Source organism: Zobellella iuensis (assembly GCF_016746085.1).
Classification (GTDB): Bacteria; Pseudomonadota; Gammaproteobacteria; order Enterobacterales; family Aeromonadaceae; genus Oceanimonas; species Oceanimonas iuensis.
The window spans coordinates 1-57,671 of record NZ_JAERTZ010000022.1 but is presented as its reverse complement, the minus strand read 5'-3'; the positions used below and the strand labels follow the sequence as shown (position 1 = coordinate 57,671).

The 57,671-nt window shown below is 62.4% G+C and carries 48 protein-coding genes (1 of these 48 running past the window's edge); 30 read left to right on the top strand and 18 right to left on the bottom strand.

Translation table 11 applies throughout. The features are described 5' to 3' along the window. The 6 genes from argE (JKV55_RS10250) to JKV55_RS10225 all read left to right on the top strand — a co-directional run. Window positions 1-858 carry the 3' portion of an acetylornithine deacetylase gene (gene argE, locus JKV55_RS10250; RefSeq protein WP_202084912.1) on the top strand. The gene continues 294 nt to the left of window position 1, outside the view, so the window shows 858 of its 1,152 coding nt (coding positions 295-1,152); the start codon falls outside the window, past its left edge; it ends in the stop codon at window positions 856-858. 112 nt (window positions 859-970) lie between these two features. Continuing rightward, complete coding sequence (gene ppc / locus JKV55_RS10245) at window positions 971-3,592, top strand: phosphoenolpyruvate carboxylase (protein WP_202084910.1); 2,622 nt, start codon at window positions 971-973, stop codon at window positions 3,590-3,592. A 97-nt stretch (window positions 3,593-3,689) separates the two neighbouring features. Then, entirely contained in the window at window positions 3,690-4,151 is a 462-nt protein-coding gene (gene ybaK, locus JKV55_RS10240; RefSeq protein ID WP_202084908.1) for a Cys-tRNA(Pro) deacylase, read from the top strand. A 111-nt stretch (window positions 4,152-4,262) separates the two neighbouring features. Continuing rightward, window positions 4,263-4,514, top strand: coding sequence for a GlsB/YeaQ/YmgE family stress response membrane protein (locus JKV55_RS10235; protein WP_202084898.1), 252 nt, complete (start codon window positions 4,263-4,265; stop codon window positions 4,512-4,514). A gap of 11 nt (window positions 4,515-4,525) precedes the next feature. After that, window positions 4,526-4,930, top strand: coding sequence for an NUDIX hydrolase (locus tag JKV55_RS10230; RefSeq protein ID WP_202084897.1), 405 nt, complete (start codon window positions 4,526-4,528; stop codon window positions 4,928-4,930). Between the two features lie 104 nt (window positions 4,931-5,034). After that, window positions 5,035-5,481, top strand: coding sequence for a host attachment protein (locus tag JKV55_RS10225; protein WP_202084895.1), 447 nt, complete (start codon window positions 5,035-5,037; stop codon window positions 5,479-5,481). Between the two features lie 133 nt (window positions 5,482-5,614). Here JKV55_RS10225 and JKV55_RS10220 read toward each other — a convergent pair whose 3' ends face one another. The 7 genes from JKV55_RS10220 to ltnD form a co-directional block, all read right to left on the bottom strand. Next, a complete protein-coding gene (locus tag JKV55_RS10220) occupies window positions 5,615-7,006 on the bottom strand; it encodes a GntP family permease (protein ID WP_202084893.1) in 1,392 nt (463 codons plus the stop codon). Further along, window positions 7,006-7,965 (bottom strand): D-erythronate dehydrogenase, encoded by a 960-nt coding sequence (denD, locus tag JKV55_RS10215; RefSeq protein WP_202084891.1) that lies wholly within the window; start codon window positions 7,963-7,965, stop codon window positions 7,006-7,008. Before denD ends, JKV55_RS10220 begins: the two co-directional genes overlap by 1 nt. 76 nt (window positions 7,966-8,041) lie before the next feature. Further along, window positions 8,042-8,806, bottom strand: coding sequence for a DeoR/GlpR family DNA-binding transcription regulator (locus tag JKV55_RS10210; RefSeq protein WP_202084889.1), 765 nt, complete (start codon window positions 8,804-8,806; stop codon window positions 8,042-8,044). Window positions 8,807-8,809: 3 nt separating this feature from the next. Continuing rightward, window positions 8,810-9,595 (bottom strand): 2-oxo-tetronate isomerase, encoded by a 786-nt coding sequence (otnI, locus tag JKV55_RS10205; protein ID WP_202084887.1) that lies wholly within the window; start codon window positions 9,593-9,595, stop codon window positions 8,810-8,812. A gap of 10 nt (window positions 9,596-9,605) precedes the next feature. Then, window positions 9,606-10,247 carry a 3-oxo-tetronate 4-phosphate decarboxylase gene (gene otnC / locus JKV55_RS10200; RefSeq protein ID WP_202084885.1) on the bottom strand — a complete coding sequence of 214 codons (642 nt, stop codon included), beginning with the start codon at window positions 10,245-10,247 and terminating at the stop codon, window positions 9,606-9,608. Further along, entirely contained in the window at window positions 10,240-11,505 is a 1,266-nt protein-coding gene (gene otnK, locus JKV55_RS10195; protein WP_202084884.1) for a 3-oxo-tetronate kinase, read from the bottom strand. Before otnK ends, otnC begins: the two co-directional genes overlap by 8 nt. Next, window positions 11,506-12,405 (bottom strand): L-threonate dehydrogenase, encoded by a 900-nt coding sequence (ltnD, locus tag JKV55_RS10190; RefSeq protein WP_202084882.1) that lies wholly within the window; start codon window positions 12,403-12,405, stop codon window positions 11,506-11,508. Between the two features lie 431 nt (window positions 12,406-12,836). On the opposite strand from ltnD, the gene JKV55_RS10185 reads away from it, so the two are divergent. The 12 genes from JKV55_RS10185 to JKV55_RS10130 all read left to right on the top strand — a co-directional run bounded on the left by JKV55_RS10185 (window position 12,837) and on the right by JKV55_RS10130 (window position 26,289). Further along, window positions 12,837-14,153, top strand: a complete 1,317-nt coding sequence (locus JKV55_RS10185) for a flavin-containing monooxygenase (protein WP_202084879.1) — start codon at window positions 12,837-12,839, stop codon at window positions 14,151-14,153. 77 nt (window positions 14,154-14,230) lie between these two features. Continuing rightward, on the top strand, window positions 14,231-14,650 hold the full coding sequence (locus tag JKV55_RS10180) for a RidA family protein (protein ID WP_094039410.1): 420 nt from the start codon (window positions 14,231-14,233) through the stop codon (window positions 14,648-14,650). A gap of 10 nt (window positions 14,651-14,660) precedes the next feature. Then, window positions 14,661-15,332, top strand: a complete 672-nt coding sequence (locus tag JKV55_RS10175) for a DUF1028 domain-containing protein (RefSeq protein WP_202084877.1) — start codon at window positions 14,661-14,663, stop codon at window positions 15,330-15,332. Window positions 15,333-15,439: 107 nt separating this feature from the next. Further along, the gene (gene dctP, locus JKV55_RS10170; protein ID WP_202084875.1) at window positions 15,440-16,468 is read left to right on the top strand and encodes a TRAP transporter substrate-binding protein DctP; all 1,029 of its coding nucleotides are present in this window, start codon (window positions 15,440-15,442) and stop codon (window positions 16,466-16,468) included. Between the two features lie 62 nt (window positions 16,469-16,530). Continuing rightward, window positions 16,531-17,088, top strand: coding sequence for a TRAP transporter small permease (locus JKV55_RS10165; RefSeq protein WP_202084873.1), 558 nt, complete (start codon window positions 16,531-16,533; stop codon window positions 17,086-17,088). A gap of 27 nt (window positions 17,089-17,115) precedes the next feature. Beyond that, window positions 17,116-18,402, top strand: a complete 1,287-nt coding sequence (locus JKV55_RS10160; protein WP_237332809.1) for a TRAP transporter large permease — start codon at window positions 17,116-17,118, stop codon at window positions 18,400-18,402. A 10-nt stretch (window positions 18,403-18,412) separates the two neighbouring features. Further along, complete coding sequence (locus JKV55_RS10155; RefSeq protein WP_094039405.1) at window positions 18,413-18,889, top strand: universal stress protein; 477 nt, start codon at window positions 18,413-18,415, stop codon at window positions 18,887-18,889. 133 nt (window positions 18,890-19,022) lie between these two features. Continuing rightward, window positions 19,023-20,198, top strand: coding sequence for an acetylornithine deacetylase (gene argE / locus JKV55_RS10150; RefSeq protein WP_202084871.1), 1,176 nt, complete (start codon window positions 19,023-19,025; stop codon window positions 20,196-20,198). Window positions 20,199-20,291: 93 nt separating this feature from the next. After that, window positions 20,292-21,716, top strand: coding sequence for an APC family permease (locus JKV55_RS10145; protein ID WP_202084869.1), 1,425 nt, complete (start codon window positions 20,292-20,294; stop codon window positions 21,714-21,716). A 379-nt stretch (window positions 21,717-22,095) separates the two neighbouring features. Continuing rightward, window positions 22,096-23,490, top strand: coding sequence for an aminotransferase (locus JKV55_RS10140; RefSeq protein ID WP_202084850.1), 1,395 nt, complete (start codon window positions 22,096-22,098; stop codon window positions 23,488-23,490). A gap of 200 nt (window positions 23,491-23,690) precedes the next feature. Then, the gene (locus JKV55_RS10135; RefSeq protein WP_202084848.1) at window positions 23,691-24,638 is read left to right on the top strand and encodes a LysR family transcriptional regulator; all 948 of its coding nucleotides are present in this window, start codon (window positions 23,691-23,693) and stop codon (window positions 24,636-24,638) included. A gap of 166 nt (window positions 24,639-24,804) precedes the next feature. After that, window positions 24,805-26,289 carry an aldehyde dehydrogenase gene (locus JKV55_RS10130; protein WP_202084846.1) on the top strand — a complete coding sequence of 495 codons (1,485 nt, stop codon included), beginning with the start codon at window positions 24,805-24,807 and terminating at the stop codon, window positions 26,287-26,289. 185 nt (window positions 26,290-26,474) lie between these two features. Here the strand turns inward: JKV55_RS10130 and metL are convergent, their stop codons facing one another. Continuing rightward, window positions 26,475-28,901, bottom strand: coding sequence for a bifunctional aspartate kinase/homoserine dehydrogenase II (gene metL / locus JKV55_RS10125; RefSeq protein WP_439654904.1), 2,427 nt, complete (start codon window positions 28,899-28,901; stop codon window positions 26,475-26,477). 6 nt (window positions 28,902-28,907) lie between these two features. After that, window positions 28,908-30,068 (bottom strand): cystathionine gamma-synthase, encoded by a 1,161-nt coding sequence (gene metB / locus JKV55_RS10120; RefSeq protein ID WP_202084842.1) that lies wholly within the window; start codon window positions 30,066-30,068, stop codon window positions 28,908-28,910. Between the two features lie 180 nt (window positions 30,069-30,248). Between metB and metJ the strand changes: the two genes are divergently transcribed. Then, window positions 30,249-30,578, top strand: a complete 330-nt coding sequence (metJ, locus tag JKV55_RS10115) for a met regulon transcriptional regulator MetJ (RefSeq protein WP_202084975.1) — start codon at window positions 30,249-30,251, stop codon at window positions 30,576-30,578. A gap of 15 nt (window positions 30,579-30,593) precedes the next feature. Here the strand turns inward: metJ and cysQ are convergent, their stop codons facing one another. Both cysQ and nudE read right to left on the bottom strand, forming a co-directional pair. Beyond that, a complete protein-coding gene (cysQ, locus tag JKV55_RS10110; protein WP_202084840.1) occupies window positions 30,594-31,415 on the bottom strand; it encodes a 3'(2'),5'-bisphosphate nucleotidase CysQ in 822 nt (273 codons plus the stop codon). A gap of 2 nt (window positions 31,416-31,417) precedes the next feature. After that, the gene (nudE, locus tag JKV55_RS10105) at window positions 31,418-31,975 is read right to left on the bottom strand and encodes an ADP compounds hydrolase NudE (RefSeq protein WP_202084838.1); all 558 of its coding nucleotides are present in this window, start codon (window positions 31,973-31,975) and stop codon (window positions 31,418-31,420) included. Window positions 31,976-32,138: 163 nt separating this feature from the next. Here nudE and hslR point away from each other — a divergent pair, with 163 nt between their 5' ends. From hslR to JKV55_RS10075, 6 genes are all read left to right on the top strand, one after another. After that, window positions 32,139-32,531: a ribosome-associated heat shock protein Hsp15 gene (gene hslR, locus JKV55_RS10100; RefSeq protein WP_202084836.1), complete on the top strand. Its 393-nt coding sequence runs from the start codon at window positions 32,139-32,141 to the stop codon at window positions 32,529-32,531. 20 nt (window positions 32,532-32,551) lie between these two features. Continuing rightward, the gene (hslO, locus tag JKV55_RS10095; protein ID WP_202084834.1) at window positions 32,552-33,421 is read left to right on the top strand and encodes an Hsp33 family molecular chaperone HslO; all 870 of its coding nucleotides are present in this window, start codon (window positions 32,552-32,554) and stop codon (window positions 33,419-33,421) included. A gap of 172 nt (window positions 33,422-33,593) precedes the next feature. Further along, entirely contained in the window at window positions 33,594-35,207 is a 1,614-nt protein-coding gene (gene pckA, locus JKV55_RS10090; protein WP_202084832.1) for a phosphoenolpyruvate carboxykinase (ATP), read from the top strand. Between the two features lie 185 nt (window positions 35,208-35,392). Next, window positions 35,393-39,046: an AAA domain-containing protein gene (locus JKV55_RS10085; protein ID WP_202084830.1), complete on the top strand. Its 3,654-nt coding sequence runs from the start codon at window positions 35,393-35,395 to the stop codon at window positions 39,044-39,046. Window positions 39,047-39,399: 353 nt separating this feature from the next. Next, a complete protein-coding gene (locus JKV55_RS10080; RefSeq protein ID WP_202084829.1) occupies window positions 39,400-39,885 on the top strand; it encodes an Lrp/AsnC family transcriptional regulator in 486 nt (161 codons plus the stop codon). A gap of 16 nt (window positions 39,886-39,901) precedes the next feature. Beyond that, window positions 39,902-40,147: a Rho-binding antiterminator gene (locus JKV55_RS10075; protein ID WP_202084827.1), complete on the top strand. Its 246-nt coding sequence runs from the start codon at window positions 39,902-39,904 to the stop codon at window positions 40,145-40,147. A gap of 1 nt (window position 40,148) precedes the next feature. Here JKV55_RS10075 and JKV55_RS10070 read toward each other — a convergent pair whose 3' ends face one another. Both JKV55_RS10070 and JKV55_RS10065 read right to left on the bottom strand, forming a co-directional pair. Further along, a complete protein-coding gene (locus JKV55_RS10070; RefSeq protein WP_202084825.1) occupies window positions 40,149-42,299 on the bottom strand; it encodes a methyl-accepting chemotaxis protein in 2,151 nt (716 codons plus the stop codon). Between the two features lie 232 nt (window positions 42,300-42,531). Further along, a complete protein-coding gene (locus JKV55_RS10065; RefSeq protein WP_094039388.1) occupies window positions 42,532-43,158 on the bottom strand; it encodes a DUF1826 domain-containing protein in 627 nt (208 codons plus the stop codon). Between the two features lie 97 nt (window positions 43,159-43,255). On the opposite strand from JKV55_RS10065, the gene zigA reads away from it, so the two are divergent. From zigA to greB, 3 genes are all read left to right on the top strand, one after another. Continuing rightward, a complete protein-coding gene (gene zigA, locus JKV55_RS10060) occupies window positions 43,256-44,455 on the top strand; it encodes a zinc metallochaperone GTPase ZigA (protein ID WP_202084823.1) in 1,200 nt (399 codons plus the stop codon). 733 nt (window positions 44,456-45,188) lie between these two features. Continuing rightward, window positions 45,189-45,617, top strand: a complete 429-nt coding sequence (locus tag JKV55_RS10055) for a hypothetical protein (protein ID WP_202084821.1) — start codon at window positions 45,189-45,191, stop codon at window positions 45,615-45,617. Between the two features lie 362 nt (window positions 45,618-45,979). Then, window positions 45,980-46,462 (top strand): transcription elongation factor GreB, encoded by a 483-nt coding sequence (gene greB / locus JKV55_RS10050; RefSeq protein WP_094039386.1) that lies wholly within the window; start codon window positions 45,980-45,982, stop codon window positions 46,460-46,462. A gap of 118 nt (window positions 46,463-46,580) precedes the next feature. Here the strand turns inward: greB and JKV55_RS10045 are convergent, their stop codons facing one another. From JKV55_RS10045 to JKV55_RS10030, 4 genes are all read right to left on the bottom strand, one after another. Further along, window positions 46,581-48,215 (bottom strand): BCCT family transporter, encoded by a 1,635-nt coding sequence (locus JKV55_RS10045; RefSeq protein WP_202084819.1) that lies wholly within the window; start codon window positions 48,213-48,215, stop codon window positions 46,581-46,583. 91 nt (window positions 48,216-48,306) lie between these two features. Further along, on the bottom strand, window positions 48,307-49,758 hold the full coding sequence (locus JKV55_RS10040; protein ID WP_202084817.1) for an aldehyde dehydrogenase family protein: 1,452 nt from the start codon (window positions 49,756-49,758) through the stop codon (window positions 48,307-48,309). 61 nt (window positions 49,759-49,819) lie between these two features. After that, window positions 49,820-50,860, bottom strand: coding sequence for a homoserine dehydrogenase (locus JKV55_RS10035; RefSeq protein ID WP_094039383.1), 1,041 nt, complete (start codon window positions 50,858-50,860; stop codon window positions 49,820-49,822). Window positions 50,861-50,940: 80 nt separating this feature from the next. Then, a complete protein-coding gene (locus tag JKV55_RS10030; RefSeq protein ID WP_202084815.1) occupies window positions 50,941-52,143 on the bottom strand; it encodes a cystathionine gamma-synthase family protein in 1,203 nt (400 codons plus the stop codon). Window positions 52,144-52,534: 391 nt separating this feature from the next. Between JKV55_RS10030 and JKV55_RS10025 the strand changes: the two genes are divergently transcribed. After that, window positions 52,535-53,437 (top strand): LysR substrate-binding domain-containing protein, encoded by a 903-nt coding sequence (locus JKV55_RS10025; protein ID WP_202084813.1) that lies wholly within the window; start codon window positions 52,535-52,537, stop codon window positions 53,435-53,437. A 255-nt stretch (window positions 53,438-53,692) separates the two neighbouring features. Further along, window positions 53,693-56,023 carry a Tex family protein gene (locus tag JKV55_RS10020; RefSeq protein ID WP_202084811.1) on the top strand — a complete coding sequence of 777 codons (2,331 nt, stop codon included), beginning with the start codon at window positions 53,693-53,695 and terminating at the stop codon, window positions 56,021-56,023. 329 nt (window positions 56,024-56,352) lie between these two features. On the opposite strand, the gene JKV55_RS10015 is transcribed toward JKV55_RS10020, so the two are convergent. Beyond that, window positions 56,353-57,339, bottom strand: a complete 987-nt coding sequence (locus JKV55_RS10015) for an integron integrase (protein WP_202084809.1) — start codon at window positions 57,337-57,339, stop codon at window positions 56,353-56,355. Window positions 57,340-57,671 lie beyond the last annotated feature (332 nt).

Below are 57,671 nucleotides of genomic sequence, written 5' to 3'. Positions count from 1 at the left end.
GAAGGCAACCGCCTCTACGGCCTGGGCACCATCGACATGAAGGGCTTCTTTGCCTTTATAGTGGAAGCGCTCAAGGACCTGGACCTGAGCAAACTCGACAAGCCCATCCGTATCCTCGCCACCGCCGACGAGGAAACCACCATGGCCGGCGCCCGGGCCATCGCCAGTGCCATGGCCATCAAACCCGACTACGCGGTGATCGGCGAGCCCACCGGCCTGGTGCCGGTGATGATGCACAAGGGCCATATGTCGGAAGCCATCCGCATCACCGGCAAGAGCGGCCACAGCTCGGATCCGGCCAACGGCCTCAACGCCCTGGAAATCATGCACCAGGTAATGGCCCGGCTGCTCGACCTGCAGCGCCAGCTCAAGGAAAACTACGCCAATACCCACTTCAAGGTGCCCCAGCCCACCCTCAACCTGGGCCATATCCATGGCGGCGACAGCCCCAACCGCATCTGCGCCTGCTGCGAACTGCACTTCGACATGAGGCCCATCCCCGGGGTCGGCCCCGACGAACTGATGGGGCTGCTGCACCATGCCCTGGAACCCATCAAGGAGCAGTACCCGGGGGCGGTGGAGGTCAGCCACCTGCATGAGCCCATTCCCGCCTACGGCACCGACCCGGAGGCCGAGCTGGTACGGGCCGCCGCCGAGATCACCGGCCACCCGGCGGAAGCGGTGAACTACTGCACCGAAGCGCCCTTTATCCAGCAACTGGGCTGCCAGACCATAGTCCTGGGCCCCGGCCATATCGCCCAGGCCCACCAGCCCGACGAATACCTGGATCTGTCCTTCGTCACCCCCACCGTCCAGGTGCTGCAACATCTGGTCAAACGTTTCTGTTTAAGTAAATAAATTACAGAATTTCCGACCAACCCCGAAGTGGGATTGACCGGAACCGGGAAAAATGGCTAGATAAGTGGCAGAAGCGTCATCATTTTGTAATAAATTAACAAAAGAGGCAGATATGGATAATCATGCAGCACTCAGGGCCAACGTCGGTCTGCTGGGGCAGTTGTTGGGCGATACCATCAAGGCCCACCACGGCCAGGCCTTCCTCGACAAGATCGAGACCATCCGCCAGCTGGCCAAGTCGGCCCGGCAAGGCAACCAGGACGATCAGCAGCAGTTGCTGAGCACCCTGAAAAACCTGAGTGACGATGAGCTGCTGCCGGTGGCCCGCGCCTTCAACCAGTTCCTGAACCTGGCCAACGTGGCCGAGCAGTTCCACACCATCTCCCGGGAATACCAGCGCAGCGCCGGTCCCAGCCCGCTGCACCAGGTGTTCGAGCGGCTCAAGGGCGCCGACATCGACGACAACCGCATCAAGGAGGCGGTGGCCGCCCTGGATATCGAGCTGGTGCTCACCGCCCACCCCACCGAAGTGACCCGCCGTACCTTTATTCACAAGCATGTGCAGCTCAACGACTGCCTGGCCGCCCTGGAGCTGGATCTGCCCGAGCCGGAAAAAGCGGAGATCCTGGCCCGGGTCGAACAGCTGATCGCCCAGGCCTGGCACAGCAACGAGATCCGCTCCCTGCGCCCCACCCCGGTGGACGAAGCCAAGTGGGGCTTCGCGGTGATCGAGAACAGCCTCTGGCCCGCCCTGCCCCAGTTCATCCGCCAGCTCGACCAGCAGCTGCAGGACCACCTGGGCGTGCGCCTGCCGCTGGACGCCGCGCCGGTGCGCTTCGCCTCCTGGATGGGCGGCGATCGGGACGGCAACCCCTTCGTCACCGCCAAGGTCACCCGGGAAGTGCTGCTGCTCGGCCGCTGGATGGCCAGCTCCCTGTTCCTCAACGACATCCAGGAACTGGTGTCCGAGCTGTCCATGTCCCAGGCCAACCGCGAACTCTATATCCAGAGCGGCGAGAGCGACGAGCCCTACCGGGCGGTGCTGCGCCGGCTGCGGGAAGATCTGCGCGAAACCCTGATGCACCTCAACGCCAGGGTGCAGGGCCAGAAGACCGACGCCCGGGATCTGATCACCAGCACCGAACAACTGCGCGAGCCGCTCGAGCTGTGCTACCGCTCCCTGCATGAGTGTGGCCTCGGCATGATCGCCGACGGCCTGCTGCTGGACGTGATCCGCAAGGTCGCCTGCTTCGGCATCCACCTGCTCAAGCTCGACGTCCGCCAGGACGGCGACCGCCACACCCAGGCCCTGGCCGAGATCACCCGCTACCTGGGCCTCGGCGACTACGCCGAATGGAGCGAATCCGACAAGCAGGCCTTCCTGCTCAACGAGCTCAATTCCCGCCGGCCGCTGCTGCCGCGCCAATGGCAGCCCTCGGACGACACCAAGGAGGTGCTGGACACCTGCAAAGTCATCGCCGAGCACCCGCGCGATGCCTTCGGCATCTACATCATCTCCATGGCCGGCGCCCCCTCCGACGTGCTGGCGGTGCAACTGCTGCTGAAGGAAGCCGGCGTCGACTTTCCGCTGCCGGTGGCGCCGCTGTTCGAAACCCTGGACGACCTCAACAGAGGCGCCGAGGTGATCGAGCAGCTGTACGCCCTGCCCTGGTACCGCGGCTACCTGCAGGGCCACCAGTACGTGATGATCGGCTACTCCGACTCCGCCAAGGACGCGGGCATGATGGCCGCCGGCTGGGCCCAGTACAGCGCCATGGAGCAGCTGGTAAACCTGAGCGCGAAAGAACAGGTCAAGCTGACCCTGTTCCACGGCCGGGGCGGCAGCCTGGGCCGGGGCGGCGGTCCCGCCCGCCAGGCGATACTGGCCCAGCCCCCCGGCTCCACCCTGGGCGGCCTGCGGGTCACCGAGCAGGGCGAGATGATCCGCTTCAAGTTCGGCCTGCCCCGGATCGCCATCGACAGCCTGGCGCTCTACGCCAGCGCCGTGCTCGAGGCCAACCTGCTGCCGCCGCCGGAGCCCGAACCCCAGTGGCGTGAGCTGATGGACACCATGGCCCGGGTGTCCTGCGACCATTACCGCTCGCTGATCCGCGGCGAGCCCGACTTCGTGCCCTATTTCCGCGCCGCCACCCCCGAGCTGGAGCTGGGCAAGCTGCCGCTGGGCTCACGCCCGGCCAAGCGCAAGCCCGATGGCGGGGTGGAAAGCCTGCGCGCCATCCCCTGGATCTTCGCCTGGACCCAGAACCGGCTGATGCTGCCCGCCTGGCTGGGTGCCCACAAGGGGCTGGAGCAGGCCATCAAGGACGGCCAGGAGAACACCCTGGTGGCGATGAACAAGCGCTGGCCCTTCTTCCGCGCCCGCCTGGACATGCTGGAAATGGTGTTCCTCAAGGCCGACCTGGGCCTGGCCGCCTACTACGACAGCGTACTGGTGCCGGAGGCGCTCAAGCCGCTGGGCGTACGCCTGCGGGAAGAGCTGAAGGCGAGCATGGATCTTATCCTGCAACTGAAGGAAGAGGCCGAGCTGCTCTCCGACCAGCCCTGGATCAAGGAATCCATCAAGCTGCGCAACCCCTACACGGATCCGCTCAACGTATTGCAGGCCGAACTGCTCAAGCGCTCCCGCCAGCAGGGCGAGATCCACCCGGTGCTGGATCAGGCGCTGATGGTCACCATCGCCGGCATCGCCGCCGGTATGCGAAATACCGGCTAATATAAAAGGGTAAGAGGGCGCAGGCCCTTGAGCTGACACTTGTCAACCGAGCCCGGTCGTCGCAGACTGGGCTTTTTTATGCACGGAAATCACGCTCATGACTCCCGCCATCCTGTTTCTGGAACAGCAGAAGGCCGCCTTTACCCTGCACCAGTACGACTGCACCGCCCAGGACGACTTCGGCGCCCATGCCGCCGGCCAGCTGCGGGTGCCCCTGGGTCAGGTGTTCAAAACCCTGCTCACCGAAGGCGAGCAGGGCGCCGTGGTGGCTCTGGTGCCCTCTTCCGGCAAGGTCAACCTCAAGCGCCTGGCCAAGGCCGCCGGGGTGAAAAAGCTCGACATGATGCCGCCGGCCAAGGCGGAACGGCTCACCGGCTACAAGGTGGGCGGCATCAGCCCCTTCGCCCAGAAGAAGCGGCTGACCACGGTGCTGGATGCCTCGGCGATGGACTATCCCTATGTGCTGGTGTCCGGCGGCAAGCGGGGCCTGTCGGTGGGATTGGCCGCCGACGGGATAGCAGCCCTGCTGCAGGCCCGGATTGCGGATATCGCCGAATAGCCGGTTGCCGCCCCTCAGACCGCGCCTGACGCAGCGGCCGGCGTGAGTGGTCCCTTTTGCATCCGGCTGGGCTATGCTGTCGGGGATATCGACATGGAAAAGGAGCTGAAGATGGGAATTCTGAGCTGGATTCTTTTCGGTCTGGTCGCCGGTTTCCTGGCCAAGTGGATCATGCCCGGGCGGGACGGCGGCGGCCTGATCATGACCATACTGCTGGGCGTCGCGGGCGCCTTCGTCGGTGGCTGGGTCGGCACCCGGCTCGGCTTCGGCTCGGTCACCGGCTTCAACCTCGGCAGCCTCTTTACCGCCGTCATCGGCGCGATCATACTGCTGCTTGCCTATCGCATCCTCAAGAAACCCTAGAAGGAAAACAGATGTCTCCTGCACCCAAGGTCGGCGTGATCGCCGTGGTCTGGCGCCGGCAGCAGGTGCTGCTGGTCCAGCGCAAATACCCGCCCCACGCCGGCCACTGGGGCTTTCCCGGCGGCAAACTGGAATGGGGCGAGACCATGGCCGCGGGCGCGGCGCGGGAACTGCGGGAGGAAACCGGGGTGCTGGCCGAGATGGAGTATCCCTTCGCCTGCTTCGATGTGCTGGCCGAGGAAGACGGCCGCCTCGCCCACCACTATGTGATGGTGGCGGTGCGCGGCCACTACCAGAGCGGTACCCCCGTTGCCGCCGACGACGCCCTGGCGGTGGACTGGTTCAGCCCGGACGCCCTGCCCTCGCCCCTGTGCCCCGACCTCGAGCTGATTATCGCGCGCTCGGCGCCAGCCTGATAGCGGCCATCGGATTATTGCCCCACCGGCAGCCGGGCGCCCGCGCAGGGCAATCGCGCCGCTGCTATCCTAAGAGATACCCAAGGATCCATGGAGGCTGTTGTATGTCCGGGTTGTCAATTCTAGAGAATGAGTGGGTAGTGGTGTGCGATGGCGCCAAGGCGCTGGTGCTGCAGAATGACGGCGACGCCAAATCGCCCAACCTCAAGACCATAGAGGTGTTCGAGCAGAAGGCCCAGCCGACGCGAGAACTCGGCACCGACGCCCCCGGCCGCAGCCATGCCGCGGGCCATGTCCGCACCACCTTCGAGCAGACCGACTGGCACGATCAGGCCGAGCAGGAATTCCTGACCCGGCTCGTCCGGCATCTGGACGACGTCCTCGGCGCCGACAAGACCCGGTCGCTGATCATGGTGGCGCCGCCGCGCGCCCTCGGCATGCTGCGCTCGGCCTATTCGGAAACGCTGAAAAATGCGGTTCGTGCCGAGCTGGACAAGGATCTGGTCAAGATGCCGGTGCACGAAATCGAAAAACTGCTCCTGCGCCACTGAGCCTGTATCGCCACCCGAGGCCAGAAGCACAAAAAATCCGATGACGAGGCGTCATCGGATTTTTTTCTTTCAACCAAGAGGGATCAAGCGGGCGGCAACGGCCACTCGCTTCCCTCGGTCATCTCCCGGCCGCTTACAGCACGGCGTTGAGCACCAGCACGCCCACCAGGCCGGTGGCCCAGGCCAGGGTAGTGGGAATGGACCAGACGATGATCTGCTGCTTCACGTCCTTGATGCCCATCATGCGGTTGACCACCCAGAACAGGCTGTCGTTGAAATAGCCGAAGAACAACGAACCCATGGTCGCCGCCTGGGCCGCCACCAGCATGTTCACGCCGGGGATGGTGGTCAGGATGGGCGCCGAGATGGAGGCCGCGGTAATCATCGCCACCGTGCCCGAGCCCTGGATCAGCCGCACCAGGGTGGAGACGATAAAGGGGATCAGCACCGGCGGCATCGGCAGGCCGGCGATCTGCTCGCCCAGCATGGCACCGGCACCGGACTCGCGCAGCACCGCACCCAGGGCGCCACCGGCACCGGTCACCAGCAGTATGATGCCGGCGCTCTGCAGGCCTTCTTCCAGGTGTTCCATGGTGTCGTGCTTGTTCATCTTGGGCACCAGGGTATAGACCGCCAGCAGCACCGAGATGGACAGGGCGATCACCGGATGGCCCAGGTAGGTGAACAGCTGCACCACCGGGTTCTCGCTCAGGCCGTTCCAGCCGTCGATCTTGGCCAGGGTGCCGAACAGGGTGTTGACGAAGATCAGCAGTATCGGCGCCAGTATCGGCAGCAGCGACAGGAACAGGCTGGGCAGTTCCTTGCCGGCCTTGGAAGCCAGGTAGTGGTTGTAGCTTTCTTCCAGCTCGGGGCTGTCCTGCACCACAGGGGCGTGGAAGTCGGGATACTTGCGACCCAGCCACTGGGCATAGAGCACTATGACTACCACGCAGGGCAGCGCCAGCACCAGGCCGGCGAGCAGCATGGCGCCCACGTCCACGCCGAACAGGCCGGCCACGCCCAGGGGACCCGGGGTGGGCGGCACCGTATGGTGGGTCACCACCAGGCCGCCGGCCAGGGCCACGCCCACGGTCAGCAGGTTGCGCTTGCCCTTAGCGGCCAGCGCCTTGGCGATGGGGTAAAGGATCACGAAGGCGGAGTCGACGAAGATGGGCACAGAGACGATATAGCCGGTAATGGCCATGGCCCACTCTTCCTTCTTCTTGCCCAGCCACTTGATAAAGCTGTAGGCGATCTGCTCGGCGGCACCGGACACCTCCAGGATCCGCCCCATCATGACGCCGAGGCCGATCACGATACCTATGCTGCCGAGGGTGCCGCCGAAGCCCCTGGTGATCACGTTGACGATGTCCGCCGGTGCCATACCGCCAAAGGCGCCGGCGATGCTGGCCGCCGCCAGCATGGCGATCAGCGCGTGCACCCGGGTCTTCACCACCAGGAAAATCAGCACCACTACGGCGACGGCCAGGCCGATCACCGGGGCCATTGAGCTTGCGTCTGTCATTACTTGGTTCCTTCCATATCATCGGCAATAAAACGGCGGATCACGCTGTCGAAATCCGCGTCCTGTACAAAGCCCAACCCCTGGGCTCGGGTAATGTTGAAACGGCCGGGCCAGCTGGCCACGATGCGCGATACCGCCTCGTCTTCTGCGTAACGGATGCGGGCGCACACCTGGTCGCCGGCCACCCGGCGCAGGGCGTCGATCATCTGCTGTACGGTGACTGTGATGCCCGGCAGGTTGACGGTACGGCTGGCGCCGAAGGCCTCGGCGGGCACCTGGGCGGCGCGCACGAAGTTCTCCACCACGGTGGCCGGGGACGACAGCCACATGGGCAGGCTCAGGGCCACCGGGCAGACGCTCTCCTCGCCCTGCAGCGGCTCGCGGATGATGCCGCTGGCGAAGGACGAGGCCGCCTGGTTGGGCTTGCCCGGGCGCACACTGATGGTAGGCAGGCGCAGCACCCGGCCGTCGACGAAGCCCTTGCGGGCGTAGTCGTTGACCAGCAGCTCGCCCACCGATTTCTCCATACCGTAGGAAGACTGGGGGCAGACCGCGGTGTGGTCCTGGATCACCTCCGGCAGCTCGCCGCCGAACACCGCCAGGGAGCTGGAGAACACGAAGCGGCAACCGGGCGCCTGGTGGCGCGCCGCCTCCAGCAGGTAACGGGTGGCGTCGATGTTGACCTTGATGCCCAGGTCGAAGTCGGCCTCGGCATGGCTGCTGACTATGGCCGCCAGATGGTAGATAAGGCCGGTGTCCGGGGTCACCAGCGCCTGCACCGCGGCCTGATCGCCCAGATCCGCCTGCACGCAGCGCACCCGCTCGTCCGCCAGCGGCGAGGTGGGAACGATGACGTCCGCCAGGGTCAGGCGATCGAAGGCGATCTGCTGCTGTTGCAGCAAGGCCCTGGCCAGGCGCTGGCCGAGGAAGCCCGCACCACCGGTAATGATGATATTCATTTGATTCTCCTCGGTGCTCGAGGGCACCCGATAAGCTACAGAGGTTGGTTTGTAATAATCGTTATTATGCCGAGCCTTATTCCACCAGCCGGACCTGCAGGCCCTGGCCGCGCAGCTGTTCCGCCGTCTCTTCCGCCAGGCCGCCGTCGCTGATGATGTCGGTCAGCGCCTGCAGCGGGCAGACGCGGAACATGCCGTATTTGCCGTACTTGCTGCTGTCGCTCACCAGGATCCGGCGCCGCGCCACCTTCAGCAGCGCCTGCTTGACCACCACCTTGTTCTCGGTGGGGGTCGACATGCCCCGCTCCAGATCCCAGGAGCTGGAGCTGATAAAGGCCAGGTCCAGGTTCAGGCTGGCGAGCAGGGTCGCCGCCGCCTGGCCCACGCAGGAGCGGTTGCGCACATCCACCAGGCCGCCGGTGTGGAACAGGGTGAGCTGGGGGTACTGCATCAGGTAATTGGCGATGGTGAAGTCGTTGGTCACCACCGTCAGGTTGGCCCTGCGGGCGATGCCCCTGGCCACCTCGAAGGTGGTGGTGCCGGCGTCCAGGTAGATCACCTGGCCGTCCTCCACCAGTTCCGCCGCCGCCAGGCCGATGGCCACCTTGCTGTTATGGTGGATGCTGGCCTTTTCGCTGTAGGCCAGCTCCTGCTTGACCGCGTCGTTGAGTCTGACCCCGCCGCTTACCGACACCACCTTGCCCTCGGTTTCCAGTTGCTGGATATCGCGGCGCACCGTCATGTGCGACACGTCCAGCTCCTGGGCCAGCTCGTTGATCGGCACTATGTTGCGTTCGTGCACATAGCGGTAGATGTAGTCGCGGCGTTCAGCGGGGATCATGGCTTACTCCTTGTCCGCCCAGGGGGCGAACCAGCCCAGGCCCGCTTCGGTGTTGCCGCGCGGGCGGTATTCGCAGCCCAGGAAGCCGTCGTAGCCCTTGGCGTCCAGATAGTCGAACAGCCAGGGGTAGTTGACCTCGCCCTGGTCCGGCTCGTGGCGCTCGGGCACCGAGGCTATCTGGATATGGCTGAACTTGCCCCACAGCCGGTCGATGGTGCGGGTGAGATCCCCTTCCATGATCTGGCAGTGGTAGAGATCGAGCTGGATCCTGACGTTGGGCCGGTCGATCGCTTCCAGCAACGCCTCGGCCTGCACCTGGGTAGAGAGGAAGTAGCCGGGCATGTCGCGGCTGTTGATGGGTTCAATCAGCACAAGAATACCCTTTGGGGCCGCCTGGTCCGCCGCGTAGCGGATATTGGCCACATAGGTGGCCTGCTGCTGTTCGCGGCTCAGCCCGGGCTGGCACAGGCCGGCCATGGCGTGCAGCTGGGTGCAGCCCAGCGCTTCGGCGTAGGCCAGGGCGGTGGCCACGCCGGCGCGAAATTCCGCTTCCCGGCCGGGCAGCGAGGCCAGGCCGCGCTCGCCCGCCTCCCAGTCGCCGGGGGGCATGTTGAACAGCGCCTGGGTAAGATCCTGGGCCTTGAGCTCGGCGGCGATGGCGTCCTTGTCCTCGGCGTAGGGGAACAGGTATTCCACCGCGCGGAAGCCGGCGGCGCGGGCGGCCTGGAAGCGCGCCATAAAGGGCACTTCGGTAAACATCATCGACAGGTTGGCTGCAAATCGGGTCATGGTCCGCTCCTTACATCTTGCCTTTGAATACCTGCTCCAGCTCCGCCACCTGATCGTCGGTCAGGGTGCGCATGGGGCCGTTGCGCAGGATGAAATACAGCCGGGCAGTCTCTTCCAGCTCCTCGGCGTTGAACATGGCCTCGCGCAGGCTCTTGCCGCTGATCACCGGGCCGTGGTTGGCCAGCAGCACAGAGCCATGCCCGGCGGCCAGCTTGCCCAGCTCCTCGGCGATGCGCGGGCTGCCGGGGCGGAAATAGGGGATCAGCGGCAGCTTGCCCACCCGCATCACGTAATAGGGGGTGATGGGCGGCAGGCAGTTGGCCGGATCCAGCCCGTCCACGCAGGACAGCGCGGTCAGGTAGGGCGAGTGCAGGTGCACTATGCCGCCGGCCTGGGGCCGCTGGCGGTACATGGCGATGTGCATCAGCACTTCCTTGGAGGGCTTGTCGCCGTCCAGGTGGTTGCCGGCCATGTCCACCTTGCTCAGGCAGTCCGGATCCAGGTCGCCGAAGCTGGTGTTGGTGGGGGTGGCCAGCAGGTTGCCGTCGGGCAGCACCAGGCTGAGGTTGCCCGCCCCGCCGCTGCTGTAACCGCGCTCGAACATGGATTTGGCGATCTTCACCATTTCCAGGCGCAGGGAAAATTCAGTCATGGTAAAACTCCTGGGCATTGCTGAAGAAGTGCTCGTCGCCGAAGTTGCCCGATTTGAGCGCCAGCGACAGCGGCTTGTCGAGGGCCCGCACCCAGGGCACGCCCGGGGCGATCTGCGGGCCTATGTGGAAACCGGTCACCGCCAGCGCCTGGGTGACGATGCCGGAGGTCTCGCCGCCGGCCACGATAAACTTGCCGAAGCCCTGGCCGGCCAGGCGGGCGGCCACGGCGGCGAACACCCCCTCCACCGCCTCGCTGGCCCGGGCCGCGCCATACTGGGCCTGGATGCGGGCCAGCTCGGCCGCGGGCTGGGTGGCGTACAGCATGGGCGCCGGGGCGCTGTCCTGGGCCGCGACCCAGTCGGCCAGCTCGGCGGCGTAGGCGGCGGGCGCCTCGATGCAGCGGGCCACCTCCACCAGCCGGTGCGGCGCCCTCTGCTTATAAGTCGCCACCTGGGCGTTGGTCATCTGGGAGCAGGAGCCGGACAGCACCACGGCGCGGCCGCCGGCCACAGGCGCACCCAGCTCCCGGGCCAGGGCGGCGCCCTGGCCGCCGGTGGCAACGCGGGCCAGGCCCGCGCCCAGGCCGGAGCCGCCGGTGACCAGCTTCAGTTCGCTCACCGCCTCGCCCAGCACCGGCAGATCGGCCATGGTCAGGGTATCCAGCACCGCGTAGTTCACACCGGCCGCCTTCAGTTCCTCGATCCGGGCGCGGACCGCCGCCGGTCCGGCCAGCACGGAGTTATAGTCCACCAGCCCCACCTGGCCCCGGGCCTGGGCGGCCATCAGCCGCTGCAGGTTGGCATCCCGCATGGGGGTCACCGGGTGATCCTTCATGCCGGACTCGTTGAGCGGCACCCCGTTCACGAACAGGTTGCCGTGGCAGACGGTGCGGCCGTTCACCGGCAGCGCCGGGCAGATCACGGTAAAACTCTCGCCCAGCGCCGCCAGCAGGGCGTCGGTCACCGGGCCGATATTGCCCTCGGCGGTGGAGTCGAAGGTAGAGCAGTACTTGAAGAAGAAACGGTCGCAACCCAGCTCTTTCAGCCGCGCCAGCGCCGCCAGGGAGTCGGCCACCGCCTGCTCCACCGCGCAGGAGCGGCTCTTCAGGGAGATGACCACGGCGTCCACGTCCGCCGGCACCTCGGCAGGGCCGTGGCCGATCAGCTGGGTCACGCGCCAGCCGTTTTCCACCATAAAGCCGGCGATATCGGTGGCGCCGGTAAAGTCGTCGGCGATAACACCCAGACGTTGCGTCATTTACTTGCCCTCCGGCAGACGGATGCCCTTGAAGGTTTTGACCACGGCGGCGTCGTCTTCACGGCCGTAGCCCTCGTTGCTGGCGGCCAGGAACATCTGGTGGGCGGCGGAGGCCAGCGGCAGCGGGAATTTCATCTGGTGGGCGCTGTCCAGCACTATGCCCAGATCCTTGACGAAGATGTCGACGCTGGAGCGCGGCGCATAGTCGCCGTCCAGGATGTGCGGCACCCGGTTCTCGAACATCCAGGAGTTGCCGGCGCTGTGGGTGACCACCTCGAACATCAGCTCCAGCGGGATCTCCGCCTTGGCGGCCATGGCCATGGCCTCGGCGGCGGCGGCGATGTGCACCCCGGCCAGCAGTTGGTGGATGGTCTTGACGGTGCTGCCCTGGCCGATGTCGGGCCCGATCACGTAGAGCCTTTCGGCCACGGCGTCGAACAGCCCCTTGGCCTGCTCGAACAGCTCGGGCTTGCCCGAGGCCATCACCGACAGCTTGCCGTCGGCGGCCTTGACCGCGCCGCCGGAGATGGGCGCGTCTATCATCTCCAGGCCCAGGGCGGCCAGGCGGCGGTGGATGGACTGGGTCTGGGTGGCGGCCATGGTGCTGCACACGATGACCAGGCTGCCCGGGCGCAGCGCCTGGGCCAGGCCCTGCTCGCCGAACAGCACCGCCTCCACCTGGGCACCGTTCACCACCACCAGCACCAGGGCATCGAGCCGGTCCGCGTAGGGCAGCGCCGAGGGGCCGGTGCCGGCGGCGCCGGCTTCGGCCAGACGAGCGCAGGCATCGGGGTTCAGGTCAAAACCATAGGTATCGAAGCCGGCGCGGATCAGGGACCGGGCCATGCCCATGCCCATGGAGCCGAGGCCGACCAGGCCAATACGGGAAAGTGCGCTCATCTGTGTTACTCCCAAGCTGTGAACTACTGTGATGAATACATTATCGATCACATATCGTCACAGTTAACGTCGGGAACTCACAAAACAGGTAAACCATAAAAAACTTCAATATACTGATTTAAAAGCAATTAAAAGAAATCACCCCATAACAATTATTCACAAAAAAATGTGAAAGAAAATGTGAATAAGATCGCGTAAAGACCCCGACATGACCGAACAATAGAGATCAACCCATTGAAAAAAAAGGATATCTCAATCCTGTGAAAAGGCTGTTCAGAGGCCGTTACGATACCGCAGCATCAGATTTTCAAATGTAATTCTAATGTTAATAATATTTTATCGATGCGCTGTTACCCCTTAGGCTTGTTTCGAACAAAGGAGGCTAGGCCCTGACCGACCCGAAACACACCGTCATCCAGAGGGACACAGACATGACAGCTGAAAAGACAGAAATCGATACGCTGGTGGTAGGCGCCGGTCAGGCCGGCGTGGCCATGAGCGAGCACCTGACCAAACTCGGAGTGCCCCACCTGGTGCTGGAACGCAACCGCATCGCCGAACGCTGGCGCACCGAGCGCTGGGACTCGCTGGTGGCCAACGGCCCGGCCTGGCACGATCGCTTTCCGGGCCTGGAGTTCGACGACCTGGACCCCGACGCCTTCGCCCCCAAGGAGCGCATCGCCGCCTACTTCGAGGCCTATGCCGAGAAGTTCAACGCCCCCATTCGCACCGGCGTGGAAGTGAAAAAGGTCGTTCGTAACACCGATCGCCCGGGCTTCACCGTGGACACCTCCATCGGCGAAATTCAGGCCAACCGGGTGGTGGCCGCCACAGGTCCGTTCCAGCGTCCGGCCATTCCGCCGATTGCGCCCAAGGACGAGAGCCTGTACCAGATCCATTCTTCCGCCTATCGCAACCCGGACCAGTTACCCGCCGGCGCCGTGCTGGTGGTGGGTGCCGGCTCCTCGGGAGTACAGATCGCCGACGAGCTGCAGCGGGCCGGCAAGACCGTTTACCTGTCGGTAGGCCCCCACGACCGTCCGCCCCGCGCCTATCGCAACCGCGACTTCTGCTGGTGGCTGGGTGTGCTGGGCGAGTGGGACGCCGAAGCCATGAAGCCGGGGACCGAGCACGTCACCATAGCGGTGAGCGGCGCCCGGGGCGGCCACACCGTCGATTTCCGCAAGCTGGCCAGACAGGGCATCAACCTGGTGGGCCGCACCGGCACCTTTGCCAACGGCAAAGTCACCTTTGAACAGGATCTGGCGGAAAACATTCGCAACGGCGACGCCAACTACCTGGAACTGCTGGATGCGGCCGATGCCTACATTGCCCGCAACAATCTGGATCTGCCGGAAGAGCCCGAAGCCCGCGAATTACTGCCGGACCCCGAGTGCATGACCACCCCGACCCTGGAGCTGGGCATGGCCGAGGCCGGTATCACCTCCATCATCTGGGCCACCGGTTTCACCACAGATTACAGCTGGCTCGACGTGAACGCCTTTGACGACAAGGGCAAACCCCAGCACAAGCGCGGTGTGTCGAGCGAACCGGGGATCTATTTCCTGGGTCTGCCCTGGCTGTCCCGCCGTGGCTCCACTTTTATCTGGGGGGTATGGCACGACGCCAAGCACATCGCCGACCACATCGCCACTCAGCGCAAGTATGCCGCCTACAAGGACGCCGACCAGCGTGACGCCGGCAAGGTCAGCGACATTCGCGCTGCCAAAAAGGAAAGCGCCGCCTGAAACTAACCCATTAACCCGGACCGGCACAGTGCCGGTCCCTGTTCGCTTACTCAATCAGTATTAACCGGAGCAACCCCATGCCCACTCACACTCGCATACGCATGTTCAACACCAAGGAAACCTACCCCAACCAGAGCCTGGACAACGATCTGTGCCAGGCGGTACGGGCGGGCAACACCGTCTATGTGCGCGGTCAGGTCGGTACCGACTTCGAAGGCAAGCTGGTCGGGCTGGGCGATCCCCGGGCCCAGGCGGAGCAGGCGATGAAGAACGTCAAACAGCTGCTGGAAGAAGCCGGCAGCGACATGAGCCATATCGTCAAGACCACCACCTACATCACGGATCCGCGCTTTCGCGAGCCGGTCTACCAGGAGGTGGGCAAGTGGCTGAAGGGGGTCTACCCCATCTCCACCGGCCTGGTGGTGGCGGGCCTGGCCCAGGCCGAATGGCTGATGGAGATCGATGTCATCGCCGTCATTCCCGACGAACAGGCATAAGGAGGATACCATGACCTTTTCCGTCGCCGGGCTTTGCCCCGACACCGGCATGATGGGCTGCGCCATCAGCTCCTCCAGCATTGCCGTGGCCAGCCGCTGCGCCTTCGTGCACAGCGGCGTGGGCGTGGCCCTGAGCCAGAATGTCACCAATCCGGTGCTTGGCCCCCTGGCACTGGAGCTGTTGCAGGAAGGGGTGGCGGTGGAGCAGATCCCCGGTGTGCTGGCCAAGGCCGACCCCCACTTTCAATGGCGCCAGCTCGGCGTGCTGGACCGCCAGGGCAACGGCGTTACCTTCAGTGGTGACCGGGCCCTGGGCCTGCACGCCACCGCCCGGGGCCGGCACTGCCTGGCCATGGGCAACCTGCTGGCCAACACCCGGGTACCCCAGGCCATGGTGGCTGCCTTCGAACAGAGCCGGGGCCACCTGGCCGAACGGCTGCTGCTGGCGCTGGAAGCCGGGCTGGAGGCCGGCGGCGAGCTGGGGCCGGTGCATTCCGCCGGCCTGCTGATGAGCGCCGAGCCCAGCTGGCCGGTGGTGGATCTGCGGGTCGACTGGCATATCGCCCCCCTCCACGAACTGCGCCTGCTCTGGCGGCAATACCAGCCACAGATGCAGGCCTACATCACCCGCGCCCAGGATCCGGCCCAGGCCGACGCCTTCGGCGTACCGGGGGATGAATAAGGGGTCGGCTGCCGCCCGGCAAGGGAAGACCGGCATCACCCCGACAACCCGGGTGTCCATGCGGACACCCGATTCAACCCAAAATGGATGTAATGGAGATACAGATAATGGATTTGTTCAAATCTTTCTCAACCCTCGCCAAAGCCGTTCCCCTCGCTTGTCTGGCCTTCGGTGCCCAAGCGGAAACCTGGAAGTACGCCATCGAGGTATCCCAGGGAGATATTCAGGATCTCTATGCTCAGGAGTTCAAGAAACGCATTGAGGCCAAGACCGACGGTGACGTGAAGGTCAATATCTTCTACGGTGGCACCCTGGGTACTTCGGCCGACGCCACCGAGCTGGTAGCCGATGGTGCCCTGCAATTCGCCAATATATCCCTTGGCCACCTGGGTTCCTTCGTGCCGGAGATACAGCTGTTTTCCATCCCCTTCATCCTGTCGGAGAACAACGAAGTCAACAAACACCTGATGACCGACTCCACAACCGTCTATCAGGGCATGGAAAAAGGTTTCGCCAAGACCGGGCTGCGCCTGATGAGCATCTACTCCGAAGGCGAGGATGCCTGGGCCGCCAACCGTGCCGTGCGTACTCCGGAAGATCTGAACAACTTCAAGATGCGTATTCTGGTGTCCCCGCTGCAGGTAGAGGCATTCAAGGATCTGGGCTCCAGCCCCACCCCGCTACCTTTTGGTGAAGTCTACGGTGCCCTGCAACTGAAGATGATCGACGGGGTCGGCCAACCCATATCCTCGGTCTACCAGAGCAACTTCTTCGAGGTGACTGACTACCTGATCTCGGCCCGCCATCAGCTGTTCACCAGCGCCATCATCACCGGCGATGACTGGTTCGACGGTCTGCCGACCGAGCGCCAGCAGCTGATCCGCGACACAATGACGGAAGTCACCCACTACATGATGGACGAGGTACCCAGGCTGGAGCAGGAGTTCCTGGCCAAGATACTGCAGGAAAAACCGGCCATGACCTATATCAGCCTGAACGAAGTCCAGCGTGACGCCTTCCGGGCCAGGGCCGAGCAAACCCGGCAGAAGTTCGTACAGATGGTAGGCAGCCATGGCCAGCAGGTGCTGGACGGCTTTCTCGCCGAGCGCGACCGTCTGGAGCAGCAGCTGAACTGAGGTTCGGCTTTCTCCCCGCCGCCGCCCGGCAATGGGTGGCGGCACCTGCCGAGGGTACCCCTATGACTCCCATGTTACACCGCGGACTGATCCTGGCCGACCGCTGGATCCACCGGCTGGAAGTGACCTGTCTGGCCGGTGGCATACTGCTGATGGCACTGAACACCATCATCAACGTATTCGGCCGCTACCTCTTTGCCCACAGCCTGTATTTTGCCGAAGAACTGAACCAGATCCTGATGGTGGTGATCACCTTCATGGGGTTGGGTTACGTCACCCGCCAGGGCCGCCATATCCGCATGTCCGCCCTCTACGACGTGCTGCCCGATCGCTACAAGAAAGGGCTGATGCTGCTGATTACCCTGAGCACTGCCCTCACCCTGTTCCTGCTCAGCTACTACGCCTATGCCTATGTTGCTCAGATGGCCCGGCGCGGCATGATCACGGCCGCCCTGCAGATCCCCCTGTACTGGACCCTGCTGGTGGTGCCGCTCGGCTTCTTCATCGCCGGACTGCAATACAGCCTGGCCTTTATCCGCAACCTGCAAAGCCGCGACATTTTCCTGTCGTTCCATGCCTTGGACATCTACGACGAATCGCAACCCAAGGAGTCGCTCTGACGCGGCCGCCCACAGAAGGAAAAAACCATGACCACGGTAATGCTGAGTACCATGATAGTGCTGCTGTTGCTGGGCTTTCCCATGATGATGCCGCTGCTCATCGCCACCCTGGCGGCCTTTTTCCTGTTTTTCGAGATGCTCAATCCCACCATCATCATCCAGCAGATGGTGGGCGGGGTGAAACCCTCGGCGCTGGTCGCCGTGCCGATGTTCATTCTCTCGGCCGACATTATCACTCGCGGCCATTCCTCGGATCGCCTGCTCGACCTGGTGATGCGCTTCGTCGGCCACCTGCGTGGCGGCCTGGCAGTCACGGTAGCGACCACCTGTACCCTGTTCGGTGCGGTTTCCGGCTCCACCCAGGCGACAGTGGTGGCGGTGGGTGGCCCCATGCGGCCACGCATGCTCAAGGCCGGTTATAGCGATACCTTTACCATGGCATTGGCCATCAACGCCTCCGACATTGCCTTCCTGATCCCGCCCAGCATCGGCATGATCATCTACGGTGTGCTCACCGGCACCTCCATTTCCGAGCTGTTCATCGCCGGCATAGGGCCGGGGCTGCTGATCCTGGCGATGTTTTCCGGTTATGCGGTGTTCTACGCCTGGCGTCACCGCATACCGGTAGAACCCAGATCCAGCTGGCATGAACGCTGGCGGGCCATCCGCCGGGCGATCTGGCCCGCCGGCTTCCCGTTGATCATCGTCGGCGGCATCTACGGCGGCGTGTTCAGCCCCAGCGAGGCCGCCGCCATCTGTGTGCTCTACGCCATCCTGCTCGAGGTGGTTATCTTCCGGTCCATCAGGCTGAAGGAGCTGCCCGGCATCGCCCTGTCCACCGGCCTGGTCACCGCCGTGGTCTTCATCCTGATCGGGGCCGGAGCCGCTTTTTCCTGGGCCTTGTCCTACGCTGAGGTGCCCCAGACCATCATCAACGGCCTCAACCTGGCCGACGCCGAGCCCATGACGGTGTTGCTTTGCATCGCCGTCGCTTTCTTTATCGGCTGCATGTTCGTCGATCCCATAGTGGTGATGCTGATCCTGATCCCCATCTTCCTCCCCCTGATCCGCTCCTCCGGGCTCGACCCGGTACTGGTCGGCACCATGATTACCCTGCAGGTAGCCATCGGATCGGCCACGCCCCCCTTCGGCTGCGACATTTTCACCGCCATCGCCATTTTCCGGCGACCCTATATGGAGGTGATACGGGGTACTCCCCCCTTCATATTCATGCTGTTGCTGACCGCCATGCTCTTGGCCCTGTTTCCGCAGATAGCCCTGTTCCTGCGTGATTTACTGGTCTCGTCCCGATAAGGAGAATGACATGAATACGCCCCATTCCTCCCCCTTCCGCCACCTGCTGGTAGCGGTGGACGGCTCACAGGCCGCTCTCCAGGCCCTGGATACCGCCGCCGAGTTGGCCCACGCTTTCCACAGCCGGCTTAGCCTGGTCAGCGTCTACCGACATTTTTCCTACACCAACCGGCGCTATACCCAGCTCAGGGTCGGCCCCATTGAGGCCGCCAGTCCGGTGGAGCTGAGCCTGAAGTCCCTGGCCGAGGAAGCTCTCCTGCAGGCCCAGACACGCCTTACACAACGAGGCCTGAGAGCGGACTGCCATCTTCGCCGGGGAACGCCGGCTACCGTCATCCTCGAGCTGGCGGACCAGTTGTCGGTGGACGCCATCGTCCTGGGCAGCCATGCCGAGGGTGATCGCCTGTTCGGCAGCCTGGCCGACCGGGTCAGTGCCCAGGCTCACTGCAGCTGCATCAGGGTGCGCGGAGTCGGCTCAGGCATCTGAATAGTTTTTATTTATCCAAGGCACAGTATAAAAATATTTTTAATATACAAAGCCATTACATAATCTTCACCACAGAGAAACATCCCGGCCTGCGGTAGCAGCCCGGAGTGACCAATGTTTACCAGGAGATCCCATGGCCAGCGCCCTTACCCTCGAAATTCTGCAGCGACTGATCGGCTACGACACCACCAGCGCCAATTCCAACCTGGCCCTGCTGGATTATGTGCGCGGCTACCTGAACGGCTACGGAGTGGCCAGCACCCTGGTGCATGACGAGGCCGGGCAGAAGGCCAATCTCTACGCCACCCTGGGCCCGGAGGACAAGCCAGGCGTCATGCTCTCGGGCCACACCGACACGGTGCCGGTCACCGGCCAGCAATGGAGCCATGAGCCCTATCGGCTGACCCTGGAGGACGGCCGCTGCTATGGTCGGGGCACCGCCGACATGAAGGGCTTCCTCGCCCTGGTGCTGGCCGCCGTGCCCGAGATGGTGGAGCAACCCCTGCACACCCCCGTTCACCTCGCCTTTTCCTACGACGAGGAAATCGGCTGCGTGGGAGTGCGCCGGCTGATCGATACCCTGGCCGAGCTGCCGCTCAAGCCGGCCCTGTGCATCATCGGCGAGCCCACCCAGATGAAGGTGGTCACCGCCCACAAGGGCAAGATCGCCGCCCGGGTCAGTGTCCGTGGCAAGGAGTGCCATTCCGGCCTGGCACCGTTCGGGGTCAACGCCATCAACTATGCTGCCCGCCTGATCCAGTGGCTGGAGCGCCTGGCCATCCAGAAGCGCAACCAGGGCCCCTTCGAGGAAGGTTACGAGATCCCTTACAGCACGGTGCATACCGGCACGGTGGAGGGCGGCACCGCCCTCAACATAGTACCCAACCACTGCAGCTTCCTGTTCGAGATCCGCAATATCGCCGTCGAGGATCCCCGTCGCCTGCTGGCCGAATTCCAGGACCATGCCGACACCCTGGCAGCGGAAATGCGCCGCACCGATCCGGGCTGTGGTATCGACATCGAGATCACCACCGAATACCCGGGGCTCAGCACCGCCAACGACGCCGGGGTGGTGGCCTTCGTCCAGCGCCTGGCCGGTACCGAGGGCACCCACACCATCGGCTTCGGCACCGAAGGGGGGCTGTTCAGCCGGGCGCTGGGTATACCCACCCTGGTGTGCGGCCCCGGCAGCATGGAGCAGGGCCACAAACCCGACGAGTTTATCGAGATCAGCCAGCTCGAGCAGGGTGAGCGCTTTATCGCCCGCCTGCTGGCGCAACTGAGGGCTCCCGCCGGGAGCCCAACTTAACCAGCGCAACCCATGGTTTCCCGGAAAGCGGCGACAGGATCAACACGCCCGCCCCGGGAACCGGCCATATCAACGTTTAGGAGTGAATGGAATATGTCCGACAATGTCACCTACGCCGCGGCACCCGCCGCCGGCGACAGCAAGGCGAACTCCGGCTTCGGCCGGGTACTGGGGCTCGGCTCCCTGCTGGCGGTCGCCGTCGGCCTGGTGGTGTCCCAGGGGGTCATGGTGCTGATGCTGCAGGGCGCCGGCATCGCCGGCCTGGGCTTTATCATCCCCCTGGCCATCGGCTACGTGCTGGCCCTGACCTACGTCTATTCCTTTTCCGAGCTGTCGCTGATGATCCCCCGCGCCGGCAGCCTCAGCAGCTACACCGAGGTCGCCATCGGTCAGTTCCCGGCCATACTGGCGGTGTTTTCCGGCTACATAGTGGTGGCCATGTTCGCCCTCTCCGCCGAGCTGCTGCTGCTCGACTTTATCATCGACAAGATCTATCCCGGCGTCTTCCCGCCCATGAGCATCGGCTTCGGCCTGCTCGCCGTCTTCACCGGGCTCAACCTGCTGGGCATCGACCTGTTCGCCCGGCTGCAATCGGTGCTGGCCTTCGTGATGGTGGTGGTGTTGCTGCTGCTCGGTCTGTCCGCCATCGGCGGCGTGGCCAACCCCCATCCGGCGGGCATCGATCTCACCGCCGACTGGAACCCGCTGGGCGCCGGTGTCATCACCCTGGTCGCCCTGGCCATCTGGGGCTATGTGGGCGCCGAGTTCGTCTGCCCCCTGGTGGAAGAGTCCAAGAACCCCGAGCGCAACATTCCCCGGGCCATGATCATCGGCGTGACCGTGATCTTCATCACCATCGCCATCTACTGCCTGGGCGCCCTTTTCTATATACCGGCAGACCAGCTGGCCGCATCCCCCCTGCCCCATTACGACTTCGCCAAGGCGGTGTTTGGCGAAGCCGGCCTGACCTTCCTGGCCATCGCCGCCATCACCGCCACCTGCAGCACGGTAAACACCTCCCTGGCCGCTATTCCGCGCATGCTTTACGGCATGGCCCGGAACGGCCAGGCCTTTCCCCAGTTCAAGCAACTGACCAGGGGCACCAGGACCCCTTCGGTGGCGGTGCTGTTCGTGGCGGCCGTGACCGGCCTGCCCATGCTGATCATGGGCGATGACCCGGACGCCATCGGCCTGCTGCTGATCGCCGCCGCCATCGCCTGGCTGTTGGCCTACATCATCACCCATATCAACGTCATCGCCCTGCGCCGCCGCTACCCGGAGATGAAGCGGCCGTTCAAGACCCCCTTCTACCCCCTGCCCCAGATTATCGGTATCGGCGGCATGATCTATGCGGTGTACTACGCCTCGCCCTCCCCCGAGCTGAGCGGGCAGATCTTCGCCTCCGCCGGCGTGGTGCTGGGCATCGTCTCGGTGATAGGAGTGCTTTGGGTCAAGCTGGTGATGAAGAAGAAGCTGTTCGAGCCCGAACCCATCGAAAAGGTGCTGGATGCCAAATAAGGCTGGCGCGGCCCATGATTAAGGCAGAAACCCACGGCGACCTCGGTCGCCGTTTTTTTATTTCCTAGATACCGGGAGGAAAGGTTCAAAGGAGTAGCACCTGTCGAATACCGACGCCTTTTCGGGGCCAGAATTCCCCTAGCTCCCCCAGGCAGAACCGAAAGAGACCTATTTACGGACTCGGATTATGCTCCCGCCCTTGCATAACATTTTCAAATGCAGTCAGTGAAAAAATAATATTTTAACAATGACAAAATAACCCATAACCTCAAGGTTAGCGGTTTGTTAACACCTCGGGCCCACAGGCCCATGACGCTTTGAGAGCAAGGCGGCAAACCGGAAATGACATTCAGTTATCAGCAAAGGAGCGATGTCGAAAATGTCCAAACCAACCAACATCAGCATGCAGGAAGTGTGGCAGCAGGACAGGGATCACTACATCCACCCCTGGACCGATTTCTCCACCTTCAAGGAAACCGGCTCCATGGTGCTGGCCGACAGCGATAACGTGCACGTGGTCGATGGCGACGGCAACCGCTACCTGGACGGCATCGGCGGGCTCTGGTGCGTCAATATCGGCTATGGCCGGGAAGAGATGGCCCAGGCCATCGCCGAGCAGGTACGGCAGATCCCCTACTATTCCTGCTTCGGCCACCACACCACGGTGCCCGCCGCCAAACTGGCCGCCAAGCTGGCGGAGCTGGCCCCGGGCAACCTCAACCACGTGTTCTACGGCTGCGGCGGTTCCGTCGCCAACGACACGGCGGTACGCATCATCCACTTCTACTTCAACCAACTGGGCCAGAAGAGCAAGAAGAAGATTATCTCCCGTATCGACGGCTACCACGGCAGCACCTATATGGCGATGTCGATCACCGGGGTCAAGTTCGACCATATCGGCTTCGATATCGAGGAGCAGCTGGTGCACCACATCTCCTGCCCCAACCCCTATCGCCGCCCGGCCGGCCAGAGCCTGGAAGACTTCTGCAACGAGAAGGTGCAGGAACTGGAAGACAAAATCCTGGAGCTGGGCCCGGCCAAGGTGGCCGCCTTCTTCGCCGAGCCCATCATGGGCGCCGGCGGTGTCATAGTGCCGCCCGAGGGCTACCATCAGAAGATCCTGGCCGTGTGCCGCAAGTACGGGGTGCTCTATGTGTCCGACGAGGTGGTCACCGCCTTCGGCCGCCTGGGCCACATGTTCGCCTCCGAGGCCGAATTCGGCATAGTGCCGGACATCATCACCTGCGCCAAGGGCCTGACCTCCGGCTACCTGCCCCTGGGAGCTACCATCCTCTCCGACGAGATCTACGAGGTGATAAGCAAGCCCCAGGCGGACGGCGCCATCTTCACCCATGGCTTCACCTACTCGGGCCACCCGGTCAGCTGTGCCGCCGGCCTGAAGAACATCGAAATCATGGAGCGGGAGCAGCTGTGCGACCAGGTGCGGGACATGGGCGCCTACTTCGAGGCGCAGCTGAAGACCCTGCTCGATCTGCCCATCGTCGGCGACGTGCGCGGCCGCAAGTTCATGATGTGCATAGAAAACGTGGCCGACAAGGAAACCAAGGCCCTGATCGATCCCAAGGCCCGGGTCGGCAACCGCATCGCCGATCACTGCCAGGCCCGCGGCCTGATAGTGCGTCCCCTGGCCCATATGAACGTGCTGTCGCCGCCCCTAACCCTGACCAAGGAGCATATCGACTTTATGATTGCCACCCTGCGCGAGAGCATCGAGGCCACCGTCCAGGAATTGAGGTCGGAGGGCTTCTTGTAACCGGTATCACTTGTTCACTCTGTTATGTTTTGGCGGGAGCATGGCTCCCGCTTTTTTGTATTCCTGCCCTCACCGGATCCGGAAAAGTGATCGACCGCATTGCATTACTTTTTTAAATCCAGATATATTTTTAATACAGCCTTAGTAATGAACCTGGGATGGAGCCTTTCCGCTTCGTCCTCTTTGCAGGAAGCAAGCCTATGATGCGTTTTACCCTCAAGCAATTGCGCTATTTCGTGGTAGCCGGTGAACACAGCAGCGTCACTCGGGCGGCGGAAGAGCTGCATGTATCGCAGCCCTCCATTTCCTCCGCCATTCTGCACCTGGAGAGCGTCACCGGGCTGCAGCTGTTCGTGCGCCACCATGCCCAGGGACTGTCACTCACCCCGTCGGGCCGGCAGTTTATCGTCAAGGCCAAACAGCTGTTGGGGCAGGCCGACGGCCTGGCTCACTACGCCAACACCTTGGGGCATGACGTGGCCGGCTCCCTGCGCATCGTCGGCTTTCCCACCTTCACCCCCATACTGGTGCCCGGGCTGGTCCGCCGTTTCAACGACATGTACCCGGCGGTTAATGTGCAGTGCGACGAAAAGCACCAGAAAGACATTATCCAGGGCCTGCACGATGGTCGTTACGAACTGGCCCTGACCTACGACCTGCAAGTCCCTGCCGATATCGAGTTCGAACCGCTGATGGAATTTCCCCCCTACGCGGTGATGGGTAAGGATCATCCCCTGGCGGAGCGCAGCGAGCTGTCGCTGGCGGAGCTGGCCGAACACCCCATGGTGTTGCTCGACTGGCCCATGAGCCGGGAATATTTCTTCTCCCTGTTCCTGAGCCAGGGACTCGAGCCCAATTTCGCCTACCAGGCCAAATCGATGGACATGGTGCGCGGCCTGGTGGCCAATGGCTTCGGTTATTCCCTGTTCAACGTTCCCCTGGTCAACAACCTGGCGCTCGACGGTAATAGCCTCACCCATGTACCGCTGACCGACAGCCTGCGCCCCTTGCGCATGGGGGTGGCCCGGCTGGCTCAGTTCCGGCTGACACCGGCGGCAGACGCCTTTATCGAACAGCTGGCCAAACAGGCCCAGCAGCTGTCGAGCACTGTGTTCACCGACAGCCGCTTCTATCGCAGCCTGAAATAACTTGAATAAAGAAAATGAATACAAAACAAAAAATAAAAATATTTTACAGATGCAAGCCCACTTCATAGGCTGGCTATGTGAAGAAGAGGCCGGTTGGACCGGGCTCTGCATCTCAGTCGATACTGACAGGACGAGGACGTCTCCGCGGGGACGGATGGAGAGAAGGATGACGGTACAAGACAAAGCCTACTGGCTGCAGCAATGCGAACGACTCACCCTGGAAACCCGGGCCTTTATCGATGGAAACTTCGCCGATGCCGCCGGTGGAGAAAGCTACCCCGTGGTCAATCCGGCCACCGGCAAGCTGCTGGGGCAGGTTGCCGCCTGCAGCGAGGCGGACGTCGACCGGGCCGTGGCCGCCGCCCGGCGCAGCTTCGACGCCGGAGCCTGGTCCCGGGCCGCGCCCCGGGAGCGCAAGACGGTGCTGCTTCAGCTGGCTGCTCTTATTCGGGAGCACGCCGAGGAACTGGCCCTGCTGGAGAGCCTGAACGTGGGCAAGCCGATACAGGATGCGCTCAATATCGATATTCCCGGTTCGGCCGCCTGCTTCGAGTGGTACGCCGAGGCGGTGGACAAGCTCTACGGCGAGGTCGCCCCCACCGACGGCGACAGCATCGCCACCATCACCCGCGAACCCATAGGGGTGGTGGCCGCCGTGGTGCCCTGGAACTTTCCCCTCGACATCGCCGCCTGGAAGCTGGCACCGGCGCTGATCAGCGGCAACTCGGTGGTGCTCAAGCCCGCCGAGCAGTCGCCGCTCACCGCCCTGCGCCTGGCCGGGCTGGCGCGGGAAGCGGGCCTGCCCGACGGCGTGCTCAACGTGGTCACCGGCCTGGGCCAGGTGGTGGGCAAGGCCCTGGGCCTGCACAACGACGTCGACTGCCTCGCCTTTACCGGCTCGACCCGGGTGGGCAAGCTGTTCATGGGCTATTCCGCCGCATCCAACATGAAACCGGTATGGCCCGAGACCGGCGGCAAGAGCCCCAACATCATTTTCGCCGACTGCGACCTGGACGAGGCGGTGGCCCACGCCGCCCAAGGTATTTTCTTCAACCAGGGCGAAGTCTGCTCCGCCAACTCCCGCATCCTGGTGGATAACCGCATCAAGGCCCAATTCGTGGAGAAATTCCTGGCCGAGGCCCGCTCCCTCAAGGTAGGAGATCCGCTGGATCCGGACACCCGGGTAGGCGCGCTGATCGATCTGGACCACGCCGGCCGGGTACGCCAGTGCATCCGCCAGGCGCGGGAGGAGGGTGCCGAGCTGCTGACCGGCGGCGAAGGAGTGGCGGAGACCGCCTATGTGGCACCGACCGTGTTCGACAAGGTAGACCCGAACATGGCGCTGGCCCGGGACGAGGTGTTCGGCCCGGTGGCGGCCCTGTTCGGCTTCGACAGCGAGGAAGAGGCCATCACCCTGGCCAACGACTCCGTCTACGGACTGGCGGCCTCGGTATGGACCAATGATCTGAACCGGGCCCATCGGGTCGCGCGCCGGCTGCGGGCCGGCACCGTCTCGGTGAACACCATGGACGCCCTGGACTTCAGCACCCCCTTCGGCGGCTACAAGCAGTCGGGCTTCGGCCGGGATCTCTCCCTGCACGCCCTGGACAAGTTCACCCAGCTCAAAACCACCTGGATCAAGCTGCGCTAAGCGCGGCGTTCCTGCTCGACAAGTTGCTGGTCAAGCTTCGTATTACCCTGTAGTCCCCCCCGCGAAGGGGGGAGTCCGGTGCAATCTTCCATGGATCTCCGCCTTCGCGGAGATGACCACAATTAAAAATGCGGAGGGAGGATATCATCAAGTTGAAGAGGCTCCCTTGCGGGAGCCTCTTTGTCTTACAGGGTGGTCAGCAACTGCCACAGATCCGCCTGCATGGCGGCGGCGGTTACTTCCCGGCCGGCGCCGGGGCCCTGGATCACCAGGGGGTTCTGGCGGTAGTGCTGGGTCTCGATGGCGAACACATTGTCGCCGGGCCGCAGGTGGGCGAAGGCGTGCTCGCCGGCCACCACCTCCAGCCCCACGCTGGCCTCGCCGCTGTGGGTATCGAAGCGGGCCACGTGGCGCAATACCCCGCCTTCTTCTCGGGCCTGGGCCAGGGCCTCGGCCAGGGGCTGGTCCAGCTCGTCCAACCGATCGATAAAGCGTTCCCTGTCCAGCGCCGCCAGGGACTCGGGCACCAGGTTGCTGACCCGGACCTTGGCCGGATCCAGATCGAAGCCCGCCTCCCGCGCCAGTATCACCAGCTTGCGCTTCACGTCCTGGCCGTTCAGATCCTCCCGGGGATCCGGCTCGGTCAGGCCCTGCTGCCAGGCCTGCAGCACCAGCTCGGAAAAGGGCTGGCTGCCGTCGAAATGCTGGAACAGCCAGCTCAGGGTGCCGGAGAAGAGCCCGCTGATGACGCGGATCTGCTCGCCCGAGTGGCGCAGCTGGTGGATGGCGGTCTGCACCGGCAGGCCGGCGCCCACGGTGGCGTTGCTGAGAAACTGCACCCTGTGCTCGGCCAGGCTCTGCTTAAGCCGCAGGTAGAACGCCTGCTCCGCCGCCCCGCCGTGCTTGTTGGCGGCAATCAGGTGTACATGGCGCTGCACCAGGGCCGGATAATGCTGCACCAGCGCCTCGGAGGCGGTGAAGTCCAGGGCCACCAGGCTGTCGAAGCCGTGTTCCTCCAGATCCTCCAGCCAGTCGGGCCAGACGATGGACCTGGGCTGGAAGTCGTTCAGCACCTGTTCCACCTCCAGGCCCTGACTGGCCAGCATGCCGCCGCGGGAGTCGAAAACGCCGTAGAGGCTGAGCTGCACGTTCAGCTCCTGCTCCAGCCGCGCCTTCTGCTCCCGATACAGCCTGAGCCAGGCCTGGCCGATGTTGCCCCGGCCGAACAGCACCAGGCCGACCCGCCTGGGCCGGCTGAACAGGCTCTGGTGCAGGCGCAGCAGCAGCGGATCCAGCACCACCTTGCGCACCACCGCCACCAGGCTCAGGCCGTTTTTCGCGGGCTGGATAAACTCCAGCGGCTGCTCGTTGAGGGCGTGGTAGAAGTGCAGGCACTGCTCGGCCTGGGCGGTCACGCCCTTGCCCACCAGGGCCACCAGGGAGAAGCCTTCCCGCTGTTGCAGCCCTTCGAAGCCGCCGGCGGGCTGGTGATCCCTGAGCAGGGAGAAGGCCTGCTCGGCCTGCTCCCGGGTATAGGTAATCTGCCACAGCTGGCGCTCGGGCCGGCGCTTGCAGGCCAGGGGCGCCAGTTCGCGCCGGGCCAGCCAGTCGGTGAGGGCGTCCACCGTTTCCTGGTAGCGGGCGGGAATGCTCATCTCCAGCAGCACGGCATCGTCCACCGCGGTGACGATGCGCGCGCCCTGGGCCCGTTGCGGCTGGCGCTGTATGCGGGTATGGCCGTCGTCCGGGTGGTAGCTGCAGCGCAGCATCAGCTGCTGGCGGCTGGCGGCCACCGGGCCCAGGGTGCGGCTGTGCAGCACCGGCGAGCCCAGCCGGGCCAGTTCGGCGGCTTCCGGCAGCGACAGCCGGGTCAGCAGCCGCGCCTCCTTCACCCGCCGCGGATCGGCACTGAACACCCCGGGCACGTCGCTCCAGATGGTGGCGTGGCTGCTGTCGGCCAGGGATGCCAGCAGGGTGGCGCTGAAGTCGGAGCCGTTGCGCCCCAGCAGCCGGGTACGGCCCTGGGCGTCGGCGGCGATAAAGCCGGTCACCACCAGGATCCGGTCCTGGTGCTCGGCCAGTATGGCGCCCAGGCGGCGGCGGGACTCGGCCTCGTCCACCTGCACCGGCGAGCCGGACACCAGCAGGAAGCGGCGGGCGTCCAGGCTGGCCGCCGGCAGGCCCTGGCCGGCGAGCAGCCGGGCCAGCAGGCGGGAGGACCAGACCTCGCCGAACGACTGGATCAGGCTGCGCTGATGGTCGTCCAGGCGGCTCTGCTCCAACACGGCGGCGATGGTCTGGATGTCGTCGTCCAGGGCCGCCAGCAGGGGCGCGCCATTCTCCTCGTCCAGGGTGGTCTCGATCAGGTTGCGCTGAAAACCGTGCAGGCCTTCCAGCGCCTCGGGCGCCGCGCTGTCACCGCTGGTGAACAGGCTGAGCAGCTCGATCAGCCGGTTGGTGGTCTTGCCCGGCGCCGACACCACGATGAGGGCGTCGGGCTGGGCCAGGTTGTGGATGATGCCGGCCACCCGGTGAAAACAGGCGGCGTCGGCCAGGCTGCTGCCGCCAAACTTGTGCACCGGGCGCCGCTGGTCGCCGTCATTCTGAAGCATGGTCATTTACTTGTTCAGGGCCTTGAATGCGTTGTCTAAATCGTGAATAAGGTCGCGTACGTCCTCGATCCCCACCGATACCCGCAACAGCTGGTTGCTGATGCCGGCGGCGGCGCGGGCCTCCTCGGTCATGGCCGCGTGGGTCATGGTGGCCGGGTGGGCGATCAGGCTCTCCACCCCGCCCAGGGACTCGGCCAGGGAGAACAGCTGCAATTGCTGTAAAAAGGCCTTCATGCCCGCCTCGTCCACGTCCAGCTCGAAGCTGAGCATGGCGCCGAAGCCGGACTGCTGGCGGGCGGCGACCTCGTGGCCGGGGTTGCCGGGCAGGCTGGGATGATACACCGCCTTCACCTCGGGCCGGCCCTGCAGGTAGGCCACCAGGGCCGCGGCGTTCTCGCAGTGCTGGCGCATGCGCACGCCCAGGGTGCGCAGGCCGCGCAAGGTCAGGTAGCTGTCGAAGGGCGAGCCGGTCAGGCCCAGGCAGTTGGCCCACCAGCGCAGCTCCTCGGCCAGTTGGCCATCGGCGGCCACCACGGCCCCGCCCAGCACATCGGAATGGCCGTTGATGTACTTGGTGGTGGAGTGCACCACCAGGTCGGCACCCAGCGTCAGCGGCTGCTGCAGCGCCGGCGACAGGAAGGTGTTGTCCACCACCGAGAGGGCGCCTATGTCCCTGGCCGCGGCACAGAGGGCCGCGATGTCCACCACCCGCAGCAGCGGGTTGGACGGGGTTTCAATCCACAGGATCTTCGGCTTTCTGGCCAGGGCCTCGGCCAGGGCAACGGGGTCGTTCTGATCCACGTATTCCACCCGGAAGTTGCCCTTTTTCGCCAGGGAGTTGAACAGCCGGTGGCTGCCGCCATAGCAGTCGTGGGGCGCCAGCAGCAGGTCGCCGGCCTGCAGCTGGGAGGTGATGATCAGGTTGATGGCGCCCATGCCGGTGGAGGTGACCGCCGCGCCCGCGCCGCCCTCCAGCTTGGTCAGCGCCTCGATCAGGGTCTGCCGGGTGGGATTGCCGGAACGGGTGTAGTCGAACTGGCGCGGCTGGTTATAGTCGGCAAACGAATAAGTGCTGGTGAGGTAGACCGGCGGCACCACGGCACCATGCTGGGTATCGGTGTCGATGCCGGTACGAACGGCGTAAGTCTGGGTCTGGTAGTCGGGCATGTCCTCTCCTTTGCACGCTGGCAGCCTGGTATCTGGAATTTCCAAGAGGCGCACAGTAACTCAGCAGGAAAAAGCCGTCAAGCCTTCCAGACGTCCGAAAGGCTTTGTGGTTGGATTGCCAATAAAAAATGTAGGGGTTACAATCCGTTCCGGATTTTTAACCTTATTTACGGGTGCATGATGAAAACTGAATGGAACGGCGACTATATCAGCCCTTACGCCGAGCACGGCAAGAAAAATGAACAGGTCAAGAAGATCACCGTCTCCATCCCGCTCAAGGTGCTGAAGATCCTCACCGACGAGCGCACCCGCCGCCAGGTCAACAACCTGCGCCATGCCACCAACAGCGAACTGTTGTGCGAGGCCTTCCTGCACGCCTATACCGGCCAGCCCCTGCCCCAGGACGACGATCTGCGCAAGGACGTCCCCGACCAGATCCCGGCCCAGGCCCGGGAAATCATGGCCGAGCTGGGCATCGAAATCGAAGATTACGCCATCGACGACGAGTAATAACGCCCGGCGGCGTTATTCCTTGCCGCCCGCTACCAGTATCTGCTGCCAGGGCAGACCCTCGTCCCCCAGGGTAATGAAGTTGGGGTTGATCAGGCTGTCGCGCAGGTTATAGCTGAGCCGGCCCAGGTTCAGATCCAGGATCCTTCCCCCCGCCTCTTCCACTATGCACTGGGTCGCACCCGTGTCCCACTCGCCGGTGGGGCCAATGCGCATGTAAAGATCGGCCTCCCCTTCCGCCACCAGGCAGGACTTGAGCGAGCTCGAGCCCAGGGGCACCAGCTGATAGTCCAGCTCACGGCTCAGCCGGGAACGCACCCAGGCCACGTCCTGCCGGCGGCTGATGGCAATGCGCAGGCCGGTGAGCGGCGCCTGCCGGTCATGATGACGGGCATGGATGCGCCTGGTGGTGCCTTCCGCCTCCTTGAAGGCACCATGCTGGTGCATCCCGTAATACAGCAGGTCCTGCACCGGCGCATAGACCACCCCCAGCACCGGCCGGCCGTGCTCGATCAGGGCAATCATGGTGGAGAAGTCGCCGCTGCCGGCGATGAATTCCTGGGTGCCGTCCAGCGGATCCACCAGCCAGTAGCGCGGCCAGCGGCGGCGCTCTGCCAACGGAATATCGCCCCCTTCCTCCGACAGCACCGGAATGTCGGCCAGCCCGCGCAGGGCCTGGTCGAGATAGGCGTGCGCCGCCAGATCGGCACTGGTGACCGGGCTGTCGTCGTCTTTTTGTTCAGCCTGGTAGTGGCCACTGTCGTACAGCGTCAGTATGCGTCGGCCCGCTTCGCGGGCCGCCGCCTTGACGCCAGGCAGCAAGGCAGTGATGTCCATGGTTACTCCTCTTTATTGAGCCAGTCCTGCAGCAGGAACAGGCCGCAGATGCTGCGCGCCTCGCTGAAGTCGGGCCGGGCCATCAGCTGGTCCAGCTGGTCCAGCGGCCAGGGCACCACTTCCAGCGGCTCCGGCTCGTCCCCTTCGCGCTGTTCGGGATACAAATCCCGTGCCAATAAGATATCCATGCGACTGCCAAAATAACCGGGCGCCAGGGTCACCTGCTTTAGGTGGGTCAGTTGCCGCGCCCCGTAGCCTATCTCCTCCATCAGCTCCCGGTTGCCCGCCTCCATGGCGTCTTCTCCCGGATCGATCAGGCCCTTGGGAAAGCCCAACTCATAACTGTGGGTGCCGGCGGAATATTCGCGGATCAGCAACAGGGTTTCTGCGTCCAGCAAGGGCACCAGCATCACGGCGCCCCGGCCGCTGCTGCGCATGCGCTCATAGACCCGCTCCACACCGTTGCTGAACCTCAGATGAACAGCTTCCACCTTGAACAGGCGGCTTTCGGCCACCAGTTCCGTATGCAGTATCTCTGGTTTCTGTTTGTCGTCCGCCATGCCTGTTCCGTCGTTATGTTCACTCTCTATTCAGAGGTTATCGCAACTGGGCAGAAACGTCTGCCCACAAGTTGCCGGAAGCGGGGTTTTGCCCTCCCCTTTATACTCCAGGGGCCGGGGCATCTGGTATAATCCGGCTTCAGTTTTAATGTGAGCGAGTGCAATGAACGGAGACAAGCTGCCCGTCCGACTGGATAAATGGCTGTGGGCCGCCCGCTTCTACAAGACCCGCAGCCTGGCCCGCACCATGATTGACGGCGGCAAGGTGCACTATAACGGCCAGCGCGGCAAACCCAGCAAAGTGGTGGAAGTGGGCGCCGTTATCCGCCTGCGCCAGGGTAACGATGAAAGGGAAGTGGTGGTGCTGGAGCTGTCCGAGCACCGGGGCAAGGCGGAGTTCGCCCAGCGGCTGTACCGGGAAACCCCGGACAGCATCAAGAAACGGGAGCAAAACGCCGAAGCCCGTAAATTCAACAGCCAGTTCGCGCCCAGCCCGGAGCGCAAGCCGGACAAGAAAGAAAGGCGCACCCTGCTTAAAATTAAACAAGGCGATTGAGCCACCATACAGGATCCCTTATGACCAAGACCGATCAACTCCACCGCTATCTGTTCGACAATTACCAGGTGCGTGGTGAACTGGTACAACTGCAACAGAGCTTTCGCCATATGCTGGAAGCCAAGACCTATCCGGCCCCGGTGCAGCGCCTGCTGGGCGAACTGCTCACCGCCACCAGCCTGCTCACCGCCACCCTCAAGTTCGAAGGCCATATCACGGTGCAGCTGCAGGGCGACGGCCCGGTATCGCTGGCCGTGATCAACGGCGACCACCGGCAACAGCTGCGCGGCGTGGCCCGCTGGGAAGGCCGGGTGCCCGACAGCGACAAGCTGGCCGATCTGGTCGGCAAGGGCTATCTGGCCATCACCATCACTCCCGACGAAGGCGAACGCTACCAGGGCATAGTGGAGCTGAGCGCCGACTCCCTCAGCAAGAGCCTGGAGAACTACTTCGCCCAGTCGGAACAGCTGGCCACCCGTATCTGGCTGTTTACCGACCTCCATGCCGGCAGCCAGCTCGCCGCCGGCCTGCTGCTGCAGGCGCTGCCCGCCGGCAATGCCGAACAGGAAAACGACTTCGCCCACCTCGAGGCCCTGACCCATACCATCAAGGCGGAAGAACTGCTGCAGCTGGATGCCCACGAAGTGCTGTACCGGCTCTACAACCAGGAGGCGGTGCGGGTGTTCGATCCCCAGCCGGTGGTGTTCAAGTGCACCTGCTCCCGGGAAAAGTGCGAACAGGCGCTGTTGCAGGTGGGCCGGGAAGAAGCCTACGATATTTTGAAAGAACACGGCCAAATTGAAATGCACTGCGACTACTGCGGCCACCAGTATCGTTTCGATGGCACTGATTTGCAGACATTATTTAATAACCTACCGACATTGCATTAACATTCACGAATGATAAAAAGGGGCTTTTCGCCCCTTTTTGCTTAATTCGCCGCGCAAAATTGCAAATTTTGAAGTTGATCCCCTAAAATCCGCTTCATAACTGATATTGTCTTGTCTCAAAACAACACTAATAACAACGACCACCCAACCCCTCTGTACCCAGGAGATAACAATGACGTCCAAGGCGCAACAATTAGGCCTTTCCCAATACGGTATTACCGACGTAACCGATATCCTTTACAACCCTTCCTACGACCAGTTGTTTGAAGAAGAAACCCGTGCAGATTTAGAAGGCTACGAAAAGGGCATGGTAACCAGTCTGGGCGCCGTTGCGGTGGACACCGGCATCTTTACCGGCCGCTCTCCGAAAGACAAATACATAGTGCGTGACGACACCACCCGCGACAGCGTGTGGTGGGCCGATCAGGGCAAGAACGACAACAAACCCATGAGCCCCGAAACCTGGGACCACCTCAAGGGCCTGGTTACCCGCCAGTTGTCCGGCAAGCGCCTGTTCGTGGTGGACACCTTCTGCGGCGCCAACCCGGACACCCGCCTGTCCGTGCGCTTCGTCACCGAGGTGGCCTGGCAGGCCCACTTCGTGAAGAACATGTTCATCCGCCCCAGCGAGGAAGAGCTGCAAAGCTTCGAGCCCGACTTCGTGGTGATGAACGGTGCCAAGTGCACCAACCCCGACTGGCAAGAGCAGGGCCTGAACAGCGAAAACTTCGTGGCCTTCAACCTGACCGAGCGCATGCAGCTGATCGGCGGCACCTGGTACGGCGGCGAAATGAAGAAAGGCATGTTCTCCATGATGAACTACCTGCTGCCGCTCAAGGGCATCGCTTCCATGCACTGCTCCGCCAACGTGGGCCAGGACGGCGACGTGGCCATCTTCTTCGGCCTCTCCGGCACCGGCAAGACCACCCTGTCCACCGACCCCAACCGCCAGCTCATCGGTGACGACGAGCACGGCTGGGACGACGACGGCGTGTTCAACTTCGAGGGCGGCTGCTACGCCAAGACCATCAACCTGAGCCAGGAAAACGAGCCCGAGATCTACGCCGCCATCCGCCGCGACGCCCTGCTCGAGAACGTGACCGTGCTGGCCGACGGCAGCATCGACTTCAACGATGGCAGCAAAACCGAGAACACCCGGGTTTCCTACCCCATCCACCATATCGACAACATCGTCAAGCCGGTGTCCAAGGCCGGTCACGCCAAAAAGGTGATCTTCCTGACCGCCGACGCCTTTGGCGTGCTGCCGCCGGTGAGCAAGCTGACCCGTGACCAGGCCCAGTACCACTTCCTGTCCGGCTTCACCGCCAAACTGGCCGGCACCGAGCGCGGCATCACCGAGCCCACCCCCACCTTCTCCAGCTGCTTCGGCGCGGCCTTCCTGAGCCTGCACCCGACCCAGTACGCCGATGTGCTGGCCAAGCGTATTGACGCGGTGGGTGCCGAAGCCTACCTGGTGAACACCGGCTGGAACGGCACCGGCAAGCGGATCTCCATCAAGGCGACCCGTGCCATCATCAACGCCATCCTCGACGGCTCCATCGAAAACGCCGAGTTCGTGACCCTGCCCTACTTCAACGTGGCCATCCCCACCGAGCTGCAGGGCGTGGAAGACGTTTCCATCCTGGATCCGCGCAACACCTACGCCGAGCCGGCCCAGTGGGACACCAAGGCCCTGGATCTGGCCCAGCGCTTCGTGAACAACTTCGAGAAGTTCACCGACACCGCCGAGGGCAAGGCCCTGGTGGCCGCCGGCCCGCAGCTGTAAGCGGAACCACGCGGCAAGTCATCAAGCCCCGGCCAGCGCCGGGGCTTTTTTGTATTGGGCCGTGTTCGCTCCAGCAACGTCAGTGCCTGCTGTATTTTTCCTGACCACTTGTTATGCAGACATTTCATCCACAGCCGAAGACTGTTAGAGTTGAAGAAACATTAATAAATTTAATGGGTTGCAGCATGTCTTTGCAACAAAAAGCAATCCTGCCCTATAGCGATACAATCAGAAGCAAAGCAGACAACGGAATGAGCACAACAAAACAGTGGTTGCGTTACTGGCGCAATGCGTTGGCGGACGCCGAAAGCCGCAAAGGAGCCATGACACTGGAGGAGTGGCAAGGCCAGCAAAAAGTTGCAGGACATATGCTGGAACAGGGGAAGGTTGGGCAGGACATACTGGACTCCTTATTCCGGGAAGAGCCGCAAGACTGCCCCTTGGTCAAGGTGGCCTATCGCCCTACGGCCTACACCCGGAAGACAGAGCACAACAAGAAACTCAGCGGATTTAATCCCGAGGTGGTTACTCCCATAGTGTTCGAGCTGTGGGTAGGCAGGGAAGGCCAATTGCTGCCCGCCTCTCCCCCGGTGATCCCCCGGGACCTCCTATCCCCCCAACCAGAAGACACGCTAACGCTGTCATCGGTACAACAACTGGATGACTTTCTCGATCGTAATGCGCTTGTCGTTTACTCGGAGCAGGATGCGCGAGCCTTGCTGGCCGGGGATCAGGGAAAAATTCAAGAAGCAGCCAGCTTCCAGGGTTACATGAGCTTCTCCCGGGTTATGTTTGACAGCTTGTGCGACAGCACCGTGCTCAACAAACATTATGTAAACCAGCGCTCGGGCGCTTTGATCAAGGTGGATGACAGCAATAATAGCACCCGCAATATCCTCAAATTGTACGACCACTTGTCATCTTGCAAAGACGGCCTGCCATTGCTCGAAAACTATGTTCTGGCCAATCAGCGGGAACACCTGAGCTGCATCGATCCCCTGGCTGCCATGGCCGGACGGTCCGGTCATCCCAATCCGCACTTTCCCCTGGCCAAAGCCCAGCGGGATGCCCTGGCCCAAACACTGGTAATGGAAGAAGGGGAAATTCTCGCAGTAAATGGTCCGCCCGGCACCGGTAAAACCACGTTCGTTTTGTCGGTGGTGTCGGCCCTGTGGGTGGATGCGGCACTGAACGAACAAGAGCCGCCCCTGATTATCGCCGCATCCACCAACAATCAGGCGGTGACCAATATCATCGAGGCGTTCGGCAAGGACTTCGGGGAGAACGGCTCGCCATTCAGTGGTCGCTGGTTGCCGGAAGTAGATAGCTATGGTGGTTATTTTCCGGCGGCCAGCCGGGAGAATGAGGCGGCCCGGGTCTACCAGACCGCTTCTTTCTACCGGGCCCGGGAACACCCCGCATACCTGGAAGAGGCAGAAACGGCCTTTCTGAACCGGGCAAGAGCAGCATTCCAGAAAGAGAGTCTCGATTCGGTAGCACAGGTCAGACAACACCTGCACCAAGAGCTTCAAAGGCAATTCCAGCGTTTCGAGCAGGTCCAGCACACTTGGCAGTCCTGGAAAGAGGCGCAGGCATATTGCGCTCAACTGATCGGAGCGGATCCTGAGGCCACAACAGCCGCCGAGCGGGCCATGCGTGACCAAAAGCAGCAGGAACTGGATCATATATCCCGGCAATATCGTCAATGGAAACGGTTTTGTGCCGATGAACCCCTGTGGCTTGCCCTGTTCCACCTGCTCCCCCCAGTGGCCAGAAGGCGCCGGCTCCGGCATGAGTTGTTTGTGGAAGAGACACTCAGCACAGCGGCCCGTACCATTGTGGCTCAAGGCGCGCCCCAGGATCCGGGGGCGCTGTTACGTCGCTGGATAGAGGATCAACGCCAGGCCCTGGACGAGCAGGAAAGCCGGTTGCAACAGTGGGAAACAGCCCAGGAAGAATGCGCCGCCGCGCAACGACGGTGGCAACAGCTTGCTGCGGAGCTGGGTCTGGCTGAGACCGGCCTGGCGACCTTGGACGAGGTCGACCAGGCACTGGACGTGACCTTGCGCTTTGCCCTGTTTCAGTTGGCGGTACATTACTGGGAAGCTCGCTGGTTGCTCGATTGCCATGAGTGTGAGGAAGAGCTGGCAAGGCAGGCGCAGGGCAAGGAAAAAACCGGGCTCAAGTCGGTTCGTCCTCGCTGGAAGCGGCGTATGAAGCTCACCCCCTGCATTGTATCCACCCTGCATTCCCTGCCCGGACACATGACCTACAGCGTCTTCGAGGAAGAGGGCCAGTTCAGTCAGCAGTACCTGCTGAATGAAGTCGATTTGCTTATCATCGATGAGGCTGGACAGGTGGCTCCCGATATCGCCGGCGCGGCCATGGCGTTGGCCAGGCGGGCACTGGTTATCGGCGACGTGCATCAAATCAAGCCGGTTTGCAACCTTGGCCGCGGGATTGATGTGGGCAATATGATGGAACAGCAACTGCTGAGCTCACAAGATGAATATGCATCACTGTGCGAGACTGGCCGTGGCGTCATCGATGGCAGCGTGATGCGTATCGCCCAGGCGGCGAGCCGCTATCACTATCTTGCCGAAGCCGAGCCGGGGATGTACCTCAGGGAGCACCGGCGTTGCTTCGATGAAATTATTTCGTTCTGTAATGCACTCTGCTACCAGGGACTGCTACAGCCCAGAAGAGGCAGTGCCGACAAGGCTTCCGGCAGCAAGCCCCCCCTGCCTGCCTTGGGTTACCTTCATATTGACGGAAAAGCAGAATCCCTCCCCGCCGGCAGTCGCATTAACCGACTTGAAGCGATAACTATAGCCGGCTGGCTCTCAGATAAACGTGAGGAGCTGGAAGCTTGTTATGGTCAGCCCCTGGAAGACATCGCCGGCGTCATAACGCCGTTCAGGGCTCAGGCCCTGTTGATTTCCGAGGAGTGTGAAAAACGGGGGATCTCGATCGGCAGAGGAAAGGGAAAAATGACCATAGGGACGGTGCATGCCCTGCAGGGAGCTGAACGCGCAGTAGTCCTCTTTTCTTCGGTCTACTCCCGTCATGCCGATGGCTATTTCATCGACAGTGATCCCGCCATGCTCAATGTGGCGGTGTCCCGAGCCAAAGACAGCTTCCTGGTGTTCGGGGACATGGAGGTCATCAGCTCTGCCAGCAAGGGCAGCCCTCGTCATCAGCTCGGACTGGCACTGTTCGCCCGGCAAGACGGTGAATTGCGATACGCCATCGACACCCGTCCCGACCTGCTGGCGCTATGCCAAACTCCCCGGATCATCAACGATTCGGAGCAGCATGATGCCTGCTTCCTGACCTTGCTGAAGAGGGTTGAACGCCGGGTAGACATCGTCTCGCCGTGGCTTTCATGGGAGCGGCTGCACAACGCCGGATTCGTCGAAGCGATACGGACAGCCGCGAGGCGTGGCGTGTCGGTACACATATATACGGATTACCGCTTCAATATACGACTTGGCGATCGTGATGATCCAGGCAAGAAGGCCCGGTTGCGGCAATGCTGTGAAGCCCTGCGTGATTGTGGCGCCCAGGTTTATGTTCTTAATCAGGTCCACAGCAAGTTGCTGATGGCAGATGAGCGCTTCATGTGTGTAGGCTCCTACAACTGGGGCAGTGCCGCCCGGGAAGGCATATACAAAAACATGGAAAGATCCGTGCTTTATAGTGGCAACCTCGCCGAAGAAATCCAAACGCAACTCCACGCATTGCATCTGCGCATCAAGGAACGATACGAAGCGGCAAACCCGACATCACATTCCCCTGCAAAGGCACCTTGTTTAGACCCGGCTGGAGAACTGGTGTAATTCGATTACCGGAGCGGTGATCTGCCAACCTCAACGCAAAAAGAGCGCTCGAGGCGCTCTTTTAATGCCGGCATCGGCCGAGTCTTTGCTTCCGCTACGCCCGGTGCTGGTGGCGCCGGTCCACACTACCCGCCCGATAAGGCCTGGTGTGCTCGGTGGGGCTGGCCGGGGGGATAAACCCGGTTCGCGGCAGGGTCCGAGGGTGTCGGTCCGCCTGTCCCAGAAGATGGAACCATAGTAGCGCCAAAGCCGGGGCGAGTGGTTGCAAAGATAAAGTCATTCCCCCCCCTTAACGCAATAACTCTCCCCACCTATAATCCATTAAGAACAGTTATTGCCATAAGGACAGATTCTTGAGCAACCCCCTCCAACTCGACCGCACCGACAGGCGCATCCTGGAGCTGATGCAGCGCCACGGCCGCATCAGCAACCTGGAGCTGGCCGAGCGGGTCGGCCTGTCGCCCTCGCCCTGCTCGCGCCGGGTCAAGGCGCTGGAAGAAGCCGGCCTTATCCTCGATCACGTGACCCGGCTCAACGCCGCCAAACTGGGGCTGACCCTGCAGGCCTATATCCACATCTCCCTGGACCGGCACACCCCGGAGCGGTTCGAGGCCTTCGACGCGGCCATACTGGAGTTTCCCGAGGTGCTGGAGTGCGATCTGATCACCGGCACCGAGGCCGATTACCAGCTCAAGGTGATAGTGCGCGACATGGAGCACTACCAGCAGTTTTTGCTGGGCAAGCTGACCCGGCTGGAGGGAGTGACCGGGGTACGCTCCAGCTTCGTGCTGCGGCGGATCAAGCAGGACACCGCCCTGCCCCTGGAGCACCTGGGCTGAACCGGAGGAAAACACCATGATGAGCTGCGATCAGCACGACTACCTCGAGATCGCCTGCCTGTACCGCTACCGGATCCGGCTGACCCTGGCCTCGGGCAACCAGCTGACGGGCATCGCCCTCGACACCCGCCGCGACGGGGATCGGCAGGAGTGCCTGCTGCTGGGCACCGACGGGGCCGAACAACTGGTGCGGCTGGCGGAACTGACCCGCATGGAGGCGCTTACCGACAACCCCCACTTCCGGGCCGTCGACTTCGACTGAGTTATGCCGGTCGTGTCGTACCGGCGCCCCGGCTGACCTCGAAGCTGCCCACCAGCTGCTGCAGGCCGAAGGCGGTACCCTTCACCTGTTCGGTGCTGCGCTGCAGCTCACCGAAGGACGCATTCATCTCCTCGGTGAGCCCGGCGATCAGCGCCGTGGCCTGGCGGTTCTGCTCGCGGGTCTCGGCCATGTCCCGGATGGCGGTAAACATCTGCTCCACCTTCTGCTGCAGCCGCTGCTCCGCCTCGCCGCCCTGGTCCACCAGGCGCAGGCCCTGATCCACCTCGGCCACGCCGTTTTCCATCATGGCCACCGCCGCCCGGGTTTCCCCCTGCATGCCTTCCACCTTGTGGCGGATGTCCTCCGCCGCCACCGCGGTGCGGGCCGCCAGGGCGCGCACCTCGTCGGCCACCACCGAAAAGCCCCGGCCGAACTCCCCGGCCCGGGCCGCTTCGATAGCGGCGTTGAGCGCCAGCAGCTCGGTCTGCTTGGTGATGTCGCTGATGGCGGAAACGATGTCGTCGATCTCCGTCGCCCGGCCGTCCAGGCTCCGCACCACCGCCGCCGAGCTGGACACCACCTCGCGGATGCGCTGGTTGCCGTCCCGGGCCGACAACAGTTGCTGCTGGGTCTGCACCACCACCTGATCCATGGCCTGCTTCATCTCGCCGGCGGTGGCGCTGGCCAGATCCAGTTGCTGCTGCTGGCTGGCCAGGGCCGCCAGCATCTGCTCGATGGCGGAAGAGAGGGTGCGGGAGTGATCCTGGGTTTGCCGGTTGACCCGGAACAGACCCTGGTTGCTCTGCTCCAGCCGTTCCGCCATGGCGATCACCGAGCCCATCATGCCGTCCAGGTTGTCGATAAAGCTGTTCATCCACATGCCCAGCTCGCCGGTTTCATCCCGCCCCAGACGCGACTTGTCCAGCCGCTGGCGCAGGTTGCCCTCGCCTTCGGCCAGGGTGCGCACCACCCCCGTCATCTCGTTCAACCGGCGCGACAACCGCCTGGGCTCCAGCCGGGTAAAGCACCAGCCGGACAGCAGCAGCATCAGCAGGTTGCCCAGCAGCAGGGGGGCGAGCGCCAGCTCCAGCCCGGCCGCCGCCAGGTTGAAGGCCGGCACCGGCAGCACGCAGGCCTGGTAGCCGGCCTGCAGCTGCCAGCCCAGGGGACGGCGACTGAACACCTCGGCCAGATCCGCCTCGCACATCATGCCGAAACGATCCGGCGAGCCGGGCAGGGAGAAGGTGACGCCCTTGCCCACCACCGGGATATGGCGGTAGTCCGCATAGCCCGGGTAGCGCACAAAGCAGTTGTGGCCGCGCGCTATGGTGCTCTTTACGCCCGGGTGCAGCTCGCCGGTGGCCGGATCGGTGAAGCGCAGCTCCAGCTCGGTATGGTGGCGGATGCGGATCTGGCCCCAGGGGGTGTTGATGCCCTCTTTCAGGTTTTCGCCGCCGCCGAAGGTGCTGTCCTCGAAGCGGGAGCGGGACAGAGCGGTGCCGGGGGCGATGCGCGAGTCGAAACGGGATTCGACCATAAACAGGTAGTTGTCGCCCGAATCGGGGTAGATGTGCCCCGCTTCGCGCTGGATCAGGTCGCTCATCACGTCGTTCGGCACCCGGGCGCACAGCAGGCCGCGCAGTTCGCCCTTCACCCGCACCGGAAAGTAGAACATCAGGGTCATGGCGTCGTGAAAGCGCGAGCTGGAAGGGCCGAGCCGCAGAGTGACCGGATCCGCGTAGGGGCCGTGCAGAAAGGGCCTGGCCCCGGCCTCGGCCAGTACCTTGGCGTCGGTGTCGGCCAGCCCCTCCCGCCCGGCCTGGCTGGAGGCCAGCACCCGCCCTTCGGCCGACAGCATGAACAACTCGGAGCAGTCGCCGTTTTCCCGGCACTGATCCCGCAGCAGGGCGCCGTTGGCGGCCGGCTGCCGCCAGTCCAGCCGCGGGCCCAGGGTTTCGAGAAAGTACCACTGCTGGCCTGCCCAGCGCTGGAGCAGGCTGACCCGGGTGGCGGCAAAGCCGTTGAACACCTGCTCCAGGCCGGCGATGCTGCGCCGGTTGAGCCAGCAGGCCCGCTTCATCCTGAGCCGCAGGGCCAGGCTCATGCGGGGGCCGCGACCGGCCATATGGGGGGAAACAAACTGACTGCTCATGGCTGCCGATTCCATGCAAACTCCTTGTTTTTAGTGCTTTTTCAACACCTTAAGCAAGAAGCGTTCCATGGCGTGGAAAAGACGGAGCTGCCCCGGTCGGACCATTTCCAAGCATTAAAGGTACCACCTTAGTGGTATTTGTGGTGCTTTATCCGGCGGCACCGCCACCGCCGCCCGGCATCGCACCATAACAGAACACCAAAATGGTGCGAACGCACCTGCTTGGTTCAGTTCAGTCGGCAAAATCCATCGACAGGAACAGCCGCCGGTAGCCGGTGGGCACCGGCGGCGAACGGTGCCACAGGCCCTGGCCTTCTTCCCCTTCCCAGCCGTCGCCCTTCATCAGCGCCACCTCGCCCACCGCCAGTTGTTGCCACTGCTCCGGCTCCCGCCCCCCTTGCGCCAGCAGCTGGTTGCGCTGCTCCTGGTTGAGCCAGTGGGTGCCCGGGCCGGAATAGGTGCACACCAGCCGGCAGGGCAGCCGGTCCACATGGAAACGCGGGCACATGGCGGTTTGCAGGCTGGCCAGGCGTACGCCCACCCTGGGCAGATCGAACAGGCAGGCGAACATCTCCGCCAGTTGCTGCACGTCCTCGGCCAGGGCCTCCCGGCCGGGCAGATCCGGCAACTGCCCGGCCAGCTCCCCCGCCACCGCCTCGGCCGGCACCAGTTCGCGCACGCTCACCCGGCTGCCCGCCTGCAGCAGCCGCTGCACATAGTCGGCCACCCCGGCCGGCAGGGGTCGCTGCCACACCGCCAGGTTGCAGTCGGGCTCGTAGATACGGGTGAGGGTGGCGGGCTCGCCGCCCTGCACACTGACGGGGGCGAAACAGGACAACAGCTGATCGGTAATGCTCATGACCGGGGCTCCTTGCTGATACACGGGGTGAACAGAATGTGTTATGTTATAACAATCAAGCCATCATAAGCCATGGCAAGCAAGCGGAGCAAACACAATGTCGAGTCATTCCCCCCTTCCCGTGACCGTGCTGTCCGGTTTTCTCGGCGCCGGCAAGACCACGGTGCTGAACCATATCCTCAACAACCGCCAGGGCCTGCGGGTGGCGGTGATCGTCAACGACATGAGCGAGGTGAACATCGACGCCGCCACCGTGCAGCAACAGGTGAGCCTGCACCGGGGCGAGGATCGGCTGGTGGAAATGAGCAACGGCTGCATCTGCTGCACCCTGCGCGAGGATCTACTGCTGGAGGTGCGCCGGCTGGCCGGTGAAGGCCGCTTCGACTGCCTGGTGATCGAATCCACCGGCATCTCGGAGCCGATGCCGGTGGCCGAAACCTTTACCTTCGAGGGCGAGGACGGCAGCCGCCTGCACGACATCGCCCGGCTCGACACCCTGGTGACGGTGGTGGACGCGGTCAACTTCCTGGCCGACTTCCTGGCCGCCCAGGCCCTGGCCGAGCGGGGCGAGAGCCTGGGCGAGGACGACGAGCGCAGCGTGACCGACCTGCTGATCGAGCAGGTGGAATTCTGCGACCTGCTGCTGGTGAGCAAGACCGACCTGGTGAGCCCGGCACAACTGGCGGAGCTGACCGCCATCCTCGCCCGGCTCAACCCCGAAGCCGAGATCCTGCCCATCCGCCAGGGCCAGGTGAACCTGGACAAGGTGCTGGCCACCGGCCGCTTCGACTTCGAACGCGCCGCCCGCGCCCCCGGCTGGCTGCAGGAACTGCGCGGCGAGCACCGCCCGGAAACCGAGGAATACGGCATAGGCAGCTTCGTCTATCGCGCCCGCCGCCCCTTCCACCCCCAACGTTTCTTCGACTGTCTGCACCGGCCCCGGGACGAAGGAAGGCTGCTGCGTTCCAAAGGCTTTTTCTGGCTGGCCAGCCGCCCGGATTTTGCCGGCCAGTGGAACCAGGCCGGCGGCATCGCCTACCACGGCGGCGCCGGCCTGTTCTGGCAGGCGGTGCCCGAGGAAGACTGGCCCGAGGACGAAGAAAGCCGGGAGCATATCCTGGCCAGCTGGGCCGAGCCCTACGGCGATCGCCGCCAGGAGCTGGTGTTTATCGGCCAGGGCCTGGACCAGGCCGGACTGTGCCGCGAGCTGGACGCCTGCCTGCTGACCGACGAGGAACTGCACCAGGGCCCCGCCGCCTGGCAACAACTGCCCGACCCCTTCCCGGCCTGGGAATAACGGCGGCCCGGCAAGCCGGGCCCCTTGCTCCCGGGAGCGACCATCACTCCCGGCAACTGCCGCCACTCCCGCGTACTCCCGTCTCTCCCACGTACTTCCGTCTCTCCCGCCTACTTCCGTCTCTCCCGCGTACTCCCGTCTCTCCCACGTACTTCCGTCTCTCCCGCGTACTTCCGTCTCTCCCGCCTACTCCCGTCTCTCCCGCGTACTCCCGTCTCTCCCGCGAAGGCGGGAGTCCAGGAGCGAATAGCACAGGACTGTACCACTACCAGCAGTTGGCTACCTCCCGCCGTTCACCCATGAGTGTTGCACTTATTATCTGAATTCCCGAACCGGTTGAGTCACCTTATGGGCCCCCGCCTTCGCGGGGGCGACCACCCCGGATATTAGGATCAGTTATTTAATAACAGTCCGGTAAAAAAACTGAAATAAAGTTCACCCCATCACTCATCCCCATTATTCAAGGGGAAGCGAGACATGACGCCCATGCCTGCAAAATAGGTATGGACTATTCTGAAGCCCTTCGATAATCTTTTGCTTGCGCACGGGAAGAGTAATCGACGGAACGACAAGCATTCGAAAACGGATACAAAAAGAATGTAAACCGCACCCGCCTTTACTCATACACTCAAATTGATGTGCAAATCGGCTTCAGCAGCGGCCTGGCTTGATCTTTGGTTCAGGGCAGGAACGTAAAGCCATATAACGACACACTCTCATTGGAATAACAAAAATGAAAGCAAAATCATTATTGCTGGTAACCCTTGTCTCCTCGCTGGCGACGGGGTGTGCTTCCGGGTTGAACTCCATGCAAAAGCGGGAATATCAGGCCTTTAAGCAAAATAACGTCTTGGTAGAAGAGAAAAACCCAACCACCGGCGCCGTGCTGGGCATACTTCCCGGTGGTGGCTCATTCTATGCCCGTGAACCCGGCCTGGGCATTGTCAACCTGCTGCTTTGGCCTGCATCTGTGTTGTGGGATCCTGTCAGCGGCTATGAAGGCGCCATGGAAATCAACTATGACATCACCAAGCAGAAACTTCAGAAAGATAAGGACCAGGAAGTTTCAAGGCTTGATGACAAGTTAGCCACTGGCCAAATCGATAATACCGAATACGTTCTTGCCAAGAGGCAGATAGAGCAAAAATATAGCTTTGAATAATCACACGGCATAAAACCCCATATTCAAACAGGTGCTGAATACAGCCCATAGACGTAGCGTCTTGTATCAGCACCTTGGCGATGTTAACACGCCGCTTTGCACCTCCGGCCATATGAATGCGCTACCGTATTCTTACCGATATCGGCTATAACAGATAAAAGTCGCCCTCTTTTATCACGCTATCGCCAAGCTGCGGACGCAGCCCCCTATCTCACCCAGCAAAAAATGCCCATCTCACAAGGAAGGACCAAGGCCGGCTCTGCCGTACCGATACCTCCGCCAACTGAGCAGCCGGGGGCTTCCCTCTTCCCCGGCGCTGGGACACAATAGCCGGCACCTTGCAGGCCACGGAACACCCGCCCATGAAAACCAACCTGATCACCCGTGCCGGCTGGCACAAGCTGGACGACGAGCTCAAGCACCTGTGGAAGGTGGAACGGCCGGCGGTGACCCAGGCGGTATCCGAAGCCGCCGCCCTGGGCGACCGCAGCGAAAACGCCGAATACATCTACGGCAAGAAGCGGCTGCGGGAAATCGACCGCCGCATCCGCTACCTGATGAAACGGCTGGAGGCGGTGAAAATCGTCGACCACGACCCGCGCCAGAACGGCAAGGTGTTCTTCGGCGCCTGGGTCGAGCTGGAAAACGAAGAAGGCGAAACGGTGCGCTACCGCATCGTCGGCCCCGACGAGATCGACACCAAAAACAACCATATCACCATCGACTCGCCCATGGCCCGGGCGCTGATCGGCAAGCAGGTGGACGACGAGGTGCGGGTAAACACCCCCTCGGGCGTCCGGGAGTGGTACATCAACCACATTCGATACAGCCCCTTCGAAGACTGATGGCCGCCCCGGCTCGACAGATATCGCCGCAACGCCCTTGCCCCTAAATGCAAAACCCCCGGCCATTGGGCCGGGGGTGTCACCAGTCAGACGGTGAACCGCTGAAAACAACCGGGCATCAGCCCGATACCGGTTTCCGGTATCCAAGCGGTTCAACCGCTTCCTCGCCTTGCTCCGTTGTTTCCACAGCCGGTACCCGGGCCCGATGATGGGCGATGCACTGCGGCCTCAGTTCGGCGGCAAAATCCTGGTATGCCCAGCGCAGCAGTGAAACGGCCATGATAAACAGCACAGGGATCATCGGCAGCGCAACGAGCACCGTTGACGACTGCACCGCCTGCAAACCGCCCACCGACAGCAGGCCAATGCCAACCACCGCCAGCAGCAGGGTCCACAGGATACGGTTCCAGCGCGCCGGCTCCTGATACCCGGTGATGTCCTTGGTACAAATGGCCGCCAGCATGTAGGCCGAAGAGTCGACCGTCGTCGCCAGGAACACAAAGCACAGCAGCGTAAAAATCGGCAGCACCAGCGCGGAGTTGGGCAGCGTCTGCAACACGGCCACCACCGTCGCCGGAATGCCTTCTTCGGCGAGAATGGCCTGCAGATTGAGCGTGCCGTTGGCGTCGATATCGATGGCGTAGCCACCCCAGATGGCAAAAAAGGCCCAGCATCCGACGCTTCCCCAGGTCACGCCGTGCAGTATCAGCTCCCGGATGGTCCGGCCACGCGATATCCGAGCCACAAACAGTCCCATCATGGGCGCATAGGCAATCCACCATGCCCAGTAGAACATGGTCCAGCCTTCGGGGAATCCGCCCTGCTCAATGGGATCGGTCCAGAAGTTCATACGGAAAAAATTATCCATGAACAGCCCGATGCTGTTGGTCCAGAGCTTGAGCAAAAAGACGGTAGAGCCGGCAACCAGCACAAAGCCGAGCAACGCCAGGGCCAAAATCGCATTGATATTGGAAAGGGCCTGTATCCCCTTGTTCAGGCCGTTGTAAACGCTCCAGGAGATCATCAGGATCCAGGCGGCCAGGATAAACATCTGCAAACCGAAAGAGTCCTCGAAGCCAAACATGGTCTGAAACAGCTTGGAGACCAATGGTACAGAAAGCCCCAGTGAGGTGCCGACACCGCCCACTATCGAAAATATCACGGTAACGTCGATGATCTTTCCGATAATACCGTCGACCCGATCGCCCAGCACGCCACGGCAGGCTTCACTCAGGCGCAGTACATTGACCCTGCGCACATAGAGCGCATAGCCTATCGGCAGCGCCGGCATCAGATACAGGGCCCAGGGCACTATTCCCCAGTGAAACATCGGGTACATGGCGGCCCACTCAACCGCGGCAGGGGTACCCGGCTGCACCCCGAGCGGAGGGGTCGTCATAAAGTAAAGCGGTTCAATAAAGGCCCAGTTACAGATGGATATGCCGATCCCGGCGCAAAAAAGCATCGCTATCCAGGACACCGTATTGAACTCGGGCTTATCTTCCGCCGCGCCCAGCTTGATTTTTCCCACCGGGCCGAAGGCGAGCCAGCACATGAAAAAGAAACTGCCGACCACGGACAGCAGATAAAGCCAGCCGAACTCGCCCGTCACCCAGTTCAGCATCGCCGCTACTACTTCCTTGCCTGCAACAGGGTTGATCACAAGGGGGACACTGGCGGCCAGGATAAGAATGGCGGCGGGCCAGAGAATGGCGGGATCGACCGCCATTTTATTATGTTGATGTTTGTTCATATGACATACCTATCAAATTATTCCCTGATGATATTGCCGGGCCAACCACCACGGCCAAGGGCCCGGCAACCTTCCCTCTCGGTTCAGAAAATCAAAAACCGCTGGTTTTAAAACACACCACCTTGGTCTCGGTCATTTCCTGAATAGAGAATTTCACGCCTTCCCTGCCAATACCCGAGTGTTTGACTCCACCGAAGGGCATGGCATCGATACGGTAATCGGAACTGTCATTAATCATCACCCCGCCAACCTCGAGGCGACGAATGGCAGAGAAGGCCTTGTTGATATCCTGGGTAAATACACCGGCATGCAGCCCGAAGTTGACTCCATTGGCTTTGTCGATGGCCTCATCCAGGCTGTCGAACGGCTCAACCATGACCACGGGGCCGAAGATTTCCTCCCGGGCCAGGCGACAGTTGCCCGGCACCTTCTCGAGTATGGTCGGAAGGTAGAAGGCCCCATTGCGCTCGCCGCCGCAGAGCAGGCGGGCGCCGTTGGCAAGGGCTTCGTTAACCCAGCTTTCCACCCGCTCGGCCTCGGACAGGCTGATCATGGGGCCGACATCGGTCTCTTCGCTCTGCTTGCTGCCGACCCGCAGGCTGCGGGTCCTGTCCACCAGGGTGTTGAGAAATTCGCCGTAGCGGGCGCGGTGCACATAAACACGCTGCACACCGAGGCAGTTCTGCCCGGCGGCCCAGAAGGCGCCGGAAACGATCGCCTCGACCGCCGGCCCGAGCTCCGCATCGTCGAGCACCAGCGCCGGAGAGCTGGCGCCCAGCTCCATGCTCATTTTCTTCAGCCCGGCTTTCTGCATCAGTGCCTTGCCGGAGCTCAGCCCGCCGGTAAATGAAATCATGCGCACATCGTCATGGGTGATCAGGTGATCCCCCATGCCTTCCGGAAAGCCGGGCAGCACCGACAGCACGCCGTCGGGCAAGCCCGCCTGGGCAAAGGCTTCGGCCAGCAGCAGGGCGCTCAGGGGAGTTGCCGGCGCCGGCTTCACGATAATGGCGTTACCACTGGCCACCGCGGGACCTATCTTGTGCGCGACCAGGTTGAGCGGATCGTTAAAGGGTGTGATCGCCACGATGAGCCCCACCGGGAAGCGATAGTAATAACCGACGCGCCCCTCGCTGCCCGGCATTTGGTCGAATGCAATGGTCTCGCCGTTGATGCGCCGCGCTTCTTCGGCGGAAAGCCTTAAGGTCTGTATGCAGCGGTTCACTTCCTTGGTGGCTTCCCGCCGGGTTTTACATCCCTCCGACACAATGGCGTCGATATAAACATGGCGGTTGCTTTCAACAACGTCCGCCGCGCCGTGCAAGATTCTCATTCGCTCGTGCACCGGCATTGCCGCCGCCACTTCCGCGCCGGCCTTGCCGTTGCGGATGGCCGCAAGCACATGGGATTCCCGGGCGGAAGCAATTCTGGTAATCAGACTGTTTTTCTCGGCATTGAACAGGTCGTAGGTGTTATCCACGCCGACCCATTGCCCGGACAGAAACAGTTTTCCTTCCATAGACTCTACAGATATTGACGTCATGGTCATTTTCCAATCACAAAGCGGGTGATGCCATTAAAAAGAGAATGGGTCTTTTAATGGTTCAGATTTGATGGCGATGAATATTGATAAGATCGATCAGGATGGAATATCCCGTTTCTGTTTTTCCGGCACCGGGCCCGATCAGGGTGATGGGGCCGGCCAGGTCGCATTCATAGGTGATGGCATTCAGCGCCCCGCCAACGCCGGCCAGCGGATCGCTGAGCGGAATGGCAACCGGCCCCACACTGGCCTGGACACTGCCGCCCTCGCGCCGGCACCTGGCCAGCAGCTTCCAGATTTTGCCTTCGCGTGACGCCCGGGCAATATCCTCCGGTGAAATATCACGGATACCCCGGCAGGGAATGTCTTCCCGTTTGAGGGGGATGCCCATTACCACATTGGCGAGGATGGCCGTTTTGTACTGGGCGTCGTACCCTTCCACATCGCTGGTCGGGTCCGCCTCCGCATAGCCTTTTGCCTGGGCCTCGGCCAGGGCGTCGTCGTAGCCGACCCCTTCGGCCATGCGGGTCAGCATAAAGTTGGTGGTGCCGTTCAAAATGCCCCTGACTTCGCCGATGTCATTGCCGGACAGCGCGACCAGCGGCATGCGCAAGGCCGGCGTTCCGCTCATTACCGTGCCTTCAAAGCCCCAGCGCACGCCGTGCGCCTCCGCCATCCGCGCGAGGCTTTCATAGGCGAGCGATACCGGGCCCTTGTTGCTCATCACGACGTTTTTCTTGCATTCAAACGCCAGGCGGCAATGGTCGATGGCCGGCTGGCCCGTTTTGCCATCCGTATAGGTCAGCTCGACCACGGTGTCGGCGTTGCTCTCCCTGATGGTGTCGAAGCTGTCCCGGCCGCGCACCAGGCCCGGCTCGTCGGGGTAGCTGTCGAGGGAGCCGGTGGTGCGAACGGCGTTCAGCAGCTCGGGAATATCGAGCCCGTGCGGATGATAGAGGGAGCCCTTCATCAGGTCCGATACCGCGACGATGCGGGCGTCGAACCCCAGCCCTTCGCGCAGCGAGGCGGCCTTGTCATGCAGTATCTCGGCGAGCCCTTGCCCAACGACACCGAAGCCCAGTATTGCAACGTTATGCGCCATAAATCGTCCTTGCTTTATTGAGAGTGGAACAGCGCCACATGGCTGCGACTGGCGCCAACCATGCGACATATTGAATATCCTTAAAGGGATTGCCGCAGTTGGTCGAACGCCTGCTTCAGATCCGCCAGCAGGTCGTCGGTGTCTTCAATACCCACCGAGATGCGCACCAGGCCTTCGGAGATGCCCAGGGCCAGCCGTTCCTCCAGCGTGTTTTCCACATGGCTGGTGGTTCTTGCCGGGCCGTATATGGTTTCCACCGCGCCGAGGTTGCCGGCCCGGTTGGCATAGACCAGTTTTGGCAGGAGTATCCTGACCGCGTCCATGCCGTGCCTGAGGACAAAACTGACGATGCCGCCGTATCCCTTCATCTGGCGTGCGGCGATGTCATGACCCGGGTGCTCCGGCAGCCCCGGATAGTTGACCTGCTCGACCAGCGGCTCGCCTTGCAGGTAACGCGCCAGGGCCATGGCACTGGCTTCCTGCTGGCGCACCCGCAGCTTGAGCGTTTTCATGCCGCGGATGATCAGGTAGGCGGAGAAGGCATCGAGGGAGGAGCCGTTGATTTCCCGGTAGTGCGCCACCCGCTGCATAAGCTCGCCGGAGCCGCACACCACGCCGCCCATCACATCCGCATGGCCGCTCAGGAACTTGGTGGCGCTGTGCAGCACTATGTCCACCCCCAGTTCCAGGGGGTTCTGATTGAGTGGCGTGGCGAAGGTGTTGTCAATAATCACCAGGGCGCCGGCCGCCTTGCCGGCACGGGCCAGCCGCTCGATATCCAGGATCTTCAGGGTGGGGTTGGTCGGCGTTTCCAGGTAGAGCACCGCACAGCCTGCGGCGATTTCGCGTTCCAGCAGGGCCATGTCTTCCGTGGGGCAAAGCCGCACCTCCACCCCCATGCCCGGGAGGAACTCGTCGAAAATCTTGTTGGTGCCGCCGTAGGTGTCCTTGACGGACACCACCCGGTCGCCGGGGCGCAGGAAGGTGTACAGCGTGCTGCTGATCGCGGCCATCCCGGTTGCAAAGGCAACGGCATTGTCGGCGCCTTCCAGCACGCACATTTTTTCTTCCAGGGCGCGCACCGTGGGGTTGCTCATGCGGCTGTAGATATGCCCCGGCTTTTCACCCATGGCGACGTCATACCACTCGTCGATATCGTCATACTGAAAGGCGGCGCTGAGCATGATGGGCACCTGGGTGGCGTTATGGGCAAGCGCGTTTTTTTCTCCGGCCCACACCACCTTGGTACCCGCGCCGGCGTTTTTGTAATCGGCATTGTTCATGGATACTGTTCCTTTTTACTATTGAATCATTACCCTGCAACGGGGTTCCCGAGCCGTCGGCAGAAGCCGTTGCATTAGCAAACCCTTGGCAACCGGCCAGGGTTACCGCTGTCGTCCACCCTCGGTTCGGGGACGGAATTGATACCCTGGCGGTATAACCGGCACCAGAAACTTGCATTTATGCCCCATTTCCATTGGCATCTGTTTCTTTCAGCCGGCTTCCTGTAGCCTTGCTGCCAAGAATGACCGAAACGAAATAAATCCGAAAACGAATAAAAAACGGCCTTAGGGGTCGTTTTGCTAATGGGTTGCTTTGGCGGCAGCCCTGCCGTTTACGGATGACAACAAGCCCTCACTGGAAGAGTGTTGAGATGCAAGCGGAATGGCATTTATGAAAAACAAGGCACTGCCCCCCCTGAACTGGCTGCGCTCCTTTGAAGCGGCGGCCAGGCTGCTCAGCTTTACCCAGGCGGCCAACGAGCTGCATATGACGCAGGGCGCCATCAGCCAGCAGATCAAAAGCCTGGAAGCGCAGCTGAACACCCCGCTGTTCAAACGGCAGGCCCGCAGCATAGAGCTGACGGAAGAAGGCCTGGCCTACCTGCCGATTGTGCACGGCGCCATCCAGAAGCTGATGATCGCCACCAACGAGATCTTTGGTGAAGGGCACCGCAAGCAGGTCAAGATCCGGGGCAGCATGGCGTTTTTCAGCTACTGGCTGAATGCGCGCCGGCTGACCTCTTTTCAGGCGGAGCACCCGGACATCAACCTGCAACTGAACACGGATATCTGGCTGCGGCAGGAGGAGATGGCGGGAGACCTGGAAATCCGCTGGGGCAAGGGACAGTGGACGGGCGTGAAGGTCGAAAGGCTCAGCCGGGATACCCTTTTTCCGGTTTGCTCTCCGGCGCTGCTGGCCAGGCAGCCGCTGCGGCAGGTGGACGACCTGCGTCATCATGAATTGCTGCATGTGATGGGCTACGAGGAAGGCTGGGGAGAATGGCTGCAGTTTGCCGAGGCGACGCGCGTCAACCCTTCCGAAGGCATGCAGTTCGACACCTACGCCTGCGTGCTGCACCTGGTGGAATCCGGCTTTGGCGTGGCCCTGGGCAGGCTGTCTTTGGTGGAAGACCAACTGAGGGATGGCACCCTGATAGCCCCCTTCGGCCAGCGGCTGCCCAGCAGCGAAGACTTCTACCTGGTGTACCCGCAGGAAGGTTTTTCCAACCCTTATGCCAGGCGCTTCGCCGACTGGCTGCTCAGCAACACCAGCGGCCGCTCATTGCCGCCCTAGCCCGCGGACAGCGGGCGTCCGATGCGGCCGGGCCGGACCAGCCCAGCGGGTAGCGAAAACCCGAACATGGTTTTAATGACCCGCCATCGCTTGTAGAGTACGGCACATGTTTCCGGGAATCTCTGGAAAGTGCCGGCTTGTCGTTGTCGACTCAAGCGATGGCCAAGTGGACGACGAGGTGCGGGTAACCCCCCCTCGGGCGTCAGGGAGTGGTACATCAACCACATTCGATACAGCCCCTTCGAAGACTGATTTATGACCAATATCAACCAATTACTGGCGCAGGAACTGACCGTTGCGCAAGCCCAGGTAGACGCCGCCGTGCGCCTGCTGGACGAAGGCGCCACCGTGCCCTTTATTGCCCGTTACCGCAAGGAAGTGACCGGCGGCCTGGACGACACCCAGCTGCGCAACCTGGACAGCCGCCTCGGCTACCTGCGCGAGCTGGAAGACAGGCGCGCCGTTATCCTCAAGTCCGTCGACGAACAGGGCAAGCTCACCGAGGCGCTCAGGGCCGAGCTGCTGGCCGCCGACACCAAGACCCGGCTGGAAGATCTCTACCTGCCCTACAAGCCCAAGCGCCGCACCAAGGGCCAGATTGCCATCGAGGCCGGGCTGGAACCCCTGGCCGACCGCCTGTTCCAGGACCCGGGCCAGGATCCGCAGCGGCTGGCCGAGGGCTATATCAAGGCCGATGCCGGCATAAACGACGCCAAATCGGCGCTGGACGGCGCCAAATACATACTGATGGAGCGCTTCGCCGAGCAGGCGGATCTGCTGGAGGCGGTGCGCCGCCATATGTGGCAGCATGCCCTGCTGCAGGCGCGGGTGATCGCCGGCCAGGAGCAAGGCGGCGCCAAGTTCAAGGACTACTTCGAGCACCAGGAGCCCATCGGCAAGGTGCCCTCCCACCGGCTGCTGGCCATGCTGCGCGGCCGCAACGAGGGGGTGCTCTCCTTGAGCCTGGTGGTGGAAACCGAGGCCGACAGCCACCCCTGCGAGGGCATTATCGCCCGCTTTGTGGGCTGGCGGCACCAGGGCCGCGCCGCCGACACCTGGCTTGCCGGGGTGATCAGCTGGACCTGGCGGGTGAAGCTCTCGCTGCAGATGGAAACCGAGCTGCTGGGCCAGGCCCGGGAGCAGGCGGAGGAAGAAGCCATACGGGTGTTCGCCCTTAACCTGCAGGATCTGCTGATGGCCGCCCCCGCCGGCGCCCGGGTGACCATGGGCCTGGATCCGGGCATCCGCACCGGGGTCAAGGTGGTGGTGGTGGACGGCACCGGCAAGCTCCTGGAGCAGGCCACCGTCTATCCCTTTGAGCCGCACAAAAAGGTGGAGCAGAGCCTGCGCACCCTGGGCGAGCTGTGCCGCCGCCATAATGTGAGCCTGGTGAGCATCGGCAACGGCACCGCCTCCCGCGAGACCGAGCGGCTGGTGGAGCAGCTGATGAAGCAGGCGCCCGAGCTCAAGCTGCAGAAGGTGGTGGTAAGCGAGGCCGGCGCCTCGGTTTATTCCGCCTCTGAGCTGGCCGCCAACGAGTTCCCGGATCTGGACGTATCCCTGCGCGGCGCGGTGAGCATCGCCCGCCGGCTGCAGGACCCGCTGGCCGAGCTGGTGAAGATCGATCCCAAGAGCATCGGCGTGGGCCAGTACCAGCACGACGTGTCCCAGACCCAGCTGGCCCGCAAGCTGGAAGCGGTGGTGGAAGACTGCGTGAACGCCGTGGGGGTGGACGTGAACATGGCCTCGGCGCCGCTGCTGGCGCGGGTCTCGGGCCTGACCCCGGCCCTGGCCCAGAACATAGTGGCCTTTCGCGACGAGCAGGGCGCCTTTGCCGAGCGCAAGCAACTGCTGAAGGTGCCGCGCCTGGGGCCCAAGGCCTTCGAGCAGTGCGCCGGCTTTTTGCGCATCCGCGAGGGCAAGAACCCGCTCGACGCCTCCGCCGTGCACCCCGAGGCCTACCCGGTGGTGGAGCGCATCCTGAGCAAGCTGCAACAGCCGGTGAACGGCCTTATCGGCAACAGCGGCCTGCTCAAGACCCTGGACGCCCGCGACTACACCGACGAGCACTTCGGCCTGCCCACGGTGCAGGACATTTTGAAGGAGCTGGACAAGCCGGGCCGGGATCCGCGCCCCGAGTTCAAGACCGCCCGCTTTATGGACGGAGTGGAGAAACCCGCCGACCTGATCCCGGACATGGTGCTCGAAGGGGTGGTGACCAACGTTACCAACTTCGGCGCCTTTGTCGACATCGGCGTGCACCAGGACGGCCTGGTGCATATCTCGGCCCTGACCGACCGCTTTATCAAGGATCCGCGGGAAGTGGTAAAGGCCGGCGATATCGTCAAGGTGAAGGTGCTGGAGGTGGACCTGCAGCGCAGCCGCATTGCCCTGACCATGCGCCTGGAGCAGAGCGCCGCCGACCAGGCCGCAGGCAAGCCGCGCCGGGATGAACGCAACCAGAGCAACCGGGGAGCCGGCGGCAACAAGGGCCAGACCGGCAACCGCCCCGCCCGCCGCGAGCAGCCCGCCCCCCAGGGCGCCATGGGCGCCGCCCTGGCCGCCGCCCTGCAAAAGAAAAAGTAATAAAAAGGCCCGGGGCAACCCGGGCCATTACAGCATATCGCCCCCCGTGAAGGCGGGGGTTCAGACCCATTCCAGCACCCCGCAGGCTTCTTCAGATGTCTCCCCCGCGAAGGCGGGGGTCCATAAACCGGGGCACAGTCCCAACATCCGGCCAAATACTTCAACCCACACGTAAACCGGTTATTTATCAACCAATCATCACCTTAAAACACAAAAACCGCACCACCAGCTAGACCCTGTAGGCACCTGCCGCTAAGCTGCCTTTTACAGCATATGGGGCGCTGTAACCCAAGGGCGGTAGCGTGCTTTTGAGAAATTTGCCATTACCCTCATTCCTGGCTGACATTGCCGGCCAATAACAACGAAAGTGGGCTCTTAACGGCATTGCCACCCTGCTTAAGGACATGGGTATAAATTTGCGTGGTTTTAACATCCGAGTGCCCCAGCTGCTCCTGTACGGTACGAATATCCACACCCGCCTCCAATAAATGCGTGGCAAAACTATGGCGCAGCGTATGGCAGGTAACATTCTTGCGGATCTTCGCATTTCGGGCTGCAAGCTTAATCGCCCGGCGTAGGGTGGTTTCATCAAGGTGATGGCGGCGCAACAGCCTGGATTCTGGATCTAGGCTTAACTGATGCGAAGGGAACAGATAGTGCCAGCCCAGTTGACCGGGAGCACTTGGATATTTTCTCGCCAAGGCATGGGGCAACCAAACACCTGCATAATCGGCGGTCTCTTTATCTTGTTGGTAATACTGCTCTACCAAGTGAATTTGCCCATGCAGTGCCGGCACAAGTTCACCCGCCAGGGTAACTCGACGGTTTTTATTGCCTTTCCCTTGCCAGATCAATACAGACAAATAGTCAAAATCGATATCCTGCACCCGGAGTCGAATTGCTTCCATCAAACGCAAGCCACTACCATAGAGCAGCTGGGCCAGCAACCTGTAACGCAGATCAACCAACGCCAACAGGGCTTGAATTTCGGCACGAGTCAATACCACCGGTAATTTTTGTGGGGTATGAGACTTGTTAAAATGCAGTTCTTGAGACAGTGGCCGCTGTATGATATGACGATACAAAAAACTCAAGGAGTTTAATGCTGTTGCCTGGGTTTTTACCGCAACATGGCGTTGATTAGATAAATATGACAGAAACTGTTCAACTTCAGCATCACCCAGCTGGTTCGGGTGTCGCTTATCATGGAATAGAATAAAAAACCTGATCCAATATAGATAAGTATCTATCGTTCGCTTGGCATATCGCCTGGACAGCATAAATTCACGCAGGTACTCAAAAAATGGTGAAGCCATGATGACTCCCCTTCACATATGACTGTATAAATAAACAGTAGTTGTAATTGAGTGATTTTGCCACATACTCAAAGGCCACATGCACGATATTTCTACCGAGATCCGGGAGTGAGCAACAAATGATTACTGTTATCAATGAGTTAAAAGATCTATCCCATGTCTTCTTTCTGGATAGAAGGCGAGACGCATGTTCAAAAATCGGGCATCATGCCTTCTATTAAATTGTTATAGCTACAGGGGGCACTCAGCAATGTATAAAAATAAATTTATAGCATTCATCGACATTCTAGGGTTTGGATCTTTGGTTGAAAAAAGTGCTGAAATTCCTGATA

Excerpts from the sequence above, each read along its gene's own strand:
- ppc (WP_202084910.1), top strand. The coding sequence starts at position 971 with ATGGATAATCATGCAGCACTCAGGGCCAACGTCGGTCTGCTGGGGCAG.
- ybaK (WP_202084908.1), top strand. The coding sequence starts at position 3,690 with ATGACTCCCGCCATCCTGTTTCTGGAACAGCAGAAGGCCGCCTTTACC.
- JKV55_RS10235 (WP_202084898.1), top strand. The coding sequence starts at position 4,263 with ATGGGAATTCTGAGCTGGATTCTTTTCGGTCTGGTCGCCGGTTTCCTG.
- JKV55_RS10230 (WP_202084897.1), top strand. The coding sequence starts at position 4,526 with ATGTCTCCTGCACCCAAGGTCGGCGTGATCGCCGTGGTCTGGCGCCGG.
- JKV55_RS10225 (WP_202084895.1), top strand. The coding sequence starts at position 5,035 with ATGTCCGGGTTGTCAATTCTAGAGAATGAGTGGGTAGTGGTGTGCGAT.
- JKV55_RS10220 (WP_202084893.1), bottom strand. The coding sequence starts at position 7,006 with ATGACAGACGCAAGCTCAATGGCCCCGGTGATCGGCCTGGCCGTCGCC.
- denD (WP_202084891.1), bottom strand. The coding sequence starts at position 7,965 with ATGAATATCATCATTACCGGTGGTGCGGGCTTCCTCGGCCAGCGCCTG.
- JKV55_RS10210 (WP_202084889.1), bottom strand. The coding sequence starts at position 8,806 with ATGATCCCCGCTGAACGCCGCGACTACATCTACCGCTATGTGCACGAA.
- otnI (WP_202084887.1), bottom strand. The coding sequence starts at position 9,595 with ATGACCCGATTTGCAGCCAACCTGTCGATGATGTTTACCGAAGTGCCC.
- otnC (WP_202084885.1), bottom strand. The coding sequence starts at position 10,247 with ATGACTGAATTTTCCCTGCGCCTGGAAATGGTGAAGATCGCCAAATCC.
- otnK (WP_202084884.1), bottom strand. The coding sequence starts at position 11,505 with ATGACGCAACGTCTGGGTGTTATCGCCGACGACTTTACCGGCGCCACC.
- ltnD (WP_202084882.1), bottom strand. The coding sequence starts at position 12,405 with ATGAGCGCACTTTCCCGTATTGGCCTGGTCGGCCTCGGCTCCATGGGC.
- JKV55_RS10185 (WP_202084879.1), top strand. The coding sequence starts at position 12,837 with ATGACAGCTGAAAAGACAGAAATCGATACGCTGGTGGTAGGCGCCGGT.
- JKV55_RS10180 (WP_094039410.1), top strand. The coding sequence starts at position 14,231 with ATGCCCACTCACACTCGCATACGCATGTTCAACACCAAGGAAACCTAC.
- JKV55_RS10175 (WP_202084877.1), top strand. The coding sequence starts at position 14,661 with ATGACCTTTTCCGTCGCCGGGCTTTGCCCCGACACCGGCATGATGGGC.
- dctP (WP_202084875.1), top strand. The coding sequence starts at position 15,440 with ATGGATTTGTTCAAATCTTTCTCAACCCTCGCCAAAGCCGTTCCCCTC.
- JKV55_RS10165 (WP_202084873.1), top strand. The coding sequence starts at position 16,531 with ATGACTCCCATGTTACACCGCGGACTGATCCTGGCCGACCGCTGGATC.
- JKV55_RS10160 (WP_237332809.1), top strand. The coding sequence starts at position 17,116 with ATGACCACGGTAATGCTGAGTACCATGATAGTGCTGCTGTTGCTGGGC.
- JKV55_RS10155 (WP_094039405.1), top strand. The coding sequence starts at position 18,413 with ATGAATACGCCCCATTCCTCCCCCTTCCGCCACCTGCTGGTAGCGGTG.
- argE (WP_202084871.1), top strand. The coding sequence starts at position 19,023 with ATGGCCAGCGCCCTTACCCTCGAAATTCTGCAGCGACTGATCGGCTAC.
- JKV55_RS10145 (WP_202084869.1), top strand. The coding sequence starts at position 20,292 with ATGTCCGACAATGTCACCTACGCCGCGGCACCCGCCGCCGGCGACAGC.
- JKV55_RS10140 (WP_202084850.1), top strand. The coding sequence starts at position 22,096 with ATGTCCAAACCAACCAACATCAGCATGCAGGAAGTGTGGCAGCAGGAC.
- JKV55_RS10135 (WP_202084848.1), top strand. The coding sequence starts at position 23,691 with ATGATGCGTTTTACCCTCAAGCAATTGCGCTATTTCGTGGTAGCCGGT.
- JKV55_RS10130 (WP_202084846.1), top strand. The coding sequence starts at position 24,805 with ATGACGGTACAAGACAAAGCCTACTGGCTGCAGCAATGCGAACGACTC.
- metL (WP_439654904.1), bottom strand. The coding sequence starts at position 28,901 with ATGCTTCAGAATGACGGCGACCAGCGGCGCCCGGTGCACAAGTTTGGC.
- metB (WP_202084842.1), bottom strand. The coding sequence starts at position 30,068 with ATGCCCGACTACCAGACCCAGACTTACGCCGTTCGTACCGGCATCGAC.
- metJ (WP_202084975.1), top strand. The coding sequence starts at position 30,249 with ATGAAAACTGAATGGAACGGCGACTATATCAGCCCTTACGCCGAGCAC.
- cysQ (WP_202084840.1), bottom strand. The coding sequence starts at position 31,415 with ATGGACATCACTGCCTTGCTGCCTGGCGTCAAGGCGGCGGCCCGCGAA.
- nudE (WP_202084838.1), bottom strand. The coding sequence starts at position 31,975 with ATGGCGGACGACAAACAGAAACCAGAGATACTGCATACGGAACTGGTG.
- hslR (WP_202084836.1), top strand. The coding sequence starts at position 32,139 with ATGAACGGAGACAAGCTGCCCGTCCGACTGGATAAATGGCTGTGGGCC.
- hslO (WP_202084834.1), top strand. The coding sequence starts at position 32,552 with ATGACCAAGACCGATCAACTCCACCGCTATCTGTTCGACAATTACCAG.
- pckA (WP_202084832.1), top strand. The coding sequence starts at position 33,594 with ATGACGTCCAAGGCGCAACAATTAGGCCTTTCCCAATACGGTATTACC.
- JKV55_RS10085 (WP_202084830.1), top strand. The coding sequence starts at position 35,393 with ATGTCTTTGCAACAAAAAGCAATCCTGCCCTATAGCGATACAATCAGA.
- JKV55_RS10075 (WP_202084827.1), top strand. The coding sequence starts at position 39,902 with ATGATGAGCTGCGATCAGCACGACTACCTCGAGATCGCCTGCCTGTAC.
- JKV55_RS10070 (WP_202084825.1), bottom strand. The coding sequence starts at position 42,299 with ATGAGCAGTCAGTTTGTTTCCCCCCATATGGCCGGTCGCGGCCCCCGC.
- JKV55_RS10065 (WP_094039388.1), bottom strand. The coding sequence starts at position 43,158 with ATGAGCATTACCGATCAGCTGTTGTCCTGTTTCGCCCCCGTCAGTGTG.
- zigA (WP_202084823.1), top strand. The coding sequence starts at position 43,256 with ATGTCGAGTCATTCCCCCCTTCCCGTGACCGTGCTGTCCGGTTTTCTC.
- JKV55_RS10055 (WP_202084821.1), top strand. The coding sequence starts at position 45,189 with ATGAAAGCAAAATCATTATTGCTGGTAACCCTTGTCTCCTCGCTGGCG.
- greB (WP_094039386.1), top strand. The coding sequence starts at position 45,980 with ATGAAAACCAACCTGATCACCCGTGCCGGCTGGCACAAGCTGGACGAC.
- JKV55_RS10045 (WP_202084819.1), bottom strand. The coding sequence starts at position 48,215 with ATGAACAAACATCAACATAATAAAATGGCGGTCGATCCCGCCATTCTC.
- JKV55_RS10040 (WP_202084817.1), bottom strand. The coding sequence starts at position 49,758 with ATGACGTCAATATCTGTAGAGTCTATGGAAGGAAAACTGTTTCTGTCC.
- JKV55_RS10035 (WP_094039383.1), bottom strand. The coding sequence starts at position 50,860 with ATGGCGCATAACGTTGCAATACTGGGCTTCGGTGTCGTTGGGCAAGGG.
- JKV55_RS10030 (WP_202084815.1), bottom strand. The coding sequence starts at position 52,143 with ATGAACAATGCCGATTACAAAAACGCCGGCGCGGGTACCAAGGTGGTG.
- JKV55_RS10025 (WP_202084813.1), top strand. The coding sequence starts at position 52,535 with ATGAAAAACAAGGCACTGCCCCCCCTGAACTGGCTGCGCTCCTTTGAA.
- JKV55_RS10020 (WP_202084811.1), top strand. The coding sequence starts at position 53,693 with ATGACCAATATCAACCAATTACTGGCGCAGGAACTGACCGTTGCGCAA.
- JKV55_RS10015 (WP_202084809.1), bottom strand. The coding sequence starts at position 57,339 with ATGGCTTCACCATTTTTTGAGTACCTGCGTGAATTTATGCTGTCCAGG.